This window comes from Clostridium sp. YIM B02551 (genome assembly GCF_022324735.1).
GTDB classification, from domain to species: domain Bacteria; phylum Bacillota; class Clostridia; order Clostridiales; family Clostridiaceae; genus Clostridium_T; species Clostridium_T paridis.
Map to the genome: position 1 here is coordinate 173,014 of NZ_JAKGTF010000006.1, position 57,671 is coordinate 230,684.

Genomic DNA, 57,671 nt, shown 5'->3' on the forward strand with positions numbered 1-57,671 from the left:
GGAAACTCAATTTTGAGTTTCCCACTTTTTTTATATAAATTTATAGATTATAGGAAAGGATATTTAATATGAAAAATAAAAAAAATAGTTTAATATCATATTTTATAAAAAATGAATACTTTAGTGGTTTACTCCTACTATTTTGTACAATTTTGGCACTAATAATAGCTAACTCCAAATTTGCATCTGCATACAATCATGTTCTTCATGAATATTTGACTATTGGATATAAAGAATTCTCCATATCTATGTCAGTTATACATTGGATTAATGATGGATTAATGGTGATATTTTTCTTTGTAGTTGGCATGGAAATAAAGAGAGAACTGGTTATTGGAGAACTCAAATCTTTAAAGAAAGCAATTTTGCCTATTTCAGCTGCAATCGGAGGGATGATAGTACCAGCAGTCATTTATATGTTGTTTAATTACAAAGAACCAACTAGTTCAGGATGGGGAATTCCTATGGCAACAGATATTGCATTTGCCATAGCGATACTTTCTTTGGTAGGTAAAAAAGCACCCAAAGGTATTGTTGTTTTTCTTACAGCTTTAGCTATAGTTGACGATTTGGGAGCAATTTTAGTGATCGCTATATTTTATACAAATCAAATTAACTTTGGAGCTTTATGTATAGGAATAATTACTTTGATTGGATTAATCATTGTTGGTAGATTTAAAGTTAAATATAAATCTATTTATATAATAGGAGGTTTAATACTATGGTTTAGTTTTTTAAAGTCAGGTATACATGCAACAATAGCAGGAGTGCTTCTTGGAATGGTCTTACCAGTTGGAAAAAAACCTGATGAATTTAAAACTTCCATGCTATATAAATTTGAACACATGTTAACACCTTGGTCTTCACTTGTCATTATGCCTATTTTTGCATTAGCCAATTCAGGTATAAATATTGATATTAACAGCTTTTCCGGAATCATATTTACTCCTGTTAGTCTTGGGATTATATTTGGGCTTATAATGGGTAAGCAAATTGGTATATTTAGTATATCTTATATTTTAATAAAATTGAAGATTGCTAAGCTACCATCTCACGTAACTAAAAGACATCTTTATGGAGCTAGCGTGCTAGGAGGAATTGGATTTACAATGTCTTTATTTATTTCTTCACTAACTTTTTCAAGTGATATTGATTTATTGACAGCAAAAACGAGTATTTTATGTGCATCAATTATATCAGCAGTGTTAGGAACAATAGTTTTCATGTTTATAGGAATTAAGGAAAAGGTTAAGAGAGTATAAAACAAAAGAAATAGTACATATAATTTAACTATGTTTAATCTGTAACAATTTGATGAAAGAAAACAATTGAAAAATTTTCAAAATTTTGTTTAAATTAAATTAGAATATATTTAGGGAGGAAGACATATGGCTCAAAATATTGATTATGTTATACATGGAGACGATATGCAATTTGTAGAAGTTATGTTAGATAGTAATGAGACTATGATTGCAGAAGCAGGAGCGATGATGATGATGGATAATTCCATTCAAATGGAGACAACATTTGGAGATGGAAGTTCAAGTCAAGGTGGATTTATGGATAAATTATTCTCTGCAGGAAAAAGAGTTATTACTGGGGAAAGTTTATTTATGGCTACCTTTACCAACAGAGGTTATGATAGAGCTATGGTATCTTTCTCAGCACCTTATCCAGGAAAAATTTTGCCAATTCATCTTTCGCAATATGGCGGAACACTTATATGTCAAAAGGATTCTTTCCTATGTGCTCAAAAAGGAACTCAAGTAGGGATAGCATTTACTAAAAGATTTGGAGCAGGACTATTTGGGGGAGAAGGCTTTATACTTCAAAAGCTTCAAGGAGATGGGATTGCATTTGTACATGCTGGAGGAACTGTAATTGAAAAAGATTTAGCTCCAGGTCAAGTGCTTAAGATAGATACAGGATGTATAGTTGCAATGAATTCATCAGTAGATTATGATATTCAATTTGTAGGTGGATTTAAAAATGCATTATTCGGCGGAGAAGGTTTATTCTTTGCAACATTAAGAGGTCCAGGTAGGGTATGGATTCAAAGCTTACCATTTAGTAGACTTGCATCTAGAATGATGTCTGCAGGAATGGGAGGAAGAACAGGAAGAGAGGAAGGCAGTATATTAGGTTCACTTGGCAGTTTCTTAGATGGTGACAATTAATAAATAATGTTAGAAAGATGATAATTTATTGAGATTTAACTTTAATAATCATTAAAGTTAAATTTCTTTTTTTGAAATTATTAGAGTAGTTTTTGAATTAAAAGTAATATAAATAAAAGTACATATTTAATATTTAGGTGGTAATTATGAAGAAAAAAATGATATTTTCAATTATTCTATTTTCAAGTATACTAATTCAAATGAAAACTGTACATGCAGTTGAAGTTGATTCGATAAAAGGAAAAGATAGATATGAAACAGCTTGTATGATAGCACAGAAAATGAACTATACACAAGCAATATTAGTAAATGGGTATTCAATCGTAGATGGATTATCTGCAAGTGGGCTTAGTGGAACTATGGATTCACCTATACTATTAACAGAAAAAGATTCAATACCAGAGAAAACATTAAATGCGCTTAAGGGGGTTAATAAAGTATATTTAGTAGGAGGCGATGGTGTTATCTCTAAAAATGTAGAGAGAATTTTAAATATAAAAGGAATAGTTACAGAAAGATTAGGCGGAGCAGATAGATATGCAACCTCAATCGCTGTTGCAAATAAGATAGAGTCTACAAAAGGGGTACAACAAATATTTTATGTTAATGGAGATATTGGACAAGCGGATGCAATGAGTATATCACCAGTTGCTGCAAAAAGTAAAAATCCAGTAATACTAACTAATGGAATATCAACAGCATATAGAAGAAACGTGGATTCTTATACAATTGGAGGAACAGGAGTTCTTGGTGCATGGTTTGATACTTTTACTACTAGATTAGGTGGGAAAAGTAGATTTGAAACTAATAAAGAAGTCATTGATTATTTTTTTCAAAATAAACAGCATGTTTATTTAAGTAAATCTGAGGAATTAATTGATGCATTAACATCTTCTGTAATGAAGGAACCTGTAGTTCTTATTGATGATTACTCAGATAAAACTGTGATGGCAGGAGCTAGAAGTGCTACTTCTTTAGGCGATATTAGCAGCGTTGCTATAAGTCAAGCAAAAGGGTTTATTTATCAGGAAAAGGTAGTATTCTATTCTCAGCATCAAGATGATGAGACATTATTTGCAGGTAGTGCAATTGTTGATGCAATTGAATCAGTGGGACGTGAAAATGTATACTTAGTTGTTGTATCAGATGGAGATGAAAGTGGAGTTTTTAATGGGGACAGGTATAAAAAACTAACTGTAACTGAAAAGGCAACGCTAAGAAATAATGAATTGAAAGCAGCAGATGAACAGTTGGGGTTGGATATAAACAATATAATCTTTTTAAATGAACCAGAAAGTAATTGTAATTATGATGATTTAAGCAAAAAAGCTTTAGAATTTGAAAGCAAATTTACAAACGTTACACATGTTGCGCACACATATAAGTTTGATATTCATCCACAACATTTGAAATGTGGACAAACTATATATAATTTATATAAAGAAGGAAAGATTAAGGATTGTAAGTTTTTTGCAAGGTCAGAAAAGGCAAATGAAATAAATCGTAATAATTTAATAGTGAATATTGCATATACAAACGAAGAAAAAGATAAGATACTTAATGCAAGTAAGGAATATAAATTGGATAGAAAAGATATGATTAGAGAAGGTATTGGCTATAAATCAGTACCAAGTTTATTTGATGCTCTTGAGAGAGACAAATATGTAACCTCATATCTACATGAACCGGGGATATAATCTATTTACTAATAATAATTCTTTAATGTATAATATTATAAAAACAAATTAAAGAAGGATAACAAAATGATATACGTAATTTCACCGGCTAAAACAATGGATTTAAAAAAACAATCAAAGATTGAATCAAATAAGTTACCTATGTTTATTAAAGAAGCGGAAAGGATAATGGATGAACTAAAAAAGTATGATCCAGAATCAATTTCATCCTTAATGAAGATTTCAAATAAGTTAGCAGAACTAAATTTTTTTAGAAACCAGGCATTTGATAGTACGTTAACGAATACTAAAGAAGCTATATTTGCTTTTGATGGGGATGTTTATAAGGGATTAAGTGTAGAAGAATTTTCAAAAGAAGACATTCTATATGCTCAAGAGCATTTAAGAATTCTATCGGGATTATATGGTATAATTAAGCCTCTAGATAGAATTAAAGAATATAGGTTAGAAATGGGGACAAAGCTCAAAATATCAAATTATAAAAATCTATATGATTTTTGGGCAGAAAAAATAACTCTAGGGATTATAGATGAACTTGAACAGCAGAAGGAAAATATATTAATTAATTTAGCATCAGAAGAGTATAGTAAGGTGATAAATTTAAATAAAATATCTCATTCATTTAATGTAATTACCCCAATTTTTAAAGATTATAAAAGTGGAAAATATAAAATAATTAGTTTTTATACAAAGAAAGCAAGAGGATTGATGGCAAAGTATTTAATTGAGAATAAGATCGATAGCATTGAAGAGTTAAAAAAATTCAACCTTGAAGGATATAAATTTTCTCAAAAGGAATCAAATAATTCACAATTAATATTTTTGAGGGGATAATTGCTTGTTGACATTTTGTATTAAGTGTTATTATAATAATCTAGTTGAAAAGAAAAGTCCTAGCCCATATATATCTGATGATAAGGTTCAGATGTTTCTACGAGAATACCGTAAAAGTTCTCTCTATGGGTAAATCAATGGTATCGCTTACCCAAGAGTGGCACCAGCTTTGGTTTACCTAAACAAAGCTGGTGCTTTTTGACGCAATTGGGATAAGTAATTAGATTATCGAATCTAATTCTTTTTTATTTTACTTAGGAGGAAACATTGAGATGGATAATTCAAAAACTAATTTCTTTGAGAGTGTGTTTAAACTTAAAGAAAACAAAACAAATGTTAAAACAGAAGTTTTAGGAGGGTTTACAACCTTTGTAACAATTGCATATGCATTATTGGTAATCCCTAACATATTAAAATTAGGTGGAATGAATGCACTTGGATTAAAAGGTGATGCAGCAGCAAATTTAACAATTGCTTCAGATCCTGTAATAGGTTCAGCATTTGCTTCGGTATGTATTGCAGCAGCAGTTGGAACACTTATTATGGCTTTTTATGCAAATATGCCATTTGTTTTAGCACCAGGACTAGGCTTAGTAAGTTTCTTTACATTTAATATATGCTTAAAACTAGGCTACACTTGGCAACAAGGCTTGGCGGCAGTTTCAATTTCAGGTATTCTATTTATTATTATTACTCTTACTTCAATAAGAGAAAAAATAGTTTATGCAATGCCACAAAATTTAAAATATGCAATAACTGCAGGAATAGGTTTGTTTATATCACTTATAGGTTTAAAAAATGGTGGAATTATTGTCGCAAATCCAGCAACTTTAGTGGCATTTGGTGATTTTAAAAATAGCTCAGTTATTTTAACTATAATAGGTATTATAATAATCGGAATTTTAATGGCTAGAAATATAAAAGGAGCCATGTTAATTGGAATAATAATAACAACTATAATTGGAATACCAATGGGAATAACAAAGTTATCAGGTATTCAAGTCTTTTCTTTACCACCAATAGGACAAACTTTCTTTGCACAAGACTTTAAAGGATTATTGAGTCATAATGGCGGAGGTTTTTTAGGAGCCGCATTAACAATATTTATGGTAGTTATTACTTTAAGTTTGGTAGATCTATTTGATACCCTAGGAACTTTAGTGGGAACAGCTCAAACATCAGGAATGTTAGATGAAAATGGAGAAGCGAAGAATTTAAGAAAATCATTATTTTCAGATGCTGTAGCTACAACTATAGGGGGAGCACTTGGTACAACTACTTTAGCAACGGTGGTTGAATCATCAGCAGGTATAGCAGCAGGAGCAAGAACGGGCCTTTCAAATGTTGTTGTAAGTATTTTATTTGCATTATCTTTATTCTTTAGTGGACTTATTGGAATAGTTCCTCAAAGTGCTACAGCACCAGCACTTATTATAGTAGGCGTATTGATGCTAAGTGCAGTAAAAGAAATAGATTTTTCAGATTTTACAGAAGCACTGCCAGCATTTTTCACAATTGCTATGATGCCATTTACATATTCAATTGCTAATGGAATAGCTGTGGGTATAATCTTCTATCCAATTATGAAGCTATTAACAGGAAAAAGAAAAGATGTACATCCGATAATGTATGTACTAGCATTGCTATTTATATTAAGATTTATATTAATGCCAGATTAATATTAATAAAAAGATGGACCTCTCAAACTATGTTTGAGAGGTCCTCTTTTTTTGCTACTTTACGGTAAGTTCTATTTGTTTATCATATTCAGGTATGATGTTATCTTGGTTTTTAATTACTAATTTAAAATTATCAAGCTTATCTATTTCATAGGTTAATGTACCTTCATCTAATCTTCTTAAGTTGGGGTTAAATCCATACTGCTCATTTACATAAGTTCCGTTATTATATCTTAATTCTATCAAAAAAGGATTAAAACATATTCCATCAAATCTATATTTAACTTGAAGAACATTATTTTTATAAGAAACATCTAAAATATTAATTTTTAAGTTATCAGTTATTTTTAATGAATAAGGCATTTGAAGGTTTAATAACTCTGAGGATGGAATCTCCTTAATTAGTTTACCATCATTCATATTCCCAATGTATTTATAAGGAATAAGTGTTATTTTGTTTGGTTTTTCTTTTATAGGTGAAAAATATGCTTCTCCGATAGTAGTGCCATTACTTAAAGATGAGGAATCATGATAGTCAAACAAAGTTTCATTTTTATCAGTCCTAATAATATAATTAACCGAAGAGAATTTGTCGTTTGATACAGTATATTTTGCTTTGGTATAAAATTGTCCTAAAGATATTTCATTAAAGTGCATATCTCCATATTCAGTTTTTAGAGCTTTATCTGCGTTAGCGTAATACACTTTATCATATAATTTATCTTTGGGGACATTTAATGAGATGTTCCATTTCCCACTAACACCATCAAAATTTTTAATTGTGTAATTTAGCTTGTAATTTTCTTGCTCTTGTAAGTTTTTTATATCAAGTATGTCGATGATAGACACCATATCATAAGTATAACCAGAATCAGTTGAAATCAGAGTTCCGTATTCTGTAGTAAGTGGATCTTTTAATGTTTTGTTGTTGATTTCTAAATCTGAATCCCATATTCCTGGTAAAGAGGTGAATTTATTCGGAGAATTAACCTTATAACTTAATACAAGTGAATCTCCACTAATTACTAAGTCATTAAAAGTAAAAGATAGATTAGAGTCCTTTATAGTGGTATTTAAGGTGTTTACATAGTCCTTATTACTATTTTTATTAAATACATTTAATGTTTTAAACTTATCAAACATACTATTTAAGCTTGCATATACTGGAGAAAGTGAGACTAGTACAAATAATAATGTGAAAGATGCTACTAATGGAAAGAGTCTCTTTTTGTTTTTTCTATCTTTCTTATCTTCTAACGAGTTTAAAATATCATCAGTAAATCTTATAAAGTCACTACTTGGAGTGAGTGTAGAAGTGGTTTCTTTTATTTTATTATCAAAATTATTATTTATCATTTAAATAGCGCCTCTCTTTCTCATTATTTAAAATTGAATATAGTTTCTCTCTCCCTCTTGCTAGTCGAGATTTAATGGTTCCTTCTTTTATATTGGTTATTTTAGATATTTCACTAATAGATAAATCATTAAAATAATATAAAATAACGACATTTTGAATATCTTCATTAAGAAGTTTAATAGCATTGTAGAGATCATAATATTCAATATGATTATCTTCATGGGTCATTTCAGAAATTTCATTATTTAAGAAGATTATTTTGGAGTTTTTCTTAAAAGTATCATTACACTTATTTATTAAAATTCTTATTATCCAAGTCTTAAAAAGTTTTTCGTTTTCTAATGTGTTGATTTTTTCATATGCTGTTAATATTGTCTCAGAAATTACATCTTTAACATCTTCTTCGTTTTTAAAAAAGCCTTTTGAGATTTTATATAAATCTACACGTATATCTTTAATTAATTTTGAAAAGGCTTCTTTGTCACCTTTTTTTGCTTTATTAACTAATAAAAACAATTCTATCCCTCCTTTTTCACCTATTAGACAGTTGAAGGTGAGATTTGGTTCCAAGAAATTTATAATAAAATTTTATCATGGATTTTATTTATAATGAATCAAAGATTTTCATGTTACTACAACTCTTAGATGTTTCAACTAAGAGTTGTACTTGAGATGTAATATGATTTTTGCATTATAATAGGAAAAGTTAAAATTAGACTATAATGGATAATACTTATTGACAAATAAGCATTATCCATTATAATAAAAGTATAAAGAATTATTATATAGCAAATATTAATTTCAGATAAATTTGAGAGGAGATAGAGATATGACAGTGAAATTTCAAGGAAATCCTGTTACTTTACAAGGACAGAAAATTAATGTAGGAGATGAATTTAGAGATTTCGTGGTAACTAAAAATGACTTAACTCCGTTAACATTGAAAGATACAAGTGGAGTGAGAGTATTTTTAACAGTCCCATCTATAGATACACCAGTATGTGATTTAGAAATTAGAACTTTTAATGAAAAGATAGCAAGTGTTCAAGGGGTTACAGTATATACAATCTCTCATGACTTACCATTCGCACAAGCAAGATGGTGTGGTGCAGAAGGGATTAAAAATGTAATTACTGCATCTGATTACAAAGATAGAGCTTTTGGTGAAGCTACAGGAACATATGTTAAAGAGTTAGGATTATTAGCAAGAACTGCTTTTGTAGTAGATTCTAATAATAAGGTTGTTTACGCAGATTACTTAGAAGAGATAACAAGTCAACCAGATTTTGATGCAGTACTTAATGCAGCAAAGGAAGCAAAATAATTCTATTATTAACGTCCAACCATATTCTCATAGGGTTTTCTAGAAGATCAATTTCATCTTTTGGAAAACCTATTTTTATTTTAAAAAAGATTTGTGTAACCATAAGAAAATCTTAGGAGAAAATTGTTAATCCTCCCCATAGACAGAAACGCCCTTTATGTGTAAAATATAATATTAGTCAATGGTTAATTAGAAAGGATTGAAGTTAAATGCAAGGAACATGGATTGAAGTTAAGGTTATTACAACAAGTGAAGCACTTGAGCCTATATCAGGTATTTTTTATGCGCTAGATTGTAAGGGAGTAGCTATAGAAGATCCAAATGATATTTTAGATAGAGAGCAAGGCCCTTTAACTTGGGATTTTGCAGATATAAATATATTAGAATATAAAGGCAAAGCAGCTTGTGTTAAGGGATATTTTGCAGAAGAAGATAATATTCCAGAAGTTTTAAAATATATAGAAGAAAAGATACATGAATTAAAAGATATGGGGATAGATTTAGGTGAAGCTCAAGTAATATCTACTGAAATGAAGGAAGAAGATTGGGCAAATAACTGGAAGCAATACTATAAGCCAACTAAAATTGGGGAAAAAATCGTTATTAAGCCTACTTGGGAAAGTTATGAAGCAAGCGAAGAGGAGTTGCTTGTGGAATTAGATCCAGGAATGGCATTTGGAACTGGAACTCATGAAACTACAAGAATGTGTGCTCAAGCGTTAGAAAGGTATGTAAAAGAAGATTCGGTGGTATTTGATGTTGGAACTGGATCAGGTATACTTGCAATAATAGCTGGAAAGTTAGGGGCTAAACATGTAGTTGGTGTTGATTTGGATCCAGTAGCTGTAGATTCAGCTAAGGAAAATCTTAAATTTAATGATGTAAACAACATTGAAATACTACATGGAAACTTATTAGATGTAGTTAATGGAAAAGCTGATTTAGTAGTAGCTAATATTATTGCTGAAATAATATGCATTTTAACCCCAGATGTAAAAAAAGCATTAGATAAAGATGGGATTTTTATAACTTCAGGAATTATTCATGATAGAAGAGAAATGGTTATTAATAATTTAGAAGAAAACGGATTTGAAGTTTTGGAAGTTAATAAAGATGGAGAATGGAATTGCATAGTAGCAAGGTTGAAATAAGGAGAGAAAGTAATGCATAAGTTTTTTACTCCAAATGAATTATTTGGTGAAAAAGAGGCTATAATCCAAGGAGAAGATGTAAAACACATATATAAAGTTCTTAGATTGCAAGAAGGACAAGAGATTATCGTGAATAATTTACAAGGGGATGAATACCTTGGAATTATAGATGAAATCTCAAAGTCAGAAGTTAGAGTGTTGTTAAAAGAAAAATTAGAAGTAAACAATGAAAGTCCGCTAGACGTTTATTTATTTCAAGGTATGCCTAAAGCTTCAAAAATGGATTTAATTGTTCAAAAGGGAACAGAACTTGGAATCAAAGAAATAACACCAATAGTTACTGAAAGAGTTGATGTTAAGCTAAAGGGCGAATTTAAGAAATTAGATAGACTTGAAAGAATTGCACTAGAAGCTTGTAAGCAATGTAAAAGAACATTAATACCTAAAATTAATGAACCTATATCTTTTCTTGAGCTAAATGAAGTTATAAAGAATATGGATTTAGTCGTGGTTCCTTACGAAAATGCAGAAAATTTTGGGATAAAAACTTTGGTAAGAAATATAGATAATAAAATTAAGACTGTGGCTATAATAATCGGACCTGAGGGTGGTTTTGAAGAGAGTGAGATAATTAAATTAAAAGAAAATGGAGCTTATATTGTAACATTAGGACCTAGAATACTAAGAACAGAAACTGCGGGGTTTACTGCGGCGTCTTTGCTACAATATGAGTTAGGAGATTTAGGAGGTATTATTTAATGAAAGTTGCATTTGCTACCCTTGGATGCAGAGTTAATGTATATGAATCAGAAGCGATGATGGAAAAGTTCATAAGAGAAGGTTATGAAATAGTTGACTATAGTGAAGTTGCGGATGTTTATGTAATAAATACTTGCTCAGTAACCAATATGGGAGATAAAAAATCAAGACAAATGATTTCTCGTGGAAGAAGACAAAGTCCAGAGTCAATCATCGCAGTTGTAGGATGTTATTCTCAAATTGCGACAGAAGAAGTTGGAAATATTGAAGGTGTAGATGTTGTTCTTGGAACAAGGAATAAAGGAGAAATTGTTTATTGGGTAAATAAAGCTAAGGAAACAAAAGAAAAGCAAATACAAGTTGGGCAAGTTCTAAGAAATAATGAATTTGAAGATTTGAAAATTGAGGAATATCAAGATAAAACTAGAGCGTTTTTAAAGATTCAAGATGGATGTAATAGATTTTGTGCATATTGTTTAATTCCATATGCTAGAGGAGCTGTTTGTTCAAAAGATCCAGAAAAAGTAATAACAGAAATCAAGTCTTTAGCAGAAAATGGATTTAAAGAAATAATTCTTTCAGGAATACATATAGCATCCTATGGCGTAGACTTAGATAAGAAGGTTACTTTAGTTGATATTATAGAGGAAATTGAATCGATAGAAGGAATCGAGAGAGTAAGAATTGGTTCTATTGACCCAACATTCTTTACAGAAGATGTAGTAAAGAAGATAGTTAAATTTAAGAAATTATGCCCACATTTCCATTTATCTTTGCAAAGTGGAGCTAATGAAACTTTAAAGAGAATGAATAGAAGATATACTAAGGAAGAATATGAGAATATTGTTAATTTCTTGAGAGAAAACTTTAGGGATGTTGCTATTACAACAGATGTTATAGTAGGCTTCCCAGGAGAAACTCAAGAAGAATTTGAAGAAACATATGAGTTCTTGAAGAAAGTAAAATTGTCCAAAATGCATATATTTAAGTATTCACCAAGAAAAGGTACTAGAGCAGCGGAAATGGAAGAACAAATTGACGGAACCATAAAAGATGAGAGAAGTAAACTTTTAATGAAGCTAAACGAAGAAAATGAGAAAGAGTTTATAAGCAGATACATTGATAAGGAAGTAAATGTACTCTTTGAACAACAATATAAAGCAGAAGAAGGAACTTATGAAGGATATACAGAAAATTATATAAAAGTAGTTTCAAAATCTTCATGCAAAGATATTATAGGTAAAATTGCTAAGGTAAAAGTGAATTCTGCAGGAAATGAACTAGCTTATGGAGAAGTTATATCTATAGATTAGAAATATTACAATTGTATAGATATTAATAAGGAGGTGAAAAAATGGAGGACTGCATTTTTTGCAAAATTGTAAAAGGAGAAATTCCTTCTAAGAAAATATATGAAGACGATAAGGTATTAGCTTTTTATGATATAAGTCCTGAAGCACCAGTACATTTTTTAGTTATACCCAAAAGCCATATAGAAAGTGCTAACTCATTAGAAGAAAATAATGTATCAATAGTTTCACATATTTTTATAGTTATTAATAAAATAGTTAGTGAGTTAGGAATTGCAGATAGTGGTTATAGGATAGTAAATAACTGCGGAGTAGATGGTGGTCAAACAGTCAATCATATGCATTTTCATGTACTTGGAGGAAGGGGCTTAAAATGGCCACCAGGCTAACAATAATTGCATGAAAATCTTGACATTATACGAAAATTTATTGTATAATATAGCGTGTGTTGTTTAAGCCCACAGCTGTGCATAAGAAAATATTAGCTAGCGGAGGGAGGGATAGTCAATGTCAGAAATCAGAGTTGGAGAAAATGAAACATTAGAGAGTGCATTAAGAAGATTTAAAAGAAAATGTGCTAGAGCGGGTGTTCTTTCTGAAGTTAGGAAGAGAGAGCATTACGAAAAACCAAGTGTTAAAAGAAAGAAAAAATCAGAAGCTGCAAGAAAAAGAAAGTTTAAATAATAGCTATGATTTTAAAAGAATTTCTTTGAAAGAAGGTAGTACATTGCCAACAATAAAAGAAAGACTTCAAGAAGACTGGAAACAGGCTTTGAAAGCTGGAAATAAATTTAAGGCCGGTACTTTAAGTACAGCAAAATCAGCAATTCTATTAGTAGAAAAAACTGACAATGTTAAGCTTGAGGACGAACAGGTTATTGAAATATTAGCAAGAGAAATCAAGCAAAGAAGAGAAGCTATGCTTGAGTTCGAAAAAGGAAATAGACAAGATCTAGTTGATGGTAATAAGGCTGAAATTGAGATTTTGTTAAGTTACCTTCCTCAGCAGTTAGAAGAAAATGAGATTCTTGAAATTGTTAAACAAGCAGCGATTGAAGTGGGTGCCAGTAGCATGAAAGAAATGGGCAAAGTTATGGCAAAAGTTAGACCTCAAACTGTAGGTCGTGCTGATGGAAAACTTGTTAGCTCAATTGTAAAAGAATATCTAAGTAAGTAAATTACTTTAATAAAAAGGAGTTCATTGAGAACTCCTTTTTTTTTATTCTCTTGAATTTTAAGAAATATGTAATTTAATAAATGTTTTTTTCATAAATTAGTTTGAGAGTATTTTTTAGGAGTGTAATTATGGAATCAAAATGGGTAAGGGCAAAAGATAAAGTTATAGAAGAGCTAGAATTGCCTAAGGATGTTATGTTTAACCTGCCTAAAATAACCATAGTCGGCAATGGTGAGGTGTGTATAGAAAATCATAAGGGTATTATATCTTTTGATAGAGAATCTGTAAAAGTAAACTCAAAGATAGGAACTGTTTTAATAACAGGAGAATCTTTTGAGATCTCATTTATTGGAGGCGAGACTTTAGTCATACAAGGTATATTTAAATCAATAGTTTATGAGGGGATAATATAGATGAATTTTATTGAGAGAGTAAAAAGAGGAACAATAACAATAGAAGTAAGGGCATTTATACCTGAAAAATTTATTAATTTACTATGGAGTCAAGGAATATATGCATCTAATATAAAGAAGATAGATTTAACTACTTTTTTAGTAGATATTGATTTGAATGATTTGAAAAACATAGATAAAGTAGCTAAAAGAGCTGGAGCTAAGTATAAAGTGGTGGGTAAAAAAGGATTCGCTTTCTATATTATACGAGCTAAGAGACAATTATCGTTGGTAATTGGAGCACTACTATTTATTGGAGTTATGTTTTACTTATCAACATATGTTTGGAGTATAGAAATCAATACCAAAAAGGTTCTTTCACCTTTTGAAGTAAGAAGACAATTAGACAAGTTGGGAATAAAACCAGGAATTAAAAAAACTGCATTAAATGTATATTCTCTCGAAAAACAAATAGAAGATTCTAATGGAGAAATCATGTGGGTAAGGGCAAGAATAGAGGGTTCAACTTTAAAAATAGATATAGAAGAAAAAACAAATCCTCCGATTTTAAGAAATGAAAATCAAAATGGTGGAGTAGTTGCAAAAGAGGATGGAGTAATTGAAAGAATTTATACTATATCGGGAAAACCAATGGTGAAGTCTGGAGATGTTGTTAAAAAAGGTGATTTATTAATTGCACCTACACAAGGAAAAGAAGGATTTGAATATACAGTTAAGGCAGAAGGACAAGTACTGGCAAATACTTTTTACGAAAAGGATGTTGAAGTACAAGTTAGTGGTAAAATAAAAGAAAGATCAGGTAATAAACAAAATGCATTGTATTTTGAATGCTTAGGAAAGAAAATTTATATAAAAAAGCCTATAAAAAACTATGTTGACTATGATAAAATAGAATTTACAGGGAATTTAATAAAGGGTGAAACTTATTATGAAATAAATGAAAAAGAAATTGCTTTAGATGTAGAAAAGGTAAAAAAAGAAACTGTCGATAAAGCAAGAGAAACTGTATTAAAAGAAATAGATAAAGATGCTAAGATTACGCAAGAAATAGTTAATGTAGAAAATGAGGAAGAAGGAAAAGTTATCATTAAAGCAACTTTTGTAGTAAAACAAGATATAGCAGTTACTAATAGTCAAACGTAAATATATTAAGTAGGTGATTGATATCCATGGGGAAAGAAAGGGAAAACAAAGGAATGATAGATCCTAAGAGAATGTTAACATTTTTCTTAAGTTTCATCATAATTTATGTTATAGTAATGAGTTCTTTCATAAGTAAAAAGTATAATTTGAAGGCAGGAGATATTGCCAAGGCTGATATCAAAGCTCCAAGGGATACTATAGATGAAAATGCAACTAAGGCAAAAGAACAGGAAGTTGTAGAGAAGATAGATAAGCAATATACTTTAAAGTCAGATGTATCAAAGGATGCGTTAAATAATACAAAGAATTTTTTTCAAAAAATAACTGCATTAGTAGATTCAACAGCTAATGAAACAGATAAAATAGAAGCCTTAAAAGGCTTGAAAATTGTTCAATTAGATGATGAAGATTATAAATATTTGTTTACATTAACTAAAGACAATATTGTAGCACTTCAAAATAAGGCAAATGACGTAATTGGGAAAGTATATCAAAAAAATATTGAAGAAGACAAAATTGAAGATATACAAACTGCCAGGAATACAGTTGAGGTGGAAATATCCAATAGTGAATTTATTAGAAAGCAAAAGGAGATTCTAATAACTTTATTAGAATCTCAAATAAAACCTAATTTTATATATGACAAAGAAAAAACCGATGAGACCATTGCAGAAGCTAAAAAAAATGTCCCTAAAATAGTTATAAAAAAGAACCAAATAATAGTCAAAGAAGGGGAACCAGTTACAGAAGACCAGGTAACGCTTCTAAATGAACTAGGACTTCTAAAAAATTCAGGAAATGAAAATAGCATAATATTATATCTAACACTAGGGATATTTGTCGCAACGATCTTGGTGCTTCAATACTTTTATGTAAATAAGTACTATAAAAAAATATTCGATAACACAAACAACCTTATTCTTATAAATATAATTAACATAATATCACTTATATTGGCTAGAACCTTAGCACTAATTTCACCATATTTAATTCCTCTAGCCTTTGGACCTATTCTATTAGAATTATTGTTAAATTATAAGTTGAGTTTGGTACTAAGTCTATTTAACTGTGTGCTAATAAGCGGAGTGGTTGGCTTTAAGCCAGAAGTAATGCTTTTAGCATTTGTTTCAACTATACTTGGAGCTACCTCACTCAGAAAAATGCAACAGAGAAATGACATATTACTATCTACTGTATATATAGCGGTTACCATATCTTTAGTATGTTTTTCAGCTGGTATGCTACTTTCTAATGATATAATTGAAGTTCTTAAAGCCACAGGAATGGCTGCAATAGGGACAATAGTATCAGGAATATTATCAATAGGGTTTTTGCCAATATTTGAAACTACCTTTGATATTGTTACCATAGTGAAGCTATTAGAATTATCAAACCCTAATAATCCGTTATTAAAGAAACTATTGATGGAAGCTCCTGGAACATATCATCATTCAATATTAGTTTCAAATTTAGCTGAACTTGCAGCAGAAGAAATTGGGGGGAATTCAGTTTTAGCTAGAATAGGGTCTTTCTATCACGATATTGGTAAAACTAAAAGGCCATACTTTTTTAAAGAAAATCAGATTGGAAATGATAATCCACATGATAAAATAACACCAAATTTAAGTACTTTAATTATTACATCACATGTTAAAGAGGGTTTAGAACTGGCAAAAGAGTATAATTTACCAAAAGCAATTACTGAAATGATTGCAACCCATCATGGAACAACATTAGTTAAATATTTCTACCACAAGATGAAAACTACTGCTGAAAATCCAGAGGAGATTAATGAAAAAGATTTTAGATACCCTGGTCCAAAACCCGAAAGTAAAGAGGCTGGAATTATAATGCTAGCGGACTCAGTAGAGGCAGCAGTAAGAAGTATAAGTGAGCCAACTAAGGGTAAAATTGAAGAGATGGTAAATAATATAATTAAGGATAAACTCTTTACAGGAGAATTAGATGAATGTGAGCTTACACTTAAGGATTTAGATAAAATTCAAAAGAGTTTCTTGAAGGTGTTAACTGGTATTTATCATAAAAGAATTGAATACCCTAAAGATGAAAAAGGAGTAAAATAGTAGATGATATATTTTGATAATAGACAAGAAAAAGTAGAAATAAATGAGGAATTTGAAAGATTAGTAGAGGAAATAGTTCAATTTGCCTTGAAGGAAGAAGAAGTAGACGAAAAAGTGCAAATATCAATAGTGTTTGTTGATAATAAAGAGATTAGAGAAATTAATAATGAAACTAGAGGGATTGACAAGGAAACAGACGTTTTAAGTTTTCCTATGTTAGATTATGAAGATGGCAAAGTGTTTAAGGAACAGTATAAAAACTTTTCATTTGATGAAACTTATTACGATGGAGAAGAATTAGTTTTAGGTGATATTGTTTTATCACTAGAAAAATCACTAGAGCAGAGTGAAGAGTATAATCATTCATTTAAAAGAGAAACATCATATTTAATTATACACTCTATTCTTCACTTATTAGGCTATGACCACATGGAGGAGAATGAAAAGGGTATAATGAGAAAAAGAGAAGAAGATATATTGAATAAATTAAACATTAAAAGAGATTAAGATTTAAAAGAGGGGCTTAGTTAACATTGGTTCTTAAAGTGCTATGAGGGTGGGATTATATGAAATTTAAAAAACTTGTAGATAGTTTCAATCATGCTATAAATGGAATAATTCATGCAGTGAGAACACAGAGAAATATGCAGATACATATGGCTGCGACACTAGCTGTACTTATCGCTTGTTTCTTTTATGATATTTCAAGATTTGAATTTCTAATACTTGCAATTACAATAACAATGGTAATAAGTGCAGAATTAATAAATACTGCTATAGAGGCAGCAATAGATTCAACTACTAATTATTATCATCCCCTTGCAAAGATTGCAAAAAATGCAGCTGCTGGAGGTGTGTTAGTTACTGCCATTAATGCCATAATTGTAGGTTATATAATCTTTTGGGATAAACTAAGCAAAGCTACATATGTAGTAATTAATAAGATAAAAAACTCAGAACCCTACACTATATTTATAGCTCTAGTAATTGTATGTATAGTTACTATAATTGTGAAGGCTATATTTGGTGAAGGAACGCCGTTAAAGGGTGGAATGCCTTCAGGACATAGTGCCATAGCTTTTTCAATTGCTACAGCAATATCGTTAATTACAGAAGAACCTATTGTTGTTAGTTTAAGCTATCTTATGGCATTCATTACAGCACAAAGTAGAGTAGATTCTGAGGTGCATTCTGTATCTGAAGTGGTCGTTGGAGCCATTTTTGGTTCAGTACTTACACTGGTCATTTTTAAATTATTTAGTTAGGAGGTATTTTAATGGATATAGAAGTTTTAATTGATGAGGCAATAAAAGCGAGAGAAAAGGCTTATGTTCCATATTCGAATTTTAAAGTAGGAGCAGCAGCTTTATTTGAAGACGGAAAAATTTATTCAGGCTGTAATATAGAAAATGCATCGTTTGGTGCAACAAATTGTGCTGAAAGAACAGCTATTTTTAATGCTGTAGCAAAAGGAAATAGGGTACTTAAAGCGATAGCAGTAATAGGAGATACAAACAATTTTACAGCACCCTGCGGTATATGCAGGCAAGTAATTGCTGAATTTGCAGAAAATCCAGAAATTAAAATTGTAATTGTAAAAAATCATAAAGAATATATAGTGAAAACTTTAGATGAAATATTGCCAGGATCCTTTACAAAAAAAGATCTTGAAGTATAGGAGGAAAAAAATTAATGTTCAAATCAGGATTTATAACTATCGTAGGTAGGCCTAATGTTGGAAAGTCTACACTAACTAATCATATAATGGGTGAAAAGCTATCAATAGTTTCTCATAAACCTCAGACAACTAGAAATAATATTCAAACTATTTTAACTCGAGAAGACTATCAAATGGTGTTTGTAGATACTCCTGGTATACATAAACCTAAACATAAATTAGGAGAATATATGGTTAATTCTGCAAAGGATTCTATAAGAGATGTGGATTTAGTCTTATTCTTAATAACTCCAGAAGGAGAATTAGGAAGAGGAGATAAATTTATAATTGAGGCTCTTAAAGGCCAAAAAGCACCTGTTTTTTTAGTTGTAAATAAAGTGGATGAAAATACACAAGAAAAAGTAGCTGAAACGTTAGTTAACTATTCTAAGGAGTATGAATTTGCGGAAATTATCCCTATATCTGCTCTAAAGGGCAAGAATACTGATAAACTTATAGAACTTATGGTTAAGTATTTACCAGAAGGTCCTCAATATTATCCAGAAGATATGATTACAGATGTTCAAGAGAAGTTTGTAGTAGCTGAAATCGTAAGAGAAAAGGCATTAAAAACACTTCGTGAAGAAATTCCACATGGAATAGCTGTTGACATAATTCAAATGAAGCAAAATGAAAAAGGTAAATACACTATTGAAGTAGAACTAATATGCGAGAAAGATTCACATAAAGGTATAATTATTGGAAAAAATGGGCAGAGTTTAAAGAAGATTGGTGAGACTGCTAGGTATGAAGTGGAAAGATTCTTGAAAGCAAGGGTTAATTTGAAGATTTGGGTTAAGGTTAGAAAAGAATGGAGAGATAATCCACTATTACTTAAGGAATTAGGATACAAGAAGCTTAAATAAAGTAGGAGGAGATTATCCTGTCATTATTTGAAACTAAAGGAGTTGTAATTAAAACTCAAGATTTTAAAGAAAATGATAAATTAGTTTGGATATTTACTGAAAAGATAGGCAAGATTACTGTTATTGCAAAAGGTGCAAAAAAAAGTAGAAGTAAATATCTATCGGTTACACTTCCACTATGTTTTGCTGATTACATGCTATTTAGAGGTAAAAATCTATATACTTTATCTGAAGGAAAGATTAATAATTCATTTCAAGGACTACTAGGCAATCTTGAAAAGCTTACATACTCCTCATACCTATGTGAATTGATAGATATATGTTTAGTAGATGAAGAAAGTAACAGAGGATTGTTTAAAGACTTTGTTACTTGCTTATATTTATTAAATACAGATGCAATTGATTATGAACTATTGGTTAGAGCATTTGAACTTAAGATATTAAAGGCAACTGGCTATGCATTAAAATTAGATAATTGTGTATTATGTAATAGCAAGATGAATACTGGAAGCTATATTAGTATATCAAGTTTTGGAGGCGTTTGTGAAAAGTGTGAAAAGGAACATGGAGTTTATATTTCAAAGGGGGCATATAATGCTCTGAGATTCTTGAATTCATTAGATATGGATAAGATGTACAGAGTAAATATCACCCCAGAAATAAAAGAAGAAATTTCAAAAGTCACATCATTAATTTTTTCATCAAATTATTCCAAAAAACCAAAAAGTTTAGAAATGTTAGATTATATTAAGGAGAGATAAGTATGAGTGAAATAACATTAGAAAAAGTTGATAAAGTTATTGAAAGAACTGGGGTAAGTTATGGAGAGGCTAAAGAAGCTCTAGAAAGTTCTGAAGGTGATGTTTTAGATGCAATAATATATATTGAAAATCTAAAGAAGCAAAGAGAACAAGAAGAAGAAAATAATACTGGAGAAAGTATAGAAGAGTTTAAAGCATACTTAAAGGATTTAATTAATAAGGGAAATGTAACTAGAATTAAGATTAAGAAAGATGAAAAAGTAATTGTTGATGTTCCGGTAAATGCTGGTATTGCAGCTGGAGTTATAGGTATAATACTTCCTCAACTAATGGCTATTGGAGTTATTGCAGCTATTGTTACAAAAATAACAGTTGAGATCACAAAGGAAAATGGCGAAGTAGAAGTTGTGAATAAGTATATAAAAGGAGCGTATGAGGATATAAAATATAAAGCTTCAGATGCCTATGATATTATAAGAAATAAAGTGAATGATATGAAAAGTGGTGTTAAAGGAACTACTTATAAAGCTAATAAAGGAGATTCTTCAGACGAAAAGTTTTACACTTATACAGTTAAATTTGATGATGAAGAATAAAAAAATTACACCATTATCTAAAATGGAGAAAATGAAAGCAATTTAGCATTAATTGGACGTAAAATAAACTGGTGAGGGAATATTCAGTAAATTTGGTTGATTTTTCAGAAAATTTAGTATAGTAAAACTATTAATACATGATATAATAATCATGTGAATAGCAACGCAAGTTTGAATAGTCTGAATATTCCCAAAGCTAAAAAGTGAGGGATTACTGTGAAATTTTCAAATAGGCAAGAAGAAATAATTAGACTAGTAAAAGAGGGACAGCCTATTACATCAGAGGCAATAGCAGAAAAATTAGGACTTACAAGAGCGGCATTAAGACCAGACCTATCAGTTTTAACTATGATGGGAATATTGGATGCAAGACCAAAAGTAGGATATGTTTATTCATCAAATCCTTCAAGAAGTCTAGTATATGATTACATTTCCAACATTAAAGCTAAGGATATCATGTCTAAGCCAGCGATAGTTTCAGAAGAAACTATGGTTTATGATGCTATTGTATATCTTTTCTTGAAGGATGTTGGAACTCTTTTTGTTGAAAACGATGGAAATTTGACAGGTGCGGTTTCAAGAAAAGATTTTCTTAAAATTGCAATAGGCGGTACTGATATTCACAAAGTACCCGTTGGGGTAATTATGACTAGAATGCCTAACATAATATATGCAAGCACAGAGGATACTGCCTTTAGTATTGCACAGAAGATAATTGGGCATGAAATTGATAGTATACCTATTATTGAAAAAGAAACTAGGGATGGTAGAGACATAATAAGAATAGTTGGAAAAGTATCTAAAACAAACATAACAAAGTTATTTGTAAGATTAGGAGATAGCTAATCATAAATAGCTAAATATAGAATTAAAGCACTATGGTAGATAATATGGGTATTTGTATCAATAACAAAATAAATAAGGGTAAGTTCAGCTAATAAGTATGTCTAATATGCAATTAATTAAATTTTTTAGTTGAATCCTTTAAGTTAATGTGAAACTTTCGGGGCTATAACTGATTCCCGTTAGTATATATAACAATAATTTTTGTATTGAACGGAGGAATATTGAGATGGAGAAAAATAAGTACGTATACCTTTTTAGCGAAGGTGACGCATCAATGAAAAACCTTTTAGGTGGTAAAGGAGCTAATTTAGCTGAAATGACTAAAATAGGAATACCTGTACCACAAGGTTTTACAGTAACAACTGAAGCTTGTAACAAATATTATGAAGATGGAAGAGTTATAGCTAAAGAAGTTATTGATCAAATAGAAGAAAAAATGAGTGAACTTGAAAAAATATCTGGCAAAGAATTCGGAAGTATTGATAACCCTCTATTAGTTTCAGTAAGATCTGGAGCAAGAGCATCAATGCCAGGTATGATGGATACAATCCTAAATCTTGGATTAAATGATGAAACTGTAGAAACTATGGCTAAGCTAACAAATAATGTTAGATTTGCATATGATTCATATAGAAGATTTATTCAAATGTTCTCTGATGTTGTTATGGGTGTAGAAAAGAGAATGTTCGAAGATCTTATAGATGAAATGAAAGAAGAAAATCATGTTCATTATGATACAGATTTAACAGCTGAAAATCTAAAAGAATTAGTTAAGAGATATAAGAATTTATATAAAAAGGAAAAAGGAACAGATTTTCCACAAGAACCAAAAGCTCAATTAATTGAAGCTGTAACTGCAGTATTCAGATCATGGGATAATCCTAGAGCTATAGTTTACAGAAGATTGAATGATATTCCTAGTGCTTGGGGAACAGCTGTAAACGTTCAAGAAATGGTATTTGGTAATAAAGGAGAAACATCAGGTACTGGGGTTGCATTCTCAAGAAACCCTTCAACTGGTGAAAATCTAATATATGGAGAATATCTAATGAATGCTCAAGGTGAAGACGTTGTTGCAGGTATTAGAACACCTCGTCCAATATCAGAATTAAATGATCAAAATGCAGAAATATATACACAATTTGAAAACATAGTAAATACATTAGAAGATCACTATAGTGATATGCAAGATATGGAGTTTACTATAGAAGAAGGAAAATTATACTTCTTACAAACTAGAAATGGTAAGAGAACTGCTCAAGCAGCTTTAAAGATTGCAGTTGATTTAGTTGAAGAAGGAGTTCTTTCTAAGGAAGAAGCTATTCTAAAAGTTGAACCAAAACAATTAGATTCATTACTTCATCCTAACTTTGATGAAAAAGAACTTAAAAATACAGATGCTATAGCTAAGGGGTTACCAGCATCTCCAGGAGCAGCTTGTGGTAAAATAGCATTTACTGCAGAAGAAGCTAAAGAAAGAGCTGAAAAAGGTGAAAAAGTAGTATTAGTTAGATTAGAAACTTCACCTGAAGATATAGAAGGTATGATTGCAGCAGAAGGTATACTTACTGTAAGAGGCGGTATGACTTCTCATGCAGCAGTTGTTGCTAGAGGAATGGGAACTTGCTGTGTAGCTGGATGTGGAGCTCTTAAAGTAAATGAAGCAGCTAGAACAGTAGAAGTAGAAGGAAAAGTATTAACTTCAGAAGATTGGATTTCTATAGATGGATCAACAGGAAATATCTATCCAACAGCTTTAAAGACAGTAGCGCCAGAAATATCTGGATACTTCGCAACATTTATGGGATGGGCAGATGAAATAAGAAAGTTAAAAGTTAGAACTAACGCTGATACTCCAAAAGATACAAAGCAAGCAGTTGAATTTGGAGCAGAAGGTGTAGGATTATGTAGAACTGAGCATATGTTCTTTGCTGAAGATAGAATAATGGCTGTAAGAGAAATGATCGTTGCTAAGACTGAAGAACAAAGAAGAAAAGCACTTGAAAAATTACTTCCAATGCAAAGAGAAGATTTCGTTGGAATCTACGAAGCATTAGAAGGAAGACCAGCAACTATCAGATTCTTAGATCCACCACTACATGAATTCCTTCCACATGCTGATGAAGATATAAGAGCATTAGCAAATGAAATGGGATTAACTTTTGAAGAATTAAAAGCAACTGTAGAAAGCCTACATGAATTCAATCCAATGATGGGTCATAGAGGATGTCGTCTTGCAGTATCATATCCAGAAATTGCAGAAATGCAAACAAGAGCAGTAATTGAAGCTGCAATTGAAGTTAAGAACAAAAAGGGTTATGATGTTGTTCCAGAAATCATGATTCCATTAGTTGGAGAAATTAAAGAACTTAAGTATGTTAAAGATGTAGTAGTTCATACAATAGAACAAGTTCTTGCAGAAAAGAATGTAGAACTTAAATATAAAGTAGGAACTATGATTGAAATACCAAGAGCAGCTATTACAGCTGACGAAATAGCTAAGGAAGCAGAATTCTTCTCATTTGGAACAAATGACTTAACTCAAATGACATTTGGTTTCTCAAGAGATGATGCAGCTAAATTCTTAAATGCATACTATGAAAAGAAAATATATGAATCAGATCCATTTGCTAAGTTAGACCAAACTGGAGTTGGAAGCTTAGTAAGAATAGCAGTTGAAAAAGGAAGATCAACAAGACCAGATATTAAATTAGGTATATGTGGAGAACATGGTGGAGATCCATCATCAGTTGAATTCTGTCATGATCTTGGATTAGATTATGTAAGTTGTTCACCATTTAGAGTACCTTTAGCTAGACTTGCAGCAGCTCAAGCACAAGTTAAAAATAAAAGATAATATGTAATAAATTTAAAGGCTTCAAGATTAATTCTTGAAGCCTTTAAATTTCTAGGTTATAATATTTATTCATAGCAGATATAATTGAGTTTGAAAAACTAACTTGATAGTCAGTTTTATTTACAACTTTTAATAGCAGAGTCATAAAAGAGGTTTTATTGCATTTCTTTATATTCTTATAGTAATCTCTAGATAACTTCCAATACTTTTGAGGGAATATTAAATAGGCTAGAATATACTTAATATCATCTTTTGTTAATGGATTAACTGAAATATAATTATTGAGACAAGATATAGCTAGTTCTAGATCCCATTTTGTGTTATTTCGTTTAAGAAGTCTCCTTAAAAAGTAGGATAGATCTTTTGCAACATAATCGTATTTACATTTATCGAAATCAATTACTTTAACAACGTTATCTTCAGAGATAAGTATATTCTTGTTTACATAATCACCGTGACAAAGAGATACGGTTAAGTTGTTATTATTTACAGAGGATAATATCTCTAAGGATTGTTTAGCTAACATAAGGTTATCATCAAAATGTGTTAAGAATACTTTTGAAAATTTATCTTTATAATTAAAAGCAGAGTTTGAACATTTTATCAAATCAGAAAAGTGCTTTTGAATAGATATGTAATAATTATCAAAACCTTTTCTTATGCTTGAACCATTAATAGGAATAAAGTTTTTGCCGCAATTATGCATTAAAGCTAAATTCTGAATAGATAGTATAATTTGTTCTAGGTTATCAAAGTCACATTTCTCTCCAGTAAGCCAAGGGGTCAATATGAAAATCATTCCTTTATAAATAACGTATCTACCTTTTGAATTAGTTGGTAAAAGTTTCGGAACAATAATTCCTTTTTTACTATACCACTCGATAGCAGAATAAACGTATAGCAAATCCATTTCATTATAATAAACTTTTTTTAAACAAAAATCTCCATAGTCAGTGGTTATTTTAAAAACTGCACGTTGCTTTTCGGTATCTTTAAATTTAACTGGGGTAACTTCACAACTATAAATATTATAGTGGGACAAGATGTTATCTTTTATTTCTTCAACACTTAAGAGTTGAGCCTGTTTCTTAAGAGCTTCCTTTGGCATAAAACCTCTCCTTATTAAATGCTTATATTTATAAGATATTAGTTGGTTTTTAAAATTATTCTAATAATAATTAATTAAAATATAATTAAAGGAGATATAATGTACTAAATAATTTACACTGTCGTCACCATGAGATGCAATATAAATTTTGCATATAGATACATAAATATTATTGTTTTTATAGACTATATATAAGAGAAAAATGAAGGAATTTAATGTTTCATATAGAATAAATTAATAAGAGGTGAATTATATGAATATAAGAGAAAAAATAGAAAGAAATGAAGAGTTGACTCTAATAAATGAAGCCTCCTTCTCCAAAAAGACAAAGGGAAGAAAAATGCAAGAAGAAAAAGATTTGACTAGAACTGATTATATGATAGATAGGGATAGAATACTTCATTCGAAATCTTTTAGAAGACTTAAGCATAAAACACAAGTTTACATTAAAACTTTCGGAGACCATTATAGAACAAGACTTACTCACACACTAGAGGTTTCACAAATTGGGAGAACAATAGCAGCTGGTATAGGCTTAAATGAGACTCTAGTTGAAGCTATGACACTTGGACATGATTTAGGGCATGTAGCATTTGCACATAATGGAGAAGAGGTGTTAGCTAAGTTTTTGCCTGGTGGGTTTAGACACAATGAACAAAGTGTTAGGGTTGTTGAGAGATTAGAGAAGAATGGCGAAGGCTTGAATCTCACTGAAGAGGTCTTAGATGGAATTTTACATCATAGTGGTTTCTCGAATGGAAGGGCTGATGCTAAGACATTAGAGGGACAGGTGCTTAAATATAGTGATAAAATTGCTTACATAAATCATGATATAGATGACTCAATCAGGGCTGGTTTATTGACTGAAGATATGCTGCCTAAAGAATTGATAAAAGTTCTTGGAGATTGTCATGGTGAAAGAATAGAAACTTTGGTTAATGATTGTATCAATAACACGTTAGATAATATATCAAAAGGAATAGTTAAAGTGAGCTTAAGTGAAGAAATAGGATCAGCTATGGCAGAACTTAGAAAGTTTATGTTTCAAAATGTATATTTAGGTGATGTGTTAAAAGTAGAAAGAAATAAAGCTAAGTTTGTACTAGAGCACGTAATTAATCATTATTATAAAAATCCTAATGAAATGCCGGAAATATATATGAATATAGCTGAGACAGAAGGTCTTCATAGAGGAGTTGCAGATTATATTGCCGGAATGAGTGATGATTATTGCTTAAATTTGTTCAATAACATTTATGTTCCAAAGTTTGTAATTTACTAAAAAAATTAGGAATAATACTATAGAATTATTGGTAAAATAAGTGTTGTCGTTATAAAATTAATAATTATCACTAAAATATTTTAATTATATTTCAGTAAAATTTTTAAAAAAATAATAAAAAAAATTTTTTTATGAAGGAATTAATATTTTTTTGTCGAATATAAAGTAAATTGTTGAAAAAAATTAATAGTAAGGAGGGGAACTCCTTGCAGATTCAAGAATCACTCATTGAGAGAATCAAGGAAGAAAATGATATTGTTGATATCATTTCAGAAACTGTAAGGCTTAAGAGATCTGGTAGAAATTACACGGGATTATGTCCATTTCATAGTGAAAAATCCCCCAGCTTTTCCGTATCACAGGATAAACAAATTTATAAATGCTTTGGTTGTGGAGAAGCAGGCAATGTTATTACATTTGTAATGAAAAGCAGAAAGTTAGACTTTATTGAAGCATTAAAAATTCTGGCCGATAGAGCTAACATTCCTCTGAATTTAGAAAATAAAGAGAATAGTGCAGCTGCAAGTAAAAAAGAATTAATGTATAAGATTAATACAGAGGCAGCTAGATTCTATTTTTCTAATCTCTTTAATGATAAAGAGGCTATGAGCTATTTTCAAAACAGAGGTTTATCAATTAAGACTATAAGAAGTTTTGGGTTAGGATTTTCCAAAAATCAATGGAATAATTTAATGAATTTCTTAAAAAGAAAAGGATACAAAGAAGAGATTTTAGAATCATTAGGACTTATCATTAAGTCAGAAAAAACAGGTAACTATTATGATAGGTTTAGAAACAGAGTGATGTTCCCAGTTTTTGATTTTAGAGGACGGATTATTGGATTTGGAGGAAGAGTACTTGATGACTCTAGACCCAAATATTTAAATTCTCCAGATAGTCTTATTTTCTCAAAGGGAACAAATCTTTACGGACTAAATTTTGCAATAAAAGATGGTCTTCCAGAAAGATACTTTGTAATAGTTGAGGGATATATGGATTGTATTTCTTTGCATCAACATGGTATCAAAAATGCGGTAGCCTCATTAGGAACTGCTCTTACGACAAATCAAGCTAGGTTAATGAAAAGATATGCTGACAAAGTAATAATATCTTATGATGCTGATTTAGCAGGTCAGAATGCTACATTAAGAGGATTGGAGATATTAAAAAATGCAGGCTTCGATGTAAGAGTATTAACAGTACCACAAGGTAAGGATCCTGATGAATATATTAGAAGTAATGGAAAAGAAGCCTTTATGAATTTAATTGAAGGAGCACTACCTCTAATTGAGTATAGGCTTAAAAAAGTAAAGGAAGGAATTAATTTTTCAAATAATGAAGATGTAATACTGTATAGTCAAAGAGTTACGGAGATTTTAGCAGAATTAAATCCAGTAGAAAAAGATGTGTATGTGAAAAAAATATCTGAAGAAACAGGTATAAGAGAACAGGCATTATATGACCAACTTTCTGATAATATGACGAAATTCCAAAAAGAAGAGTATTCTATGAATAATAAGGAAGAAAATGGAACAAAATCATATATAGAGCCTGCATACTTAAAAGGCGAAAGAGCATTACTTAAATTAATGCTTAAGGATGAATATTTCAACTTTATCCTTGAGAATATTACTGAGAGTGAATTAATTCTTAAAGCTCATAGGGAAATATATGGATTAATAGTAATTGCAAAGACTGAAAAGAAGAATGGGTTAGAAAGCTATGTTGAAAATAATTGTAAAACAGTAGATGCTCAGAAGGAATGGATTGAGATTGAAGAAATGGATATCTTTGATGAGAATATGGAAACATCTATAAAAGATTATATATACAACATAAGAAAACATAGACTTGATAGAAGAAAAGAAGATGTAAAAAGAAGTCTAAAGGAAAGCGAAGATAAAGGTGTGTTTGAGGAAACAATTAGCTTAGCAAAAGAGTTAAAAGATATAGATATAGAGCTCAAAAGATTAAAAAGAGGTTAGTGGAGATAGCGGAAGGAGGTAAATAAATGACTGAAAAAGTAACGAAAGCAGTGGGAAAACAAGATAAAGGTGTGGAATTAAAAGATAAAAGTGCTAGAATGACGGTTGTTAAAAAACTTATAGAAAAAGGGAAGAAAAATGGAACCCTTACTTATAAAGAAATTATGGATGAGTTAGACGAGATAGATTTAAGTCCAGAACAAATAGAAAAGATATATGAAGTATTAGAGTCTATGAGTATCGAGGTAATGGGTGATATTGGTGAGACTGAAATTGAAGAGGATTTAGAACTTACAATTCCAGAAGGTATTGCAATTGACGATCCAGTTAGAATGTATTTAAAAGAAATAGGTAAAGTTCCGCTATTGTCCTCAGAAGAAGAAATAGTTTTAGCACAAAGAATAGAGAACGGTGATCCGTATGCTAAGAAGAAACTTGCAGAAGCTAACTTGAGATTGGTTGTTTCTATAGCAAAAAGGTATGTTGGAAGAGGAATGTTATTTCTAGACCTTATTCAAGAAGGAAATTTAGGATTAATTAAAGCCGTTGAAAAATTCGATTTTACAAAAGGATTTAAGTTTTCAACATATGCAACATGGTGGATAAGACAGGCGATTACTAGAGCCATAGCTGACCAAGCAAGGACAATTAGAATACCAGTTCATATGGTTGAAACAATTAATAAATTAATAAGAGTTCAAAGACAATTACTACAAGAATTAGGAAGAGATCCTTTCCCAGAGGAAATCTCAAAGGTTATGGATTTACCAGTTGAAAAAGTTAGAGAAATACAAAAAATTGCTCAAGAACCAGTTTCTTTAGAAACTCCAATAGGAGAAGAAGAAGATTCTCACTTAGGAGACTTTATTCCGGATGATGATGCTCCAGCACCAGCTGAGCAAGCTGCATTCACAATGCTTAAAGAGCAATTAATTAATGTTTTAGATACCTTAACCCCTAGAGAAGAAAAGGTGTTAAGACTTAGATTTGGTTTAGATGATGGAAGAGCGAGAACTCTTGAAGAAGTTGGTAAGGAGTTTAACGTAACAAGAGAAAGAATTAGACAAATTGAAGCTAAAGCTCTTAGAAAATTAAGACATCCAAGCAGAAGTAAAAAATTAAAAGACTATTTAGATTAATCAAATTAGCACCTTTAAGGTGCTAATTTTTTTAATAACATATGGAAAAAAATTACTGCAACAGGCATTTTATAAGATTTTTTTATAATACTATGCTATAATAAACTTTGAGGTGATTTTCATGAAGGAATTTAAACCTAAAAAAAGTATAGTTATACTTGAAATATTTATATATTTAATACTAGCAAATGCTGCATTATTTTTAATGTCTAAATTTGTGGATTCGTATGTAGAGATAAATTTATTTAAAGTACTAGTAGGAATGTTTGATATATATTGTTTATATTATATATTTCTAACAGGATCACTAAAGTATTTTATTAATGAAAAAGGAATAGTTATAAGTACTTTATTCGGTATAAGAAAGATTAATATAGATTTTAATACAATAGATGGATACTATACAGTGTCAGGAGCCATAAAAGGTTTTAAGTTAACAGGCTTTGGAAGATTCAGATATGCTTTTGGAAAGTATGTAATAGAGAATGTAGGTGTAACACATATGTTTGCAACGTCAAGCAGTGAATTAGTATACATTCATACAAATAATATGTCTTATGCAATATCACCAATTGAAGTTAATGAATTTGTAGATTCACTTAAAACAAAAGGAAAAGAATTTAAGACGTTTAAAATAAACAAAAATAAACATACCGAAATTTATAAAGATAAGAAGGTATTTATTCCGTTCATCTTAGTAACAATAATAATTATTGTTATGATATTAGTACCATTTCTTTTATATCTTAGCAATAAACTTCCTGTACAAATGCCGTTAAGTTTTGATTCGAATTTCTACCCATTAGTACAGGGGACAGGCAAAAATTTTGCCTTTAAGCAAATGTCATATGGGGTATTGAATATGATAATTCTTGTATGTATGTATTATGCATCATATTTTCACGCAAAATATGATAAGAAATCAGCATACAAATATATTTATATATCTTTAGCAATTGCATTAACATTTCTAATTGTTCAGATTAGAATATTAAATAATTTCATGTAGACAGGAGTAATTATGGAGTTAAGCCAAAGATTAAAGTGTATAATTCAAAATATGAATAAATGCCAAAGTATAATTGATGTAGGAACAGATCATGGATATATACCAATTCATGCAGTTGAAAATGGAATAGTAGACTTTGCTATTGCATCTGATATTAATAAAGGACCAAAGGAGAAAGCAGAAAGAAATGTTAGACTACTTGGGTTATCAGATAAAATAGAATGCAGATTAGGGGCAGGTCTTAATACTGTAAAGGAAAAAGAAGTTGAAGCAGCAATTATGGCTGGAATGGGCGGGAATTTGATTAGAGATATAATCATTCAGGATTTTAATAAGGTGAAGTGTTTTAAATACATGATTTTAATGCCAGCTCAAAATCCAGAAGTTATAAGGGAATTTTTATATACTAATTCTTTTCAAATAATAAAGGAAGACCTATGCTTTGAAGATGGTATCTTTTATGAAGTATTTAAAGTAAAGTACAGTGAACAAGCAATAAATGAGAGTATGGATGTGTTTGATTATGAATTTAGTCCAATACTTATAAAGGATAAACATAAGTTACTTAAAGAGTTTATAGAAAGTAAAATAAGTAAATATACAGCAATTCTTTCATATATAAATGATGATAGTCCTGGAGCAAGAATTAGAAGAAATGAGATAGAAAAGAAAATTCTTAGGATAAAGGAGATTGCTATATGAAGGTGAATGATATTATTGATGTGATGGAGAGTATAGCACCACCATTTTTAAAAGAGGATTATGATAATGTTGGTCTTATGGTAGGAAGTAGAGAGGCAGAGGTGTCTAAAATACTTATTGCCTTAGATGCTACTCTTGAAGTTATTGAGGAAGCAAAGGAATTAGGGGCTGAGTTAATAATAACTCATCATCCGTTGCTTTTTAGAAAGCCATCAAATATAACAGATGATACTTTGCTCGGTAAAAAAATAATATCTTTAATTAAAAACAATATAAACTTATATTCAAGTCATACTAATTTTGATTCAGTAAAAGGCGGCTTAAATGATAAGATAGTTGAATTGTTAGGTTTTGAGAGTAAAGAAGTAATGAGTCCAATTAATATTAAGGGTTTCAATGAAAGTGGACTTGGAAGAATAATAGAACTAAATGAAAGTATATCTATAGAGGATTTAAATAAAAGAATAAAATCTTCACTTGGAGTAAAAAAATTAAGATGTGTAATAGGTAGTAGTAATCCAATTAAGAAGATAGCTATAATAAATGGAAGTGGGCAAGATTTTTTCTCATTAGCTTATAGTAAAAATGTAGATTGTATTATAACAGGAGATACTACATATCATTATGCTAGTGATTATAGAGAAATGGGTGTAAATATAATGGATATAGGCCATTATGGAAGTGAATGGCCAGTATTTGTAGCTTTATCTGAGATAATAAAACAAAAATTAGAAAGTAAAATTGAAATAATTATTTCTAAAAAAACTATGGATCCATACGATTTCTTTTAGCTTAGAAAAAAATTCTAAGCTTTTTTTATTATATTATAATAACAATAGATAAAGTAATCATAATATAATAAAAACAATATATTTATCGAGGGAAAAATGGGAAAAAAGAAAGATAGTAGGTATAAGCCTGGTGTTGGCTATATGAGAGGAACAATAGATGACTTAACTGAAGAGTCAAAGAAGTTTTTTCATGATGTTAAAGATAATTATAACCCGTCTAAAGTTAAAAAAAGCTTTAGTGGATTTTCTAATTCATTTTTAAGAGGGTTTGGGCTCGGCGGAATTAGAGGCTGTGGATGTGGAAGAAGGCGCTTTGGATCAATAAAATTAGGAATATATATAGGTTTATTTTTGTTTCTAGTTTTTTGTGGACTTAGGTTGTCAGCTATAATATTAGTAATGTTATTAATTATAGCTTTAGAATTTTGCTGATTATTCCAAAAATTTTTCCAAATAAAATAATTTGCAAAAGGAAAATATATATGTTAAGATAATTCTTGCGAGTAAGCCAGATAATCGCTGCTAGTTTTGAACTAGGAGAGGAAAGTCCGAGCTCCGTAGGGCAGGGTGCTGGTTAATTGCCAGTGGAGGTGACTCTAAGGAAAGTGCAACAGAGATATACCGCCTAGCTTTTTGCTAGGTAAGGATGGAAAGGTGAGGTAAGAGCTCACCAGCATATAGGTGACTATATGGCTATGTAAACCCCACCTGGAGCAAGACCGAATAGAGAGGCATATGGGGCTGCCCGTCCCGCCTCTGGGTGTGTCGCTTGAGCTTATTGGTAACAATAGGCCTAGATAGATGATTGTCAAATACAGAACTCGGCTTATAGACTTATCTCGCAAGGATATGAAAACCACCACGTTAAAGCGTGGTGGTTTTCTGCGTTCTGCCATTATTATGTGTTATTGAATAACAATAGGTAATGCTTATATAGAAAGATCAAGTGTTCAAGGGATAAGAGAAATGAAAAGTTCATACAATCCTCCTACCTTGATTTTTTATTTATATTTAGATTATAGCAGGTCATATCAGGTATTATATACAAAGCTTCTAGTAGCGACTTCGAATTGAAATAAGTGCAGTATTATTTTGAATTGGAAGGAACCGCATAGGCAGTCTTATTATCAAAGGATATAACTAAAACAGGGGTTCCTTCTTCTAAATTTTTATAAATTTTATCAGTACAAATTACTTCCCGAATATAAGCATTTGTATCTGGAAATAAAACAGCTACATAATATTTTTTTTGGCTGGAGCTTTCTGCAGAGGATTTCAAAGAATACTTACTTTTCACTATACCATACTGTGCTTTTTTACAGATGGAATCTATAGTACTAAGTATTTGTTTTAATACGAAGCATAAAACCCAGAAGAACATTAAAGTTATAAGTAAGAAGCCAATAATTTCCTTGTTGAATTTTTCGGTGCTGGTTTTTATGGTATCGTATAGTACGTATGAAGCAAAAATAAAAGCCAAAAACGCAATAATGAAGTGAAATGAGAATTTAATAGTTAGTTTTCTAGCCAGTTCTTCAACAAAATTAATGTCAATACTATTTATTTCAACACATTGAAGCTCAGATACTTTGATTTTACTATTATTATTATTATCTTTAAGAATGTTTGATAATCTAGAAGACCCCATAGTTTTTCCCTCCATTTTACAATTTATGTTAATAATAACAAAAGTTGATGATAAATAAAAGTCTTTATCAGCTTTAAAAAAAATTAATATATTGTTAATAGACAGTTTACAAATTATGGTAATTGTGATATTATTATCAACGGTATATGGAAAAAAGAGTAAATGAGGGGGCATTTAAAGTGAAGCAGGTTTTTAAACGGTTTGTTATTATGCTAGGTTTAGCGATGCTAGTAGTTTCAAAACCTAGTATGGCATTGGCTCAAACTACCGAGCAAGATAACTTGAAGGTTAAGTTTGAAGCTCAGCAAGTACAAGATAGTAGTGATGAAACTAAAGGAAAAGTTACAATTACTAATGTAGGAATTAGGCCTATTGAGGACATTAGTATTGAAAGCATTCTTCCAGAGGGAATTAAGCTTAAAGAAGGCAGTGCTCTAAGTAAAAAAGTAGGGTCCTTACAAGCAGGAGAAAGTGTTAATTATGAATTTTATGGTAAACTAGAAAACTCATTGCCGCCTGGCTCCAGTAACCCAGCACCTGGTAATGGCGGAGAGGTAAATAATCCTTCCACAAACGGACCCGGGGGTATTTCCAAGGATGTTGTAGATAGTGTAAAAACAGGTGATGATAATTTAATAGAATCATTAGTAGTTTTAATTGTTATTTGTAGTGGGTTAATTGTTCTATTATCAAGGAAAAAGATTAAAGCTAAAAAAGCATTATCTATATTTATTTGTGTAACTTTGGGATCTACTTTAATAGGAAATTCAAAAATGGTACAAGCTGTTGGAGGTGAGAACAAAAAAATATCTGTTAAAGAGAATATTATAATTAACCAGAAATCATATACTCTTGAAACTGTTGTTAGTTATAAAATTCAATCTGATGTAGTTGTACCTTCAGGAAATGTAATTAGTAGAGGTCAGTGGATTTCCATGTTGATGGATACTATAGCTTTGAAAAGTGAGCAGCAGCTGGACTCAGATGACACAGAAAATATATTTAATGATATAGAAGGTAATCAATATAAAGAAGCTATTACAAAGGCAGCAATCCATTCTATTATAGGTGCTGAAGATGGTGCCTTTAGACCAAACGAGCCTGCAACTCGTGAGTTTGCAGCTGTAACAGCGGTGAGAGCAGCAAATTTCCAACCAGTTAAGAATATTGTATGCGATGATGCTAATGAAATAACATCTTTAAAAGAAGTAGAAGCAGCAGTTTCAATGGATATTATAAACTTAGATAAAAATAAATTTTATCCTTCACGATCATTAACAAAATCAGAAGCTGAATATGTGCTGGATGGAATAAAAGCAGTATTAAAAAGCACCATAATAGACCCTAATTATGATAATGATATTGAGTATAAGGAAGGGGTTATTGAACTCAAAAATGACGTTTCATATAAAGTTAATGGAGCAATTGTCACTTTCGATTTAAATGATAAAACTAAGAATTTAAAGAAAGATGATGTATTTATTCTTCCAGATCAAACACCATATAAGGCTTCAAGTGTTACTATAGAAGGCAATAAGGTAATAGTTGATACTGTAGAGCCTAAAATTGAAGAAACATTAGAATATATAGATGCTCAAGGATATGGTACTGTTGATATGTCGCGCTTTATTCCTGAAGAAGGGGTAGGAGTAGTTCAAACTAATACTAGTAGAATTATTACTAATGCTTTAAACGTGAATGAGGGAGGAAGTATAAGTGGACCAGGAGAAATCAAACTAAATGTTGATAAAGAGTTACAAAATAAAATGAAACTGGCTGGTGAGGTTTCTATTAAAATACCAGAGGTTTTATATAAGGCTGATGTAGATGTTGGACTATTTAATATAGATGTTAATAATGTTTACCTTAAATTCAAAGAAGAAGCTAAGGCAACAGGAAAGTTAACTTTATTTAGTGATGAGGGCTCTACACCCAAAAAAGATGGATTCATTGAACTTGGAAAAGTTCCAATTGCAGGAATACCTGGAGTTGCTATATATGCTGAGATTGGACTAGGTTACACTTTCGAAGGGGAAATCAGTGTATCTGTAACTCTCAAGGGAGAACTGGGAGCTCAGGTATTAAATAATCATTTGAGAGCAATTAAAGATATTAATCTAGGATTTAATGGTCTAGAGATAAATGCTAAATTTAAAATGGGACCAAAAATTAAGGGATTATTAGAAGTTTGTTCACGTTGGGATTTAATAGACTTTTCAGCTTTTGGTGGAGGTGCAGCAGATGCAACAGGCACAGTTCGTGATAATGGGCTTATTTGTCTTGATGCTGGCGTTTATGTATTTGCAGAACTATCCGCATTAGATGAAGGTATTATAGGAGATTGGCTGGATTTGGGCTATACTTGGGAGATATTCAATAAAGAAAATAGCCCCCTTAAGAAAAATTATCACTTTGAAAATTTACAGATTGTACCTCAATGTACCTATGGAGCAGGAACTCTAAATGGTACGGTTTCAGAAGCTGGAAATAGGTCAAGCTTTATTGGTGGCGCTTTAATAGAGGTTCGTGATTCCGTTAAGAATAAAGTTATTAAAACAGTAACTAGTGATGCCAACGGACAATATAGTGTAAAACTTCAAGAAGGTACTTATAACCTAGTAATTTCCAAAGACGGTTATATTTCTTTTGGAAGCCAAGAGACTATTTCAAAAAATGAAGTAAAGTATGTTCAAACTTATTTAATGGTAGCGCAAGGTCATGAGGGTGAAGAAGGTATTGCAGGAGGAAAAATAACTGATGCTTTAACTGGTGGAAATATTTCAGATATTTCAATAAAAGTACGAAAAGGTTGGAATAACCTCTCAGGAAATGTTGTAACTGAAACTTCTACAAACCAGAGTGGAGAATATCAAGCTAAGCTTACCCTTGGAAATTACACTGTTGAAATGATTAAGGAAGGTTATGTAACTAATTCTTATAATATTTATGTAGCATCCGGCAGTGCATTAAATCAAAACAATACTCTTGTACCTGATTCAACTGAAATACCTGCAGGTGACTTGAGAATGGTACTAACTTGGGGGGAAGAACCCTACGATTTGGATTCTCATTTAGTTGGAACTACTGCAGATGGAAATGGATATTTCAGTATTTATTATGATAATAAAGAGTATAATGCAAATGGAGTTAAGTATGCAGATTTAGACTTAGATGATACAACCTCCTATGGTCCTGAAACAACAAGTATTTACAAGATGAATAGCGATAGTAAGTATAGTTTTTATGTCCATGACTTCACTAATAGATATGATAGTTCCAGCACTGCAATGTCAAATTCTGGTGCGAAGGTAGAGGTATATAAGGGAAATAAGTTATGCGTTACTTATAGCATACCAACAAATAACCCTGGATGTTATTGGCATGTTTTTGATTATGATGCTAAAACAAATAAAATAATTCCTGTAAATTCCTTTGTTAATGGAATAGTGTACGGAAATGCAAATGCAGGGATAAGTGCACGTCAAGTATCCCCTTTGCCAACATGGGAGACAGGAGAAAAGAAAGCAAATTAATTTGATTGACTTAAAATATAAGTAACTAAAATAAAGCTGATAAAATTATATATAACATATTTTTATCAGCTTTTTCATTAACTTGGATCGTATTTTGAAGGGAAAATATTATGAAAAAATTAATTATATTAATATTAAGTTTAATTATTACTGTATCATTAGGAATAATAACATATAAAAGTTATCTTTATCACAAGGATAAAAGTGTATATTTAGAAATTCAGAAGTATAAGCCTAAGATTGCTGATTTTAAGGAAGAAAGTACAGTCAACCCAGAGGAAATGAAACTTTTAAATATTAATAGTGATTATAAGTTTTGGATTAGTATAGGCAATACCAAGGTAAATTATCCAGTTGTTCAGGGTGATAATAATACCTTTTATCTAAAACATAACTTTAATGGAGAATATAGTATATCCGGCACAATATTTGTGGATTATAGAAATAATATAAATGAAGATAAAAATATAATTATTTATGGACATAATATGAGAAATGGAACAATGTTTGAAGATATAAATAACTTTAAAGATGAAAATTTTTTTAATGATAATTATATAAGTATCATTAAAGGAAACAAAGAATATAAATACGAAGTATTTTCGGTATATGTAGTACCAACAAATGAGGCTGTATTTAAAGTAAGCTTTAAAGATGATGATGAATATCTAAAATATTTAAAGGCATTAGCTGAAAGATCATTATATATAAAAGAAGTTAACCTGGATAAAAACAGCAATATTATTACATTAGCAACATGTAGCTATGAATATAATAATGCAAGAACTATAGTGCATGCCAAACTTTTATATTAATCCCAGTAAAGCTGAATAATTACCTTACTGGGATATTTTAATGATATTTTTGAATTTGTTAAAGGTACTAAAAATTTGACTTTTACGGAGAGTTCTAATAACTGGTAATTAGTAATATTCATACTGAGTAAAGTATTAAAATAGAGGTGTTATATATACGGACAACTGCTTGTTAATAAAAAATAGTGCATTAATTTAGCAAGGGGGTTCTTATGAAATTAAAAAAAACATTCTCACTATTTCTTATCCTTGTGCTTTCATCGGTATTTCTATTATCTTGCGGAAAGGATAATACTGATAAAAGTGACGTAGATACTTTAAATACTACACAAGATACAAACTTACAAAAATCAACTAGTGTATCAACAGATGTAAATGAAGTGAAAGGAAACGATACTATAGTCGGTTGTGCAAAAATGTTTGTAAATGCCTTAATCAATGCTGATGGCAAGACACTGGAGTATTTGGATAAGATAGAAGGTACTTCTGCCACACCAGATAGTTTTGTAAGTATTATTGCACCTAACTTTAAGAGCTATAACATCGATAATTTTACCTTTGAACTTCATGAAAAAGAAGGATATGTAAGTGCAAACTCTTCTGATGGGAAAATTATATTAAACTTAACCATAAAAAATATTGGTGGTGAATATTTTTTAAGTAATTTCGAGCAAATAATGGATGAAGACAATGCGAATTTAGTTTCTGAAGAACCAACAGAAGGGGCAGCAAATCCCCAAGAGGATACAATTCTAATAGGCAGTTATGTAAAGTTTGGAACCTATAGGGGACAACCAATAGTTTGGAAATGCGTAGATAATAGCAATGGTTTAATGTTAGTAGCTGAACAAATGATTTGCTTGAAAGCTTATGATGCCGCTGAAAGTGGAAATTATAAGCTTACTTCAATAGAAGTGCAGGGCCAAGGTAGCAATAAGTGGGAAAATTCTAATATAAGAGAATGGCTCAATAGCCTAGATAACAAGGTGAAATATACTACACAGCCGCCAACAGAAAAAGCAGTAATTGGTTATTGGTATGATGATGAGCCTGGGTTTCTCACTAATTTTACACAAGCTGAGAGAAACTCAATAACAATTGTTAATCATGATGGTGTAAGTGATATGGTATATTTGTTATCTAAGGAAGAAGCTAATGAATTTATTCCTCCTCATAGTAAAATTAAAAATACACCTCAAGCGATAATACTTGAAAGAAATGAAAATATTGACTATGGTGACAACTATTTTTGGACGCGTACACCTTTTGAAAAAAGTGCAGTTCAGGTATGGGCAATATTTGGACCAGACACCAGTAGTTCATCAACAAACGTTGTTAGTGAAGTTAGACCTAGAAATTCATTTGAAGGGTATGGGAGAGGTGGTGTTCTTCCAGCTCTAAACTTGAAAGAGAATAGTTTTAAATCAGGCAGTGGAACTTTACAAGACCCATATGTAATAAACTAGCAAATATTATTGACTCATATATTATGTTAATGTATTTTGTAATGGTGACAAGGGTGGAGTAATATATTCCTAAGTACAGTAGTAAATATTTAATATAAAATTCAGGCTAACATCGTAATCAATAACACGATGTTAGTTTTTTTGTACCATTAATGAACCTAAGGCAATACAGTAAACTAAATTATAGTATATAAAAAACACACCCAAAAAACTAACTCTGAAATATATTTTGGAAGTTGTAATTTTATTGTAACAAATTACAAATAGTGGAAATATACTATTTTTAGCTGTTCTAAATTAAAAGGGGGAATATAATGTATTGTAGAAATTGTGGTAAAGAAATTTTAGAGAATGACAAATTTTGTCCTGAGTGTGGTACAAAAAATGAGGCTGGAGCAATACAAAATCAATCTTCAAATATACCAAATGTAACTCAAGTTACTAAATCGGTATTAGATTCGATTAATCTTTCAAAAGATAAAAGTATAGATTTTTATATTACTCTTGTATCTTCTGTGGTAATGGTATTTTTAATGTTTGGCGGCTGGGTAAAAGCATCATTTTTAGGTATACAAAGTAATAGTTTTTCATTATATAGAATATTTAGTTTAGCAAACCAATTTAAAAATTTTGATAGTCATAATAGTTTTGTATCCGCTTTTAATTTTTTTGCTTTTCTCTTTTTTGTAGGTGCTATTTTGGGTTCTTTACTATTATGCGTATACTGTTACAAGCTTATTAAGGATTTTAAGAGTAGTTTGCTTTGGGGGAATCGTGCAATGATAACAGTTAGTTTATTATCTGCAGGATTTATTATAGTGATAATGATAGTAAATTCAAGTTTAAAAAGTGAAAGTTACGGATTGGTATCTAATTTACTTTCTTTTACGGCAACACCTTTTATTGTATTAGTGGGAGGACTTGCTAATAAATTTTATTTTTTGAAAAAGTTAAAGAGTGAAATTCCACATTAAGTGCACTTAAACAATAAATCCTGAAAAAATTAATATATAAGCTATTTAAAAATATAGGGGGGATTTTTTTGTATTGTGTGAAATGTGGAAAAGAAATGAAATCGAATGCAAAGTTTTGCACGAATTGTGGAGAGCCTGTAGGACCAAATGAAACGGAAATTGTTAGTGAGTATGTTGATAAATATGAAGAAAATACTATAAATGCTGAAGATTTAACAATGTCTGAAGGTCAAAAAGAAGAGAAATATTACGATATTGATAACAATGATAACAATGATAACAATGATAACAGCGATAATGAAATTAATAGTGAAGATAATATAAATGAATTTAAAAATAGTGATGAATTAGAAGTTACTTCTGCGTCTCAAATTAATAAAAATAACAGCATGTTAAACAAACAAAAAAAGTTGCCCAAAAAGAAATTAATAATAGCAGTCTCTGCTTTTGCAATAATCTTACTGGGTGTATTTATTATAACGAATATATTTAAGAATACAAAATCTATGCTTAATGAAGTTGAGACTACATTGGCTTCTTGTGATGAATATATATTAGATAACAATAAGTCAGAATATGATACTCTAAAGAGTAGAGTAGCCACTGAAAAAAAGGAACAAAACAATCAAAAAATAAAAGAATTATTAGCCGATACTAAGAATTTTATAACTAAATTAGAGAAGGACAATAATAATATAATAGATAATATGCTTAAAGAAACAAAAGCAAAAGATACTTCTAGGGCATACCCCGATGAACTTGAAAAAATAAAAGGTTATGAGGATAATGTTACAGCCTATAAGAAAGAAAACAAATTTATTAGTGCTAAAAAGGTATTAACTGATTGGAATAACCTACTTATAACAATAAATACTAATCATGATAATTATAATGTAGTCGTTAATCAAATTGATTTTAATAGTTATCCAAAAATAAAGGTATATTTATCAATAGAAGATAAAAATACAAAAGAAGTACCTAATAATTTAGATCCTCGTTTTTTCTACATTTCAGAAAAAAATGCGGATAAGAATGAATTCATAAAGCAGACAATTCAAAAAGTAACACAATTAAATCAACAGGAGAGTTTAAATATTAATATAGTAGCAGATGTAAGCGATAGTATGACTGGTGCTCCATTACAGAAAGCTCAAGTAATAATGACTAATTTTTTGGATCAAGTTCAATTTGATATAAAGGATGAAGTTGAGTTAACAGCCTTTTCCAATGGGGTTCGGACATGTGCATCATTTACAGACAAAAAAGAGCTTTTAAAAAATCAAATAGCTAATCTTAAAACTGAAAATCTTACAGCACTGTATGATGCTCTTTTTGCAGCAGTTAATAATACTGCCGTACAGAATGGTGCAAAATGCGTAGTAGCATTTACTGATGGACAAGATAACTTCAGTAAAGTTACACCTGATGAAGTAATTCAGGTAGCAAAGAGATATAATGTGCCAATATTTATCATAGGTATAGGTTCTGGACTCGACACTTCAAATTTAGAGAATATAGCGAAGAGTACGAATGGGTTATATAAGCAAATAAACAATATATCAGATATGTCAGATCTATATCAGAAAATTTATAAACAGAACAAGGAAATGTATCTTATTGAATACGAATCTCAGGAAAAAAATAATATGATTGATGAAAGAACATTAAAAATAGATGTTCAAACCCGTAAAGAAGGTGGAGGAACAAGTTACACATTTACTCCAAGAATGCTTATTTCAACTCAATCAGATCTAAACAACACTGATGAAATATCAGGATTGATTGGAAATTATTTAAGAAATTATATTAAGGCAATTAACAATCATGATTATTCTTATATAGAAAGCTATTTAGTTCCTGGTGGAGGCGTTGAAAAAGAGGTTAAACCATATATCATGAATGATATACAGGAACAATTGCTCTCACTTGAAATAATAAACAAAGAATTTAAAGACTCTGATACCTGTATTGTTACTACAAGAGAAACTTATGAAGTACAAAATCATGATGATCCATTACACATGAGGGTATTGGAAGGAAAATACGAAGTTAAGAAGCAGTCAGATGGAAAGTGGAAAATTTTAAATTTTGCAGACCTATATAAGGTTATATCAAAAATAAATTATTAAACTAGTTAGAAATAAAAACCACCACGTTAAAGCGTGGTGGTTTTCTGCATTATGCCATATAATTATTATATGCTATCAAGGTTATTAATACTGCTAGAGATAACCAAGTATAAAGGAGGGTAAAATGAGTATAGAAATTATAAAGGCTGATAATAAAAATAGTGATTTCATTATGCTTATAAATGAATTGGATAAGGATCTTAGGGAAAGAAATGGAGAAATACAAGATCAATATGATAAACATAATAAGGTTCTTAATATAAATGATGTTGTAATTATATATGTTGATAAAAAGCCTGTTGCCTGCGGTGCTTTTAAGGAATACAATACTGAAACTGTAGAGCTTAAGAGAATATTTGTATTAAAAAGTTTTAGAGGACAAGGATTATCAAAATTGTTGGTTAGTAGCTTAGAGGAAATAGCAAAAACTCAAGGGTATAAATATGCTATTTTAGAAACAGGAAGAAAACATATTGAAGCAATTAATTTATATAAAAGAAGTGGATATACAATAACTGAGAATTATGATCCATATATAGGTATGCCAGAGAGCGTTTGTATGAAAAAAATTATATATAAAAATTAATATGAATACCGTATTTTTCATCAATGAATGATACGGTATTTTTGTACATTTTTTTAATTATATTTTTTGAGATAGTAGCAAATATAACATTTAAAGCATTATATTATAGCTATAAATCAAGGATAATTTAAACTTGTATAAATCTAAAATCTTAAGGTAAATATAGACATAACAAATTTATCATAAATTAATATATTTTATGTGACCAAATTGTTAATATGTTTAATCTATGTTAACTTGTTTGTTTGTATAAATACTATTATAATCTAAAAGTTGATATATAATAAAAGCTTTGAGAGGCGGTGAGTAGAGTGGAAGATAGTCCCGAACCTAATAATGACACGATATTTGAGTTAAAACTAAAAAGGTGGGGGATATTATACACTCTGTATAGTTAGCTTAATATCCTCCATTAAGAAAAGGAGGATGCTTACTATGTTTACACTACCATTCAAAAATGATAAAAAACAGCAATCAATTAACATTAAGAGCATAAATACAGAGGTGAAGATAGTAGAATTTGGTGGACTTAAATGGATAGATATCATAAAGCCTACTAACAATGAAATTAATATGCTTAAGGAGATGTATGACTTTCATGATCTTTTATTAGAGGATTGCATGACTGAACATCAAAGACCTAAAGTAGATTCCTATGAAGATTACAGTTTTATCGTGCTTCATCTTCCTAGATATAAAAAAGAATATTTTAGACTTGATTTTGAAGAAATAGATATTTTTATAGGACATGATTATTTAGTTACACTTCATGAAGGAGAACTTAAGCCGTTAGTAGAGCTAGCACAAAAATGCGAATCAAGTGAAATTTCACAAAGTGAGTATATGGGAAAAGGGTCTGCACTATTATTGTATGAGATAATAAAAACACTGTTTGATTATTGTTTCCCTATGCTAGATAAAATTGGTAATATTGTTAATGAGATAAACAGGCAAGTATTTACTAATCGATCTAAAGATATGCTTGAAGTTATATCAAGAACGAAGATGCAAATCATTAACTATAGAAGCGTAATAAAACCATTAAGACCAGTTATTTTAACACTGGAAAAGGTTATTCAGAAATATCTACCAAAGGATATGGATATATACTTTGATGATATAACAGATAAAATAGAAAAGATATGGGATATGCTTGAGAATTATAAAGAAGTAATAGAATCAGCAGATAATACTTTCGCTTCATTGACTAATCACACAATGAATGGGTTAATGCGTACCTTTACTATAATTCAAGTTGCTATATTGCCAATGACACTAGTAAGCGGATTGTTTTCAATGAATGTGCAAGGAATTCCTATGCACAATTATGAATTGGCCTTTTGGATAGTATTTGGGATGATATTCATTCCAACAATATTTATTGGTATGTTATTCTTTATTAAAAAGGATAAGTGGTTTTAATCACATAATAAGCACATAAAATTGACACACAAATGAAATATAAATCATTTATTATAATAATAAGATAAGTTTTTTTATAAATTTCCCCCTTTAAAAACAGCTAGTAATTTTATATATTCTAGCTGTTTTTTATTTTTTGTTTTTTCGACATAAAAGGAGAAATTTAGAAGGTATTTGAATATAATGGGTATTATAGAAAGTAATTCAATTTGAAGTATTATATATGTTAGGAGGTTCAGAATGAGAGAAATGGATCCAGATATGTTTAAGGCAATTAATGATAATTTCAAGAAAATGCTTGAACATGAAGGCTTTGATACAAGAAATATAGATTCTGATAATATGGAGAATTTTTTGGGTAAGTTATTACAAGGAGGATATCAGATTAAACAAGAAAGACAAGCAGGAGCAAATACAATGGCTTATATCCTTAAAAAGAATGGAAAAGTATTATCAACATTTACTGTAAAAAGAGAAGGGACTAAAGTAAATGTATCAAAAGTAAAGTTTTATTAGAGTTACTAATTTTAAATTGGTAAATTAGAAAAAGCATTTAGGGATGTTCTAAATGCTTTTTATCTTTACTTAGAATGGCATGCATATTTTTATCCCTCATGAAGAAAATTAATAAAGTGAGGTGAATATGATGAAAATAAGAAGATTTATAATTATTCTTTTAATATTAATTATACTTTCTAGGCATGATATAAGAAGAAACGAAATTACGTGATTCGGTATCAAATTACATATAGCTTTAAAATAATAGGATGAGGTGTCTACCATGAAAATTAAAAAAGTTATATATCTTTCTTTATTATTAATTTGTTCTTTAGCAACAGTTTCAAAAGCAACTGAAACTAGTGACCCAATATCGAATACATATAAGCAAGGCGTATATAGTATTGCAGAGCTTCAAGACTATAAAGCAACAGCGACACTTGTTACCCCTAATAATCGCACAAGTGTTTCAATTCTTGATCACGAAGGGGATATAAGATTTTTTAAAGAATTTGACACAGTAAATGAGGTTATAAATTTAGGAACAATTCGGAATGGAGATACTATTTCCATTGTAGGAAGTGGAGAAATAGCAGTGATTTATAAAAATAGTACTCAATAAAAGATTGAGTACTTTTTTATTTGAATTATTATTATATGGTATAATATGGACATATGAAATGAGAAAATAGGATGGAAATTATGGATAGAAACATTCCTAATATATTATCAATCATGAGGATTGTATTATCAATTTCTTTATTAGCACTTATACCTTACAAATATATATTTGTAACTCTGTATATATTTATTGGTATAACAGATGTGTTAGATGGATTTATTGCTAGAAAATATGGATTAGAAAGTGATTTAGGAGCAAAATTAGATTCATATGCTGATTTCATTTTTTATTTAATATTTGTAATAATTTTTTTAATAGAGTACTCCTCAATTATTAAGTATAAGCATATGATAATGCTTATGGTTATAATATCTACTCGCGTATTAAATTTGATGGTTACTAAAATTAAATACAAAGAGTTTGTATTTATTCATACAATTGGAAATAAGTTATCGGGATTAACTATTTTCCTTATGCCTATAATGCTTATATTTATCAAAAGTTCCATTTTAGTATGGATTGTTTTAATAATTGCATTGATTTCAGCAGTAGAAGAACTTTTAATTACAGTTAAATACAAAGAACCAGATTTAAATAGGAAGAGCATATTTTTAAAATAAAAGGAGGTATTATTATTACAAATGATATATTTTCACTAGAAGAAATTAATAAATATACCTTTTATCAGCTGGAGGATTATAGCATAAACACTATTGCCAAAGGAGAGGTAGTTGATATGATAGGAAAACTAATGAAATATCTAAATGATTTATTTTGGATAGAAAAGTTTAAGGGGAAAAATAAGTTTTTTCTATTTTATGCTAGGGTAGCAATGAATGGATATTTGGTGTTTATTATAGTAAGCCTAATAGTATCCATAGCTACATTGAATTTGGATATGTTTTTTGAAAGTATATTCGTTATGATTTTCTTTCCTATTATATATCATATAATTATGGGAATACATAGACGTTTACATGGACTATAAAAGTTTATTGAGATTTAAGAATACTTAAATTAACTAGAAGATTAAGAATTAATTACAAAGAAAGAGAGAAATTTGTATGTTATTTTTACTTTTACTTATTCCTATACTTATAACTATAGCTATATTAATCAGGTTTACGGAAAATATCAACTCAATAAAACTAATGTTATTAGGAATTGAGATTTCTATTATTGGAGTAGCATTAATAGCATTAGTTGGCGGAGGAATGTCATCAAGTGATGGATTTATATATAGCTTAGTAGGCTTGGTGATAGTTTTAGTTGGAATAACAACTAGTATATTTGGATTTATTAAAAAGTAGATTTTATTGATATTAAAAGCAAAAACTCCTCAAAGCAAATAGAGGAGCTTTTTTTACTTGATGATTTTTTATGTATAGGGAATATGAAATTATACAAACTATCAAAAGGAGATGATTTTATGGAAGTTGCAATAATGGGAGCAGGCATATCGGGTTTATCCTGTGCATTGACTTTAGAAAAACATGGCATAGAACCGCATATCTTTGAAAAAAGAAGCAAGGTAGGAGACAGATTTGTTAATGGAGAAGCAATGTTTAGTATACTAAATAGACCGATTAAAGATAGCATAGAGTACATATCAAAAGAATTTGATATCCACTTAAAGCCAATTACTGAAACTAATAAAATAGTAATACATTCAAAAAATGAAGTAGGAAGTATTGAAGGCAAAATAGGATATTTAAATATTAGGGGAAGACATGAAAACTCATATGAATCTCAATTAGCAAAGCAGGTCAAAACAGAAATAAATTACAATTCAATCTATAGTTATGAAGATTTATGTAAAAAATATGATTATGTAGTATTAGCTACAGGAGATGGTGAATATTCATGTGATTTGGGGAATTATAGATGCGATTTAACTTGTAAAATGAAAGGGGTATCAGTAGAAGGAGAATTTAACAGAGATGTTCCAGAAGTATGGTTTAATTATGAGGTAGTCCCTATGGGATATGGGTGGCTTATTCCATATAGCGAAAGAGAAGCGAATATTGTAATTGCATACCCGTGTACTCCTAATAATATTAAGCTAGATTTAAATCATGTTTTTGAAAGTTTTTATAGTTTAATATGCAAGGATATAAATCAAAAGCCTAGGATAACTGATGAATTTCAATTTACTAGGTACATGATGGGAATATGTAACTCACCCAAAATAGATAATACATATTTTGTTGGAAATTGTTTTGGAGCAATCTCTCCGGGGTTAGGGTTTGGTCAATTTACTGCGATATTAACTGGAGTTTATTCTGCATATGATATTTGTGGGATAGATAAGTATGAAAAGCTTGTTAGGCCTCTATTTGATAATTATAATAATTCACTAGAGTTAAGGAGATACCTACAAAATCTAACAGATGATAAGCTGGATTCATCTATTAAATTATTAGACAACAATTTTTTTGACAAGCTAATAGACAAAATATTCTCCACTGAAAGTCAGATAGATTTAATGGAATTTGCAACTCCAATTATGAAATTAAATAATTATTATAAGAAAAAGCTCAATAATTAAAATGCTAGGAATATACCTAGCATTTTAAAATCTACTTATGAAGGTTTGATAATAAGTTTGTACCATTACCAATATTGTCATAATCATTCTCTTTAATTACTGTAACAAAAGCTTGCTCTGGAATGTTAAGAATTTTACTTGCAGAGGTAACAAATTCTTTTACAAGTTGTTCTTTTTGTTCCTTTGTAATCTTAGGTCCATCAATTTGTATTACTGGCATAATCTCATACCTCCTTAATTATATTCATAGTTAAATTATATAAAATTTTAAAAGAAATTTACATAAGCGGTTTTAATAAAAAAGAATCGTGTTCATAAGTTTTACCATATAAACACGATTTTTAATATATATTATTTATCTAGAATCTAGAATGAGAAGATGAACCACTTAACCCAAAACTATTTTGTTGCATGCCTTGTTGATTTCCATGTTGGCTGCTTTGTTGATTCCCTTGCTGCATACTTTGTTGACCTATTTGTTGAGTATTTTGACTCATTTGATCAAGTTGTAGCTGAGTTTGTTCTATAAGTTGATTCATTTGTACTAAAGTCTGATTTGATTGTAAGTATTGGTTTGCTTGATTTAAATCATTTATTGCATGAATTATAGAGCTCTGTAGTTGTTGTTGAGTTTGTTGTTGCTGCTGTTGAGCTTGATTTTTAAAGTCTTTTATTTGCTGTTGTAAGTTATTCACAACTTGTTTTCCTTGTTGATTAGATTGCATTTGTGAACCACTATTTTGTGAGCTAATAGATGAACCTATAGAAGAATTCATAGTTGTTTGCTTTAACTGATTTAATGTGCTTTCCATTGCTCCAAGTTGTTCTCTTAATCCAGAGATTTCTTCCCCAATTTCAGCATCTACCTTTTTTTCTAAATAACCTTCTAAAGCTTTCTTATTTTTTTCGTCCATTACAATCACTCCTTCATATTTATAGTACAAGTATATGTTAACCATAAAATTGAGTAATATACCGTGAATCATAAAACCAAATTCTATAAATACTTAGGAAGTATAAGACAATTATTTAAGAAAAAAAACACTACATTGAATGTGGTGTTTTTGCGTGAAATAAAAAACAATTATGTAATAATTAAATAAATTGTTCAATTTCCGATTAAATATGTAAAATTTTTAATAATCAAAATTAAATATTTCAAAGGATATTGAGCTAGGATTTAAATCAGTAAGATATCTCAAAATATCTTTTCTACCGAAGTATGTAGGAATAGTAAGATCATTGGCAGACATCAAAATTATAGGCAATCCAGGAAAATATTTAGCATAAGATGCTTGGATATTTTTTGCTGTGGTTGAATCCATTACAATAGAATAATCAACAGGAATTAGTGCAAAAGTTAATTCGCTATTATTAATTATTGCTGCCTCTAATTGCACATAAACCCCTCCTTTTAAAAATTAATTAGGATATAATAACTATCTCTTTAATAACAACATAATTTATTTATCGTAGAAAAATTCAAATAATTAATATTTTATGGTAAAAATTATAGTTTGAGTAAATAATTAATTAAATGTTTAATATATTTTATTGTGGTAAGAATTTAAGTAAGAGGAGATATGATGGAGATAATAAATAGGTATAAGGGAATAAGCCATATTAAGAGGAAATTTATTTTTTTATTTATTTTAAATATTATAGATCTTTTTTTTACTTGGATTGTACTTTTTACAAATGGAGAATATTTTAGTGAAGTAAATTTGGTAATGAGTAAAATTATATATAATATTCCTCAAGCATTCGTTATAAAAATTGGGGGAGTTGGATTAGTTATTTTTTATTGGTACTATAGGCTAAGAGGTTCAAACGAAAAAGAAATTCTACTCTCTAATAAGGTTCTTAATTTTTTAATAGTTGCGTTTTGCATCATTACCTTTGTACATCTGTTTAATTTAGGTTTATGTTTTTATATAAATAGATCATAAAAAATAGTGGAAAATTAGCCCAAGGACTTATAGAAAATATCTCTGTTGGAAATAATAGTAATGGAGGTGTTTTTTATGTCGGAAGCTGAGGATTTATTAAAAGATATTGAAACATTAAGAGAACAATTAGAAAATACCATTAAACAGAAACAGGAAAATTTAATTAATTTTGAAGTTATTAGTGTTAGTAGAATGTTGAATTCGCTTTTGAACAAATATAATGAAACCATTAAATAAAGATAGAGCTTAGGCTCTTTTTTATTTGCTACAATTTACTTAAAAGTATTGATAAAATACTTATAAATACTTAAAATGGAATTAGAGGTGATACTATATGTTTCAAGAAGAAAGATTATTAAAGATATTAGAATATTTAAATGAACATAGTAAAATGTCAGTACATGATATTTGTGAAACATTGAATGTATCGAGAGATACAGCACGCCGTGATATTATAAAGCTTATTGAGCAAGGAACTGCCATAAGAACACATGGAGGAATAGCGATACCAGCCATAAGAAATACGATTAAAGTTTATAAAGAAAGACTTAAATCTTATTCTGAAGATAAGAAAAATATAGCAAAAAGAGCATTGTCATTTATTCATTATAAAGAACACTATTTTTTTGATGTATCAACAACAATAAGTTTTTTATCAGAATATTTAAATGAAGAAGTTACAGTTGTTACGCATTCTCTAGATAATATTGAAGTTCTTTCAGAAAAGGAAAATGTAAAAGTTTATTCTACTGGAGGTTTTCTTAATAGAGATAATAGATTTTTCTATGGGCCAGATTCAATAAGCTATTTTAAGAATATGTTTTTTGATGCAGTGTTCTTAGGTGCAGCGGCTATAATGGAAAATGGTATATATTATACGGATGAAGAAGATGCATATATAAAAAGCGAGGTGGTAAAACATTCTTCAAAAGTTATAGTTCTTGCAGAATACGAGAAATTCATGTTTAGCAGTTATCACATGGGAGTAGCTTTAGATAAAATAGATATTATAATCACCGATAAGACTCCTCCTAAAAGCTTTTTAGAAATAATTGAATCGAAGAATATTGAAGTAATAGTTATTTAAATTATTTGCGTTCCGGGGGCGTTTGAATGTGTAAATATAAAATGGTGTGTTTAGATATAGATGGGACATTAATAAATTCAAATCATAAGATTACTGAAAAAACAAAAGATATAATTGATATAGTTGCTAATGAAAAGAAGATTCGTACAGTTTTAGTATCAGCAAGAATGCCAAAAGGAATAATTCCACTGCAAAATGAACTTAATATTTCTGAGCCTCTTATTTGTTATAGTGGAGCATTAATAATGGACAAACATTCAAATGTATTAGCTAATAAAGTTATGGATTCCATGGTGATTAAAAAGATATATGATACTTCAAAAGATTTTAAGGTGAGTTTAAGCATATATAAGGATGATGAATGGTATATAGAAAACCTTGATAAATGGGCAATAAATGAAAGTGAGATTACCAATATCTCTCCTGAAATAATAGATTTCAATAAATTAATTAAACAATTAGAAAACCAAAATTCTGGAGCAAATAAGATTTTATGTATGGGTGAACCGGAAGATATTCAGTTACTATATAAAGAGATTAATTTAACTAGCAAGGAGGATATAAATGTATATCCATCAAAACCAACTTACTTAGAAATTATGGCGAAAGAGGTATCTAAAACATCAGCCATAGAATTTCTATGCAAAGAATGTAATATTGAAAGAGGGCAGGTTATTGCAATAGGGGATAACTACAATGATATAGATATGATAGAATACGCGGCACTTGGGATTGCTATGGGTAATGCACCTATCATGGTTAAAGAACATGCAGATGAAGTTACTTTTACCAATGATGAAGATGGTGTTGCAAAAGCTTTAGAGAAACATTTTATAAAGTTATAATAGTAAGCGCTTGGAGAAATTTGTAATATATACGTTAAATGTTGTATAATTATATAAAAGTTTTAGCTAAGGAGGATAATCATGAATATTACAGCGATTAGTTCTAGTACAAGTGCAACAACTTCATATACTAAAGATAACAATGAAATTGATATATTAGAAAAACAGAAGATGAAACTACAAGAGCAGTTAAAAAATTTAAATGATTGCAAAATTGATGAGAGTACTAAAAGAGAAAGACGTAAGATGCTTGAGAATCAAATAGAGCAGATTGATACTGAAATACAATCTGTACAAAGTGAAAGATTAAAAGATAATTTGAAATCAAATAAAGAAAGTCAGAATAAAAATACAAGCACTAGTAAAAGTAGTTCGAGTAGCATTTATGGTGAAAGTGATTTATTTCAATTAAATTCCACATACTCTAAAGAACAAATAATTAATAAGACAAAAAGAGATTTTAATGGAAAAGAAAGAGTACTGAAGATAGAAATAAAATTAGATGCGGGAAGAGGCGCTGCAACTGAAAGGAAAGAAGCAGAACTTAATGAGATAGATAAGAAAGATAAGGCCCTAGACAAAAAACTTAGTAAAGTACATATGGAAAATAAAGATAAGAAAGAGGATAATATAAATTCCACTGTAGAAACCAATAAGGAAGTTCAAAAAGAGGAAGAGATAGTTTATAAAAAGATAGATACGATTGTTTAATAACTGAGGCTTGTCAGAATACGGACAGGCCTTTGTCATTTATAAACTTAACAGGAAATACAAAGGGTATGATAAATGTTTAATGGTATAATTAAGATAGTGATTTTTACGAAGGAAGGTTGTTAAATGTTAATGGAGCAAGAAAAGCAGATACAAAATGGCTTTAAATTAAGTCGTTTTTTAATAGTAGTAATGGCAGCAACATGTGGAATTACAGTAGCTAATCTATATTATATTCAACCACTACTTGCAGAGATAGCAAGATTTTTTAATGTTACTCAGGGAAGTATAGGTTTTGTTGCAATGCTTACGCAAGTGGGGTATGCATTAGGAATGTTATTTTTATTACCTTTAGCAGATATAAGAGAAAAAAGAACTTTAATTGTAACAATGTTAATTTTCGCTGCAATGTCACTTGTTCTAATGTTCCTCTCTCATAATATTGCAGTAGTAGCAGTAGCAGCTTTTGCAATTGGGTTTACTTCAGTAGTACCACAATTAATTGTACCATTAGCAGCTCAGCTAGCAAATCCCAAGGAAAGAGGAAAAATAATAGGGTCAGTAATGAGTGGTTTGTTAATTGGGATATTGTTATCACGTACCTTTAGTGGAATTGTTGGAAAATATTTTGGATGGAGAATTGTATACCTTATTGCAGCAATTATGATGTTAATTTTAGCATTAGCATTAAGAAATATTTTGCCTAGAAGTGAACCAATTTCGAAAATGAAATATGGAGAATTATTTAAATCAATGCGCAATCTCATAAAAACAGAACCTGTATTAAGAGAAGCTTCAATTAATGGAGCAATGATGTTTGCAGCTTTTAGCGCGTTTTGGACAACTCTATCATTTTTGCTTGAAAGTCCTTATTATAACATGGGTTCAGAGGTAGCAGGTCTATTTGGCTTAGTAGGAGTTACAGGAGCACTAGCAGCTCCTATTGTAGGGAAAGTAGCGGATAAAAAGAGCCCAAGGTTCACTATTGGAATAGGTATGATAATTGTTACTAGTGCGTATATATGTTTTACAGCATTAGGATTTAAACTTTGGGGATTAATTATTGGAGTTATTTTATTAGATCTTGGAGTTCAGTCTTGTCAGATTTCAAACCAAGCAAGAGTTCATGCTTTAAGTGAAGAGGCTCGAAATAGAATAAATACTGTTTTTATGGTTTCGTATTTTATAGGAGGTTCACTAGGATCCTATTTAGGATCATTAAGTTATGCACATTTTGGTTGGTATGGGGTATGCTTTATAGGAATAATAACTCAATTAATAGCAATAATAATTCATAAAATTAGAAAAATTAATTAGCATTATTTTATTAATAGTTTAGGAGGAAATTTTATGATAACTAGTATAATAATTGATATTTTAATTGGAATTGCAGCAGGTGTTTTAAGTGGATTATTTGGAATAGGTGGAGGTATAATTATTATCCCTGCATTAATTTTCTTTAGACATTTTCCTCAATTGAAAGCACAAGGAACTTCTTTAGTAGCTATGCTACCACCTGTAGGGATATTTGCATTTTTAGAGTATTATAAAAAAGGAAATGTTGATGTATATTCTGGAATCATTATATGTGTAACTATGTTAATAGCTGCAAAATACGGTGCACAACTAGCAGCTGTACTTCCAGTTGATGTTATGAAGAAAATATTTGGGATTTTTATAATATTGGTAGGAATAAAGACCTTTTTTGGGAAATAATAAGAAATAATGTTACAATGCGATTACAAACCAGTAAAAGAAGTGTAAAATTTGTAAATGTAAATATATGCTTGTTGAGAAATGGCAAATTTTTATATATAATTGAAACTGAAATTAGTTTTTAAAAGGGGGATACTATGAGAATTAAACTAAAGAATGCTATTAGATTAGTACTAGCAAGTGTTCTTACGCTTACTATTATAAATATTAATAGTATAAACGCATCAGCAGCTACAATAACAAGTCAAACAAGATATAGTGGTAGTACAAGAATCGAAACAGCAGTAGAGGTAAGCAAGGCAGGTTGGACAAGCTCTCAAAATGTTATACTAGCATATGCTTATGATTTTCCCGACGCACTAAGTGGAGTTCCTTTAGCACTTTTAAAGGATGCACCAATTTTATTAACGGATAAAACTTCTATTCCAACTAGTACAATGGATGAAATTAAACGTTTGAATGCAAGTAATATTTACATATTGGGTAGTAATGGAGTAATTTCTGATAGTGTAAAAAATGGTTTATCTAGTTCAGGATATACAGTAACAAGACTTGGCGGTGCAGATAGATTTGAAACATCTTTAAAAATAGCAGATCAAGTTAAAGCTAGTAATTCATCACATACAGCAGTAATTGCAATTTATGATAATTATCCAGATACACTTTCAATATCTCCATATGCAGCGATGAAACATATACCAATATTATATACTCAAGCAAATTCATTAGAAGCAAATACAAGAGCTTGGTTAAAAAGTAATGGTATAACTAATGTTATAATAAGTGGAGGAACAGGAGTAATATCTCAAAATGTTGAAAATCAACTTACAAGTGATGGAATGACTGTTCAAAGGTTATCAGGAGCTAATCGATATTTGACAGCATTAAATATTGTTAAAACATTCGAAAGTAGTTTTAATAGTAATAGTAAAATAATGTTAGCAACTGGAGAGGACTTCCCGGATGCTTTAGCTGGAGGTGTTTTAGCAGCAAAAACTCAAACGCCTATTCTATTAGCTCAGGACAAGTCTATGGAAAAAGACGTTAGAGATTATTTAGATTCAAAATCAAGTTTAGGCATATTCGTTCTTGGAGGAACAGGTGCAATACAAAGTAATATAAATAACTACTTTGGTAAATTGATCGTAGTAGATCCAGGACATGATTACGGTGCAGATTATGGTGCAGTAGGAAATGGATATGCAGAAACTGACTTAAATATGCAAGTAGCATTAAAAGTTAAAGCTAGCTTAGAAGCTAGAGGTAACAAAGTGGTTCTAACTAGACAAGGATGGGAAAGACCAGTAGCAACAAGCTTAAGTCAATCATTACAAAGTAGAGTGGACTTAGCTAATGGATTAAAAGCAGATTTATTTATCAGTATACATCACGATGTATCATCTAATTCATCAACAACAGGTGTAAGTTCACACTATAGTACATATAGGCCTAATATAGAGACTAGTGGAGTTGTAACAGGAGATGATCCTAATGGATGGTATTCAGGAGTAGATATTGATACAACTCCAAGTGATGCAGCTATAGTAAGTAGAAATTTAGCAACTAAGGTAGTAAATGATTTATCTTCTAAAATGGGATATACTAATAGATATGCACATGATCATAATTTATTTGTAACAAAGAATACAATTATGCCTTCTTTATTAGTTGAATGTGGATTCTTATCTAATTTAGATGAAGCTAGAAGATCAGCTAATGCAGATAATCAAGCAAAAATCGGAGAAGTAATTGGAGATGCAGTACAACAAACATTAGGAAATTAAATGTTTTGGAGGTATAGTAGTGAAAAGATTTTTAAATATAATTGCAATTTTAATTGTATCTACCTTATTTTTAGTAGCATGTAATAATAAAAAGGATGATGCAACTAAAACAGATAATAAACAAGTAGAATCAAGTCAAAATAATGATACAGAAAATAATACTTCAGATAAAACCACTGATGAGTCTAAGTCAACTGATAATCAAAGTGAGAAGATTAAGATTCAAGATGCTAACATCAATCAAGAAGATAAGAAGGATGAAACTAATACAACAGTAAAAAAAGAGGCTTCTTTAGATGATAAGGTGAAAGCTGTAACTAAAGAAGTTATGGATAAGTGGTTTAATGGAAAATCATATGAAGTTTCAACTAAAAAGGAAAATAATAAAGTTATTGCAGTTATAAATCTTAAAGAAACCAAAAGCGTACAAGATAGTAGTAGTTGGTACCAACAGTTTCAAGGTGATCAACAAGCTCTAATTAATGCTAAGAGAATAGTAAATAATATTCTTCAGAAAGATTATTCTGGAGAGTGGGTTCAGGGAGTTAAGGTTTTATATAATGGGGAAGAATGC

At 30.0% G+C, this 57,671-nt stretch carries 59 protein-coding genes, 1 other RNA gene, 1 riboswitch and 1 other annotated feature (2 of these 62 only partly in view); of the genes, 53 read left to right on the top strand and 7 right to left on the bottom strand.

All coding sequences use genetic code 11. The features are described 5' to 3' along the window. Positions 1-7 (top strand) — a sequence feature (sodium ion sensor (DUF1646 type); this cis-regulatory element may regulate processes involved in with the transportation of sodium ions); it begins 50 nt to the left of the window's first position. Between the two features lie 61 nt (positions 8-68). From nhaA to L1S47_RS09100, 5 genes are all read left to right on the top strand, one after another. Then, entirely contained in the window at positions 69-1,262 is a 1,194-nt protein-coding gene (gene nhaA / locus L1S47_RS09080) for a Na+/H+ antiporter NhaA (protein WP_238883268.1), read from the top strand. 126 nt (positions 1,263-1,388) lie between these two features. Then, positions 1,389-2,177 carry a TIGR00266 family protein gene (locus tag L1S47_RS09085; RefSeq protein WP_238883269.1) on the top strand — a complete coding sequence of 263 codons (789 nt, stop codon included), beginning with the start codon at positions 1,389-1,391 and terminating at the stop codon, positions 2,175-2,177. Positions 2,178-2,323: 146 nt separating this feature from the next. Beyond that, the gene (locus tag L1S47_RS09090) at positions 2,324-3,874 is read left to right on the top strand and encodes a cell wall-binding repeat-containing protein (protein WP_238883270.1); all 1,551 of its coding nucleotides are present in this window, start codon (positions 2,324-2,326) and stop codon (positions 3,872-3,874) included. Between the two features lie 66 nt (positions 3,875-3,940). Next, positions 3,941-4,708, top strand: a complete 768-nt coding sequence (yaaA, locus tag L1S47_RS09095) for a peroxide stress protein YaaA (RefSeq protein WP_238883271.1) — start codon at positions 3,941-3,943, stop codon at positions 4,706-4,708. Positions 4,709-4,752: 44 nt separating this feature from the next. Then, positions 4,753-4,854, top strand: a riboswitch (purine riboswitch). Between the two features lie 126 nt (positions 4,855-4,980). Further along, positions 4,981-6,387, top strand: a complete 1,407-nt coding sequence (locus tag L1S47_RS09100) for an NCS2 family permease (protein ID WP_238883272.1) — start codon at positions 4,981-4,983, stop codon at positions 6,385-6,387. 54 nt (positions 6,388-6,441) lie between these two features. Here the strand turns inward: L1S47_RS09100 and L1S47_RS09105 are convergent, their stop codons facing one another. Together L1S47_RS09105 and L1S47_RS09110 are read right to left on the bottom strand one after the other, a co-directional pair. Beyond that, on the bottom strand, positions 6,442-7,743 hold the full coding sequence (locus L1S47_RS09105) for a DUF4179 domain-containing protein (protein WP_238883273.1): 1,302 nt from the start codon (positions 7,741-7,743) through the stop codon (positions 6,442-6,444). Then, the gene (locus L1S47_RS09110; protein ID WP_238883274.1) at positions 7,733-8,260 is read right to left on the bottom strand and encodes a sigma-70 family RNA polymerase sigma factor; all 528 of its coding nucleotides are present in this window, start codon (positions 8,258-8,260) and stop codon (positions 7,733-7,735) included. The genes L1S47_RS09105 and L1S47_RS09110 overlap by 11 nt, the downstream gene beginning before the upstream one ends. Positions 8,261-8,573: 313 nt before the next feature. On the opposite strand from L1S47_RS09110, the gene tpx reads away from it, so the two are divergent. From tpx to ppdK, 18 genes are all read left to right on the top strand, one after another. Beyond that, the gene (tpx, locus tag L1S47_RS09115; protein WP_238883275.1) at positions 8,574-9,068 is read left to right on the top strand and encodes a thiol peroxidase; all 495 of its coding nucleotides are present in this window, start codon (positions 8,574-8,576) and stop codon (positions 9,066-9,068) included. A 209-nt stretch (positions 9,069-9,277) separates the two neighbouring features. Then, entirely contained in the window at positions 9,278-10,219 is a 942-nt protein-coding gene (prmA, locus tag L1S47_RS09120; protein WP_238883276.1) for a 50S ribosomal protein L11 methyltransferase, read from the top strand. Between the two features lie 12 nt (positions 10,220-10,231). Further along, positions 10,232-10,978: a 16S rRNA (uracil(1498)-N(3))-methyltransferase gene (locus L1S47_RS09125; RefSeq protein ID WP_238883277.1), complete on the top strand. Its 747-nt coding sequence runs from the start codon at positions 10,232-10,234 to the stop codon at positions 10,976-10,978. Next, positions 10,978-12,291: a tRNA (N(6)-L-threonylcarbamoyladenosine(37)-C(2))-methylthiotransferase MtaB gene (gene mtaB / locus L1S47_RS09130; RefSeq protein ID WP_238883278.1), complete on the top strand. Its 1,314-nt coding sequence runs from the start codon at positions 10,978-10,980 to the stop codon at positions 12,289-12,291. Before L1S47_RS09125 ends, mtaB begins: the two co-directional genes overlap by 1 nt. Positions 12,292-12,332: 41 nt before the next feature. Continuing rightward, the gene (locus tag L1S47_RS09135; RefSeq protein WP_238883279.1) at positions 12,333-12,677 is read left to right on the top strand and encodes a histidine triad nucleotide-binding protein; all 345 of its coding nucleotides are present in this window, start codon (positions 12,333-12,335) and stop codon (positions 12,675-12,677) included. Positions 12,678-12,795: 118 nt separating this feature from the next. Further along, entirely contained in the window at positions 12,796-12,972 is a 177-nt protein-coding gene (gene rpsU, locus L1S47_RS09140; protein ID WP_021801013.1) for a 30S ribosomal protein S21, read from the top strand. 43 nt (positions 12,973-13,015) lie between these two features. Next, positions 13,016-13,465 carry a GatB/YqeY domain-containing protein gene (locus L1S47_RS09145; RefSeq protein ID WP_202768760.1) on the top strand — a complete coding sequence of 150 codons (450 nt, stop codon included), beginning with the start codon at positions 13,016-13,018 and terminating at the stop codon, positions 13,463-13,465. Positions 13,466-13,593: 128 nt separating this feature from the next. Beyond that, positions 13,594-13,878 (top strand): sporulation protein YqfC, encoded by a 285-nt coding sequence (gene yqfC, locus L1S47_RS09150; protein WP_202768377.1) that lies wholly within the window; start codon positions 13,594-13,596, stop codon positions 13,876-13,878. Further along, complete coding sequence (gene yqfD / locus L1S47_RS09155) at positions 13,879-15,021, top strand: sporulation protein YqfD (RefSeq protein WP_238883280.1); 1,143 nt, start codon at positions 13,879-13,881, stop codon at positions 15,019-15,021. 26 nt (positions 15,022-15,047) lie between these two features. Further along, positions 15,048-17,105: an HD family phosphohydrolase gene (locus tag L1S47_RS09160; RefSeq protein ID WP_238883281.1), complete on the top strand. Its 2,058-nt coding sequence runs from the start codon at positions 15,048-15,050 to the stop codon at positions 17,103-17,105. A 3-nt stretch (positions 17,106-17,108) separates the two neighbouring features. Next, complete coding sequence (ybeY, locus tag L1S47_RS09165) at positions 17,109-17,612, top strand: rRNA maturation RNase YbeY (protein ID WP_238883282.1); 504 nt, start codon at positions 17,109-17,111, stop codon at positions 17,610-17,612. A gap of 59 nt (positions 17,613-17,671) precedes the next feature. After that, on the top strand, positions 17,672-18,370 hold the full coding sequence (locus L1S47_RS09170; protein WP_238883283.1) for a diacylglycerol kinase: 699 nt from the start codon (positions 17,672-17,674) through the stop codon (positions 18,368-18,370). A gap of 11 nt (positions 18,371-18,381) precedes the next feature. Next, entirely contained in the window at positions 18,382-18,783 is a 402-nt protein-coding gene (locus L1S47_RS09175) for a cytidine deaminase (protein ID WP_238883284.1), read from the top strand. A gap of 14 nt (positions 18,784-18,797) precedes the next feature. Next, complete coding sequence (era, locus tag L1S47_RS09180; protein ID WP_202768383.1) at positions 18,798-19,688, top strand: GTPase Era; 891 nt, start codon at positions 18,798-18,800, stop codon at positions 19,686-19,688. Between the two features lie 11 nt (positions 19,689-19,699). Then, positions 19,700-20,449, top strand: coding sequence for a DNA repair protein RecO (gene recO, locus L1S47_RS09185; protein WP_238883328.1), 750 nt, complete (start codon positions 19,700-19,702; stop codon positions 20,447-20,449). 2 nt (positions 20,450-20,451) lie between these two features. Continuing rightward, a complete protein-coding gene (locus tag L1S47_RS09190) occupies positions 20,452-21,045 on the top strand; it encodes a DUF4342 domain-containing protein (protein WP_238883285.1) in 594 nt (197 codons plus the stop codon). Positions 21,046-21,261: 216 nt separating this feature from the next. Then, positions 21,262-21,891 (top strand): helix-turn-helix transcriptional regulator, encoded by a 630-nt coding sequence (locus L1S47_RS09195; RefSeq protein WP_238883286.1) that lies wholly within the window; start codon positions 21,262-21,264, stop codon positions 21,889-21,891. A gap of 226 nt (positions 21,892-22,117) precedes the next feature. Next, positions 22,118-24,748: a pyruvate, phosphate dikinase gene (gene ppdK, locus L1S47_RS09200; protein WP_238883287.1), complete on the top strand. Its 2,631-nt coding sequence runs from the start codon at positions 22,118-22,120 to the stop codon at positions 24,746-24,748. 43 nt (positions 24,749-24,791) lie between these two features. Here ppdK and L1S47_RS09205 read toward each other — a convergent pair whose 3' ends face one another. Beyond that, on the bottom strand, positions 24,792-25,856 hold the full coding sequence (locus tag L1S47_RS09205) for a CotS family spore coat protein (RefSeq protein ID WP_238883288.1): 1,065 nt from the start codon (positions 25,854-25,856) through the stop codon (positions 24,792-24,794). A gap of 253 nt (positions 25,857-26,109) precedes the next feature. On the opposite strand from L1S47_RS09205, the gene L1S47_RS09210 reads away from it, so the two are divergent. The 8 genes from L1S47_RS09210 to rnpB all read left to right on the top strand — a co-directional run bounded on the left by L1S47_RS09210 (position 26,110) and on the right by rnpB (position 33,610). Next, positions 26,110-27,138: a deoxyguanosinetriphosphate triphosphohydrolase gene (locus L1S47_RS09210; RefSeq protein ID WP_238883289.1), complete on the top strand. Its 1,029-nt coding sequence runs from the start codon at positions 26,110-26,112 to the stop codon at positions 27,136-27,138. 206 nt (positions 27,139-27,344) lie between these two features. After that, on the top strand, positions 27,345-29,123 hold the full coding sequence (dnaG, locus tag L1S47_RS09215) for a DNA primase (protein WP_238883290.1): 1,779 nt from the start codon (positions 27,345-27,347) through the stop codon (positions 29,121-29,123). A 26-nt stretch (positions 29,124-29,149) separates the two neighbouring features. Beyond that, complete coding sequence (gene rpoD / locus L1S47_RS09220) at positions 29,150-30,262, top strand: RNA polymerase sigma factor RpoD (protein WP_202768390.1); 1,113 nt, start codon at positions 29,150-29,152, stop codon at positions 30,260-30,262. 121 nt (positions 30,263-30,383) lie between these two features. Further along, a complete protein-coding gene (locus L1S47_RS09225; protein ID WP_238883291.1) occupies positions 30,384-31,271 on the top strand; it encodes a PH domain-containing protein in 888 nt (295 codons plus the stop codon). A gap of 12 nt (positions 31,272-31,283) precedes the next feature. Further along, complete coding sequence (locus L1S47_RS09230) at positions 31,284-31,973, top strand: class I SAM-dependent methyltransferase (protein ID WP_238883292.1); 690 nt, start codon at positions 31,284-31,286, stop codon at positions 31,971-31,973. Beyond that, the gene (locus L1S47_RS09235; protein WP_238883293.1) at positions 31,970-32,764 is read left to right on the top strand and encodes a Nif3-like dinuclear metal center hexameric protein; all 795 of its coding nucleotides are present in this window, start codon (positions 31,970-31,972) and stop codon (positions 32,762-32,764) included. Before L1S47_RS09230 ends, L1S47_RS09235 begins: the two co-directional genes overlap by 4 nt. A 96-nt stretch (positions 32,765-32,860) precedes the next feature. Next, a complete protein-coding gene (locus tag L1S47_RS09240) occupies positions 32,861-33,196 on the top strand; it encodes a hypothetical protein (protein WP_238883294.1) in 336 nt (111 codons plus the stop codon). 68 nt (positions 33,197-33,264) lie between these two features. Further along, positions 33,265-33,610: RNase P RNA component class A (gene rnpB, locus L1S47_RS09245), an RNA gene on the top strand. A 241-nt stretch (positions 33,611-33,851) separates the two neighbouring features. Here rnpB and L1S47_RS09250 read toward each other — a convergent pair. After that, positions 33,852-34,412, bottom strand: a complete 561-nt coding sequence (locus L1S47_RS09250) for a hypothetical protein (protein ID WP_238883295.1) — start codon at positions 34,410-34,412, stop codon at positions 33,852-33,854. Positions 34,413-34,591: 179 nt separating this feature from the next. On the opposite strand from L1S47_RS09250, the gene L1S47_RS20740 reads away from it, so the two are divergent. The 13 genes from L1S47_RS20740 (at position 34,592) to L1S47_RS09315 (ending at position 49,005) form a co-directional block, all read left to right on the top strand. Then, positions 34,592-37,945 (top strand): carboxypeptidase regulatory-like domain-containing protein, encoded by a 3,354-nt coding sequence (locus L1S47_RS20740; protein WP_238883296.1) that lies wholly within the window; start codon positions 34,592-34,594, stop codon positions 37,943-37,945. A gap of 110 nt (positions 37,946-38,055) precedes the next feature. Further along, on the top strand, positions 38,056-38,760 hold the full coding sequence (gene srtB / locus L1S47_RS09260) for a class B sortase (protein ID WP_238883297.1): 705 nt from the start codon (positions 38,056-38,058) through the stop codon (positions 38,758-38,760). A 212-nt stretch (positions 38,761-38,972) separates the two neighbouring features. Further along, positions 38,973-40,226 (top strand): DUF6273 domain-containing protein, encoded by a 1,254-nt coding sequence (locus L1S47_RS09265; RefSeq protein WP_238883298.1) that lies wholly within the window; start codon positions 38,973-38,975, stop codon positions 40,224-40,226. A gap of 314 nt (positions 40,227-40,540) precedes the next feature. After that, complete coding sequence (locus L1S47_RS09270) at positions 40,541-41,200, top strand: zinc ribbon domain-containing protein (protein WP_238883299.1); 660 nt, start codon at positions 40,541-40,543, stop codon at positions 41,198-41,200. Between the two features lie 77 nt (positions 41,201-41,277). After that, on the top strand, positions 41,278-43,329 hold the full coding sequence (locus L1S47_RS09275; protein ID WP_238883329.1) for a VWA domain-containing protein: 2,052 nt from the start codon (positions 41,278-41,280) through the stop codon (positions 43,327-43,329). Between the two features lie 124 nt (positions 43,330-43,453). Beyond that, positions 43,454-43,915 carry a GNAT family N-acetyltransferase gene (locus L1S47_RS09280; protein ID WP_238883300.1) on the top strand — a complete coding sequence of 154 codons (462 nt, stop codon included), beginning with the start codon at positions 43,454-43,456 and terminating at the stop codon, positions 43,913-43,915. A 435-nt stretch (positions 43,916-44,350) separates the two neighbouring features. Further along, positions 44,351-45,337 (top strand): magnesium transporter CorA family protein, encoded by a 987-nt coding sequence (locus L1S47_RS09285; protein WP_238883301.1) that lies wholly within the window; start codon positions 44,351-44,353, stop codon positions 45,335-45,337. Positions 45,338-45,577: 240 nt separating this feature from the next. Beyond that, entirely contained in the window at positions 45,578-45,853 is a 276-nt protein-coding gene (locus L1S47_RS09290; protein WP_238883302.1) for a hypothetical protein, read from the top strand. Positions 45,854-46,118: 265 nt separating this feature from the next. Beyond that, positions 46,119-46,457, top strand: coding sequence for a hypothetical protein (locus L1S47_RS09295; RefSeq protein WP_238883303.1), 339 nt, complete (start codon positions 46,119-46,121; stop codon positions 46,455-46,457). Between the two features lie 80 nt (positions 46,458-46,537). Beyond that, positions 46,538-47,077 (top strand): CDP-alcohol phosphatidyltransferase family protein, encoded by a 540-nt coding sequence (locus L1S47_RS09300; RefSeq protein WP_238883304.1) that lies wholly within the window; start codon positions 46,538-46,540, stop codon positions 47,075-47,077. Between the two features lie 116 nt (positions 47,078-47,193). Further along, on the top strand, positions 47,194-47,445 hold the full coding sequence (locus L1S47_RS09305) for a hypothetical protein (RefSeq protein ID WP_238883305.1): 252 nt from the start codon (positions 47,194-47,196) through the stop codon (positions 47,443-47,445). 76 nt (positions 47,446-47,521) lie between these two features. Further along, on the top strand, positions 47,522-47,767 hold the full coding sequence (locus L1S47_RS09310) for a hypothetical protein (protein WP_238883306.1): 246 nt from the start codon (positions 47,522-47,524) through the stop codon (positions 47,765-47,767). A gap of 119 nt (positions 47,768-47,886) precedes the next feature. Continuing rightward, on the top strand, positions 47,887-49,005 hold the full coding sequence (locus L1S47_RS09315; protein ID WP_238883330.1) for an NAD(P)/FAD-dependent oxidoreductase: 1,119 nt from the start codon (positions 47,887-47,889) through the stop codon (positions 49,003-49,005). A 31-nt stretch (positions 49,006-49,036) separates the two neighbouring features. Here L1S47_RS09315 and dmpI read toward each other — a convergent pair whose 3' ends face one another. The 3 genes from dmpI to L1S47_RS09330 all read right to left on the bottom strand — a co-directional run bounded on the left by dmpI (position 49,037) and on the right by L1S47_RS09330 (position 50,405). Continuing rightward, positions 49,037-49,225, bottom strand: coding sequence for a 4-oxalocrotonate tautomerase DmpI (dmpI, locus tag L1S47_RS09320; RefSeq protein ID WP_238883307.1), 189 nt, complete (start codon positions 49,223-49,225; stop codon positions 49,037-49,039). Positions 49,226-49,364: 139 nt separating this feature from the next. Beyond that, positions 49,365-49,919 (bottom strand): hypothetical protein, encoded by a 555-nt coding sequence (locus tag L1S47_RS09325; RefSeq protein ID WP_238883308.1) that lies wholly within the window; start codon positions 49,917-49,919, stop codon positions 49,365-49,367. A 222-nt stretch (positions 49,920-50,141) separates the two neighbouring features. Next, a complete protein-coding gene (locus L1S47_RS09330; protein WP_238883309.1) occupies positions 50,142-50,405 on the bottom strand; it encodes a hypothetical protein in 264 nt (87 codons plus the stop codon). Positions 50,406-50,591: 186 nt separating this feature from the next. Here L1S47_RS09330 and L1S47_RS20745 point away from each other — a divergent pair, with 186 nt between their 5' ends. The 9 genes from L1S47_RS20745 to L1S47_RS09370 all read left to right on the top strand — a co-directional run. Then, positions 50,592-50,954 carry a DUF5658 family protein gene (locus L1S47_RS20745; protein WP_373689052.1) on the top strand — a complete coding sequence of 121 codons (363 nt, stop codon included), beginning with the start codon at positions 50,592-50,594 and terminating at the stop codon, positions 50,952-50,954. Between the two features lie 75 nt (positions 50,955-51,029). Next, a complete protein-coding gene (locus L1S47_RS09335; RefSeq protein ID WP_202768437.1) occupies positions 51,030-51,191 on the top strand; it encodes an aspartyl-phosphate phosphatase Spo0E family protein in 162 nt (53 codons plus the stop codon). A 97-nt stretch (positions 51,192-51,288) separates the two neighbouring features. Then, positions 51,289-52,041, top strand: a complete 753-nt coding sequence (locus L1S47_RS09340; protein WP_238883310.1) for a DeoR/GlpR family DNA-binding transcription regulator — start codon at positions 51,289-51,291, stop codon at positions 52,039-52,041. Between the two features lie 26 nt (positions 52,042-52,067). After that, on the top strand, positions 52,068-52,886 hold the full coding sequence (locus L1S47_RS09345) for a Cof-type HAD-IIB family hydrolase (RefSeq protein ID WP_238883311.1): 819 nt from the start codon (positions 52,068-52,070) through the stop codon (positions 52,884-52,886). An 81-nt stretch (positions 52,887-52,967) separates the two neighbouring features. Next, positions 52,968-53,597: a FlxA-like family protein gene (locus L1S47_RS09350; protein WP_238883312.1), complete on the top strand. Its 630-nt coding sequence runs from the start codon at positions 52,968-52,970 to the stop codon at positions 53,595-53,597. Between the two features lie 132 nt (positions 53,598-53,729). Beyond that, complete coding sequence (locus L1S47_RS09355) at positions 53,730-54,914, top strand: MFS transporter (RefSeq protein ID WP_238883331.1); 1,185 nt, start codon at positions 53,730-53,732, stop codon at positions 54,912-54,914. A 33-nt stretch (positions 54,915-54,947) separates the two neighbouring features. Continuing rightward, positions 54,948-55,313, top strand: coding sequence for a sulfite exporter TauE/SafE family protein (locus tag L1S47_RS09360; protein ID WP_275297808.1), 366 nt, complete (start codon positions 54,948-54,950; stop codon positions 55,311-55,313). Between the two features lie 137 nt (positions 55,314-55,450). After that, complete coding sequence (locus L1S47_RS09365) at positions 55,451-57,097, top strand: cell wall-binding repeat-containing protein (RefSeq protein WP_238883313.1); 1,647 nt, start codon at positions 55,451-55,453, stop codon at positions 57,095-57,097. A gap of 19 nt (positions 57,098-57,116) precedes the next feature. Next, positions 57,117-57,671, top strand: the 5' portion of a protein-coding gene (locus tag L1S47_RS09370; protein ID WP_238883314.1) for a hypothetical protein. It continues 51 nt past the right edge of the window; 555 of the gene's 606 nt are visible here — the first part of the coding sequence; its start codon is at positions 57,117-57,119; the stop codon falls past the right edge of the window.

What these genes read in the sequence shown, in the direction of transcription:
- yaaA (WP_238883271.1), top strand. Translation starts at nt 3,941, where the DNA reads ATGATATACGTAATTTCACCGGCTAAAACAATGGATTTAAAAAAACAA.
- L1S47_RS09360 (WP_275297808.1), top strand. Translation starts at nt 54,948, where the DNA reads ATGATAACTAGTATAATAATTGATATTTTAATTGGAATTGCAGCAGGT.
- rpoD (WP_202768390.1), top strand. Translation starts at nt 29,150, where the DNA reads ATGACTGAAAAAGTAACGAAAGCAGTGGGAAAACAAGATAAAGGTGTG.
- L1S47_RS09100 (WP_238883272.1), top strand. Translation starts at nt 4,981, where the DNA reads ATGGATAATTCAAAAACTAATTTCTTTGAGAGTGTGTTTAAACTTAAA.
- L1S47_RS09135 (WP_238883279.1), top strand. Translation starts at nt 12,333, where the DNA reads ATGGAGGACTGCATTTTTTGCAAAATTGTAAAAGGAGAAATTCCTTCT.
- L1S47_RS09205 (WP_238883288.1), bottom strand. Translation starts at nt 25,856, where the DNA reads ATGCCAAAGGAAGCTCTTAAGAAACAGGCTCAACTCTTAAGTGTTGAA.
- L1S47_RS09210 (WP_238883289.1), top strand. Translation starts at nt 26,110, where the DNA reads ATGAATATAAGAGAAAAAATAGAAAGAAATGAAGAGTTGACTCTAATA.
- L1S47_RS09125 (WP_238883277.1), top strand. Translation starts at nt 10,232, where the DNA reads ATGCATAAGTTTTTTACTCCAAATGAATTATTTGGTGAAAAAGAGGCT.
- L1S47_RS09250 (WP_238883295.1), bottom strand. Translation starts at nt 34,412, where the DNA reads ATGGGGTCTTCTAGATTATCAAACATTCTTAAAGATAATAATAATAAT.
- L1S47_RS09345 (WP_238883311.1), top strand. Translation starts at nt 52,068, where the DNA reads ATGTGTAAATATAAAATGGTGTGTTTAGATATAGATGGGACATTAATA.
- L1S47_RS09085 (WP_238883269.1), top strand. Translation starts at nt 1,389, where the DNA reads ATGGCTCAAAATATTGATTATGTTATACATGGAGACGATATGCAATTT.
- rpsU (WP_021801013.1), top strand. Translation starts at nt 12,796, where the DNA reads ATGTCAGAAATCAGAGTTGGAGAAAATGAAACATTAGAGAGTGCATTA.
- L1S47_RS09175 (WP_238883284.1), top strand. Translation starts at nt 18,382, where the DNA reads ATGGATATAGAAGTTTTAATTGATGAGGCAATAAAAGCGAGAGAAAAG.
- L1S47_RS09335 (WP_202768437.1), top strand. Translation starts at nt 51,030, where the DNA reads ATGTCGGAAGCTGAGGATTTATTAAAAGATATTGAAACATTAAGAGAA.
- L1S47_RS09170 (WP_238883283.1), top strand. Translation starts at nt 17,672, where the DNA reads ATGAAATTTAAAAAACTTGTAGATAGTTTCAATCATGCTATAAATGGA.
- L1S47_RS09105 (WP_238883273.1), bottom strand. Translation starts at nt 7,743, where the DNA reads ATGATAAATAATAATTTTGATAATAAAATAAAAGAAACCACTTCTACA.
- era (WP_202768383.1), top strand. Translation starts at nt 18,798, where the DNA reads ATGTTCAAATCAGGATTTATAACTATCGTAGGTAGGCCTAATGTTGGA.
- L1S47_RS09325 (WP_238883308.1), bottom strand. Translation starts at nt 49,919, where the DNA reads ATGGACGAAAAAAATAAGAAAGCTTTAGAAGGTTATTTAGAAAAAAAG.
- tpx (WP_238883275.1), top strand. Translation starts at nt 8,574, where the DNA reads ATGACAGTGAAATTTCAAGGAAATCCTGTTACTTTACAAGGACAGAAA.
- yqfC (WP_202768377.1), top strand. Translation starts at nt 13,594, where the DNA reads ATGGAATCAAAATGGGTAAGGGCAAAAGATAAAGTTATAGAAGAGCTA.
- L1S47_RS09350 (WP_238883312.1), top strand. Translation starts at nt 52,968, where the DNA reads ATGAATATTACAGCGATTAGTTCTAGTACAAGTGCAACAACTTCATAT.
- srtB (WP_238883297.1), top strand. Translation starts at nt 38,056, where the DNA reads ATGAAAAAATTAATTATATTAATATTAAGTTTAATTATTACTGTATCA.
- L1S47_RS09285 (WP_238883301.1), top strand. Translation starts at nt 44,351, where the DNA reads ATGTTTACACTACCATTCAAAAATGATAAAAAACAGCAATCAATTAAC.
- L1S47_RS09235 (WP_238883293.1), top strand. Translation starts at nt 31,970, where the DNA reads ATGAAGGTGAATGATATTATTGATGTGATGGAGAGTATAGCACCACCA.
- L1S47_RS09340 (WP_238883310.1), top strand. Translation starts at nt 51,289, where the DNA reads ATGTTTCAAGAAGAAAGATTATTAAAGATATTAGAATATTTAAATGAA.
- L1S47_RS09190 (WP_238883285.1), top strand. Translation starts at nt 20,452, where the DNA reads ATGAGTGAAATAACATTAGAAAAAGTTGATAAAGTTATTGAAAGAACT.
- L1S47_RS09090 (WP_238883270.1), top strand. Translation starts at nt 2,324, where the DNA reads ATGAAGAAAAAAATGATATTTTCAATTATTCTATTTTCAAGTATACTA.
- L1S47_RS09295 (WP_238883303.1), top strand. Translation starts at nt 46,119, where the DNA reads ATGAAAATTAAAAAAGTTATATATCTTTCTTTATTATTAATTTGTTCT.
- ppdK (WP_238883287.1), top strand. Translation starts at nt 22,118, where the DNA reads ATGGAGAAAAATAAGTACGTATACCTTTTTAGCGAAGGTGACGCATCA.
- dmpI (WP_238883307.1), bottom strand. Translation starts at nt 49,225, where the DNA reads ATGCCAGTAATACAAATTGATGGACCTAAGATTACAAAGGAACAAAAA.
- prmA (WP_238883276.1), top strand. Translation starts at nt 9,278, where the DNA reads ATGCAAGGAACATGGATTGAAGTTAAGGTTATTACAACAAGTGAAGCA.
- L1S47_RS09230 (WP_238883292.1), top strand. Translation starts at nt 31,284, where the DNA reads ATGGAGTTAAGCCAAAGATTAAAGTGTATAATTCAAAATATGAATAAA.
- L1S47_RS09315 (WP_238883330.1), top strand. Translation starts at nt 47,887, where the DNA reads ATGGAAGTTGCAATAATGGGAGCAGGCATATCGGGTTTATCCTGTGCA.
- mtaB (WP_238883278.1), top strand. Translation starts at nt 10,978, where the DNA reads ATGAAAGTTGCATTTGCTACCCTTGGATGCAGAGTTAATGTATATGAA.
- L1S47_RS09355 (WP_238883331.1), top strand. Translation starts at nt 53,730, where the DNA reads ATGGAGCAAGAAAAGCAGATACAAAATGGCTTTAAATTAAGTCGTTTT.
- L1S47_RS09240 (WP_238883294.1), top strand. Translation starts at nt 32,861, where the DNA reads ATGGGAAAAAAGAAAGATAGTAGGTATAAGCCTGGTGTTGGCTATATG.
- L1S47_RS20745 (WP_373689052.1), top strand. Translation starts at nt 50,592, where the DNA reads ATGGAGATAATAAATAGGTATAAGGGAATAAGCCATATTAAGAGGAAA.
- yqfD (WP_238883280.1), top strand. Translation starts at nt 13,879, where the DNA reads ATGAATTTTATTGAGAGAGTAAAAAGAGGAACAATAACAATAGAAGTA.
- L1S47_RS09305 (WP_238883305.1), top strand. Translation starts at nt 47,194, where the DNA reads ATGATAGGAAAACTAATGAAATATCTAAATGATTTATTTTGGATAGAA.
- L1S47_RS09225 (WP_238883291.1), top strand. Translation starts at nt 30,384, where the DNA reads ATGAAGGAATTTAAACCTAAAAAAAGTATAGTTATACTTGAAATATTT.
- nhaA (WP_238883268.1), top strand. Translation starts at nt 69, where the DNA reads ATGAAAAATAAAAAAAATAGTTTAATATCATATTTTATAAAAAATGAA.
- L1S47_RS09280 (WP_238883300.1), top strand. Translation starts at nt 43,454, where the DNA reads ATGAGTATAGAAATTATAAAGGCTGATAATAAAAATAGTGATTTCATT.
- ybeY (WP_238883282.1), top strand. Translation starts at nt 17,109, where the DNA reads ATGATATATTTTGATAATAGACAAGAAAAAGTAGAAATAAATGAGGAA.
- L1S47_RS09270 (WP_238883299.1), top strand. Translation starts at nt 40,541, where the DNA reads ATGTATTGTAGAAATTGTGGTAAAGAAATTTTAGAGAATGACAAATTT.
- L1S47_RS09365 (WP_238883313.1), top strand. Translation starts at nt 55,451, where the DNA reads ATGAGAATTAAACTAAAGAATGCTATTAGATTAGTACTAGCAAGTGTT.
- L1S47_RS09265 (WP_238883298.1), top strand. Translation starts at nt 38,973, where the DNA reads ATGAAATTAAAAAAAACATTCTCACTATTTCTTATCCTTGTGCTTTCA.
- L1S47_RS09160 (WP_238883281.1), top strand. Translation starts at nt 15,048, where the DNA reads ATGGGGAAAGAAAGGGAAAACAAAGGAATGATAGATCCTAAGAGAATG.
- L1S47_RS09290 (WP_238883302.1), top strand. Translation starts at nt 45,578, where the DNA reads ATGAGAGAAATGGATCCAGATATGTTTAAGGCAATTAATGATAATTTC.
- L1S47_RS09310 (WP_238883306.1), top strand. Translation starts at nt 47,522, where the DNA reads ATGTTATTTTTACTTTTACTTATTCCTATACTTATAACTATAGCTATA.
- L1S47_RS09300 (WP_238883304.1), top strand. Translation starts at nt 46,538, where the DNA reads ATGGATAGAAACATTCCTAATATATTATCAATCATGAGGATTGTATTA.